Source organism: Bacteroides sp. 90-K9/2 (genome assembly GCF_047310725.1).
In the GTDB taxonomy this organism is placed as follows: domain Bacteria; phylum Bacteroidota; class Bacteroidia; order Bacteroidales; family Bacteroidaceae; genus Bacteroides; species Bacteroides vicugnae.
In genome coordinates this window covers 1-56,761 of sequence record NZ_JBCGVL010000006.1, presented here as the reverse complement: position 1 = coordinate 56,761, position 56,761 = coordinate 1, and the positions used below count along the sequence as shown (strand labels likewise).

The window sequence follows — 56,761 nt, the reverse complement described above, 5'->3', positions numbered from 1 at the left end:
AATTCGTAATTTCCTTTGAATTATTGAATTCTTTTCATACATTCGTTGCACGATTTTAGATGTAGCGATATTATGTTGATAGAATCTTTTCTTGATTATCTCCAGTATGAGCGGAACTATTCTGAAAAAACCGTTCTTGCGTATGGTGAAGATATAAAGCAACTGCAGGAGTTTGCTCAGGAAGAGTATGGAAAGTTTAATCCGTTAGAGGTCGAGGCGGAACTGATTCGTGAATGGATTGTTTCATTGATGGATAAAGGGTATACCTCAACTTCTGTAAATCGTAAGCTAAGTTCGCTCCGAACGTTTTACAAGTATCTCATAAGGCAGGGAGAAACGATTATAGATCCTTTGCGTAAAATAAAAGGACCTAAAAACAAAAAGCCGTTGCCTGTGTTCTTAAAAGAGAACGAAATGAATCGGTTGTTGGATGATACGGATTTTGGCGAAGGATTTAAAGGTTGTCGGGACCGGTTGGTGATTGAAGTGTTTTATGCTACTGGCATGAGACTTTCGGAATTAATAGGTTTGGATGATAAGGATGTGGATTTTTCGGCTTCTCTTCTGAAAGTGACCGGGAAAAGAAATAAGCAACGACTGATACCGTTCGGTGATGAACTGCGGGAGTTGATGCTTGAATATATTAATGTAAGAAACGAAACGATTCCGGAAAGGTCGGAGGCTTTCTTTATTAGAGAGAATGGCGAACGGCTTTATAAGAATCTGGTCTATAATTTAGTGAAACGGAACCTGTCAAAGGTGGCAACGCTGAAGAAAAGGAGTCCTCACGTGTTGAGGCATACTTTCGCTACCACAATGCTGAATAATGAAGCGGAGTTGGGCGCGGTAAAAGAACTTTTAGGTCACGAGAGCATTACGACTACCGAGATATATACGCATGCCACATTTGAAGAACTTAAAAAAGTGTATAAACAAGCTCATCCAAGAGCTTAAAAAAAGGAGGTAAGTATGGATGTTAGAATTCAATCAATTCACTTTGATGCGTCAGAGCAATTGCAGGCATTTATTCAGAAGAAAGTGTCTAAGTTGGAAAAATATTACGAAGATATAAAGAAAGTAGAGGTGTCATTAAAGGTAGTAAAACCAGAAGTTGCTGAAAATAAAGAAGCAGGCATTAAAATATTAATCCCTAATGGAGAGTTTTATGCAAGCAAAGTGTGTGATACATTTGAAGAGGCAATTGATTTAGATGTGGAAGCGCTCGGAAAACAGCTGGTTAAATACAAGGAAAAGCAACGTAGCAAATAAAAAAATCCCAAATATTTTGCGGGAAAGAAATAAATAACTAAATTTGCAGCCGTTTCGCTCGCGTTAGAACGTGACGGTTGCATTTTTTAGTAAGTTTGCCTCTTTAGCTCAGTTGGCCAGAGCACGTGATTTGTAATCTCGGGGTCGTTGGTTCGAATCCGACAAGAGGCTCAAAAAGAAACTGAAGAACAAAGAAAGAACATCTGTCTTTATCATATTGTTTGAAAAGAGTTCTTTTATTTCTTGATTTTGAAAAGGGCAAATACCAGAGTGGCCAAATGGGGCAGACTGTAAATCTGCTGGCTTACGCCTTCGGTGGTTCGAATCCATCTTTGCCCACAATCAGAGTGACAACTTTGGCAAGAATGCGGAAGTAGCTCAGTTGATAGAGCATTAGCCTTCCAAGCTGAGGGTCGCGGGTTTGAGCCCCGTCTTCCGCTCTCTTTTCTTGCTGTTATAGCTCAGTGGTAGAGCACTTCCTTGGTAAGGAAGAGGTCCCGGGTTCAAATCCCGGTAACAGCTCATAAAGGATGTAAATGCTGATTATTAATCAAATAAATAACAAGTAAAGCTATGGCTAAAGAGAAATTTGAACGTACCAAACCGCATGTGAACATTGGTACAATCGGTCACGTAGACCACGGTAAGACAACGTTGACAGCTGCTATCACTACAGTGTTGGCAAAAAAAGGTCTTTCAGAATTGCGTTCTTTCGATTCTATCGACAACGCTCCTGAAGAAAAAGAAAGAGGTATTACTATCAATACTTCTCACGTTGAATATCAAACAGCTAACCGTCACTATGCACACGTAGACTGCCCGGGTCACGCCGACTACGTAAAGAACATGGTAACTGGTGCTGCTCAGATGGACGGTGCTATCATCGTTTGTGCTGCAACTGATGGTCCGATGCCTCAAACTCGCGAACACATTCTGTTGGCTCGTCAGGTAAACGTACCTCGTCTGGTTGTATTCTTGAACAAATGCGATATGGTAGACGACGAAGAAATGTTGGAACTCGTTGAAATGGAAATGAGAGAACTTCTTTCATTCTATGATTTCGACGGTGACAATACTCCTATCATCCGTGGTTCTGCTCTTGGCGCATTGAACGGTGTTGAAAAATGGGAAGACAAAGTTATGGAGCTGATGGATGCTGTTGATACTTGGATTCCACTGCCTCCGCGCGATGTTGATAAACCATTCTTGATGCCGGTTGAAGACGTATTCTCTATCACAGGTCGTGGTACTGTAGCAACAGGACGTATCGAAACAGGTATTATTCACGTTGGTGATGAAATTGAAATCCTTGGTTTAGGTGAAGATAAGAAATCAGTTGTAACTGGTGTTGAAATGTTCCGTAAACTGTTGGATCAAGGTGAAGCTGGTGATAACGTGGGTCTTTTGCTTCGTGGTGTTGACAAGAACGAAATCAAACGTGGTATGGTTCTTTGTAAACCGGGTCAGATTAAACCGCACTCTAAATTCAAAGCTGAGGTTTATATCCTGAAGAAAGAAGAAGGTGGTCGTCACACTCCGTTCCACAACAAATATCGTCCTCAGTTCTACTTGCGTACTATGGACTGTACAGGTGAAATCACTTTGCCGGAAGGAACAGAAATGGTAATGCCGGGTGATAACGTAACTATTACAGTTGAGTTGATCTACCCAGTAGCATTGAACCCGGGTCTTCGTTTCGCTATCCGCGAAGGTGGACGTACGGTAGGTGCTGGTCAGATTACTGAAATTATCGACTAATACACAATAATTAATCAGTTCCCGGTTTTTCATCGGGAACTGATTATGTACACACGGGAGTAGCTCAGTTGGTAGAGCACCGGTCTCCAAAACCGGGTGTCGGGAGTTCGAGCCTCTCCTCCCGTGCTAATATTATTGAAATGAAAAAGGTAATAGCTTATATTAAAGAATCTTACGACGAACTTGTACATAAAGTATCGTGGCCTACGTATTCTGAACTTGCTAACAGTGCAGTAGTTGTTTTATATGCTTCCCTGCTTATTGCATTGGTAGTATGGGGTATGGATGTCTGTTTCCAGAACTTCATGGAAAAAATCGTTTATCCACATTAAAAAAATAGGAATTGAAAATGGCTGAGATTGAAAAGAAATGGTACGTTCTGCGTGCTATTAGTGGAAAAGAAGCTAAGGTAAAGGAATATCTTGAAGCTGATCTTAAGAACAGCGACCTTGGTGAATATGTATCTCAGGTATTGATTCCTACTGAAAAAGTTTACCAGGTTCGCAATGGCAAAAAAATTGTGAAGGAAAGAAGTTATCTTCCTGGTTACGTTTTGGTGGAGGCTGCTTTGGTTGGTGAGGTCGCTCATCACTTGCGCAACACTCCGAATGTGATAGGCTTTTTAGGTGGCTCCGAGAAACCGGTGCCTCTCAGACAATCAGAAGTGAATCGTATACTTGGTACAGTGGACGAACTGCAGGAAACGGGTGAAGAACTCAATATTCCGTACGTAGTGGGTGAAACTGTAAAAGTTACTTTTGGACCTTTTAGCGGATTCAGTGGCATCATTGAAGAAGTGAATAGTGAAAAAAAGAAACTAAAGGTCATGGTAAAGATATTCGGGCGCAAAACACCGCTTGAATTGGGCTTTATGCAAGTGGAAAAGGAATAACACGGAATTGTTACGCTGTTGTTGTTCTTCGTTTAATGTTTATATATAAATCAATAAAAAAATGGCTAAAGAAGTTGCTGGACTAATCAAGTTACAGATTAAAGGAGGCGCTGCAAATCCATCACCTCCCGTTGGACCTGCTTTGGGTTCTAAGGGTATCAATATCATGGAATTTTGCAAGCAATTCAATGCCAGAACCCAAGACAAAGCAGGTAAAATTTTACCTGTTATCATTACTTACTACGCAGATAAGTCTTTCGATTTTGTAATCAAGACTCCTCCCGTTGCTATTCAATTACTTGAAGTAGCTAAGGTAAAGAGTGGTTCTGCTGAGCCTAACCGTAAGAAAGTTGCCGAGCTTACTTGGGAACAGATTCGTACGATTGCTCAGGACAAAATGGTTGACTTGAACTGTTTTACTGTGGAAGCTGCCATGAGAATGGTTGCAGGTACAGCTAGAAGTATGGGTATCGCTGTAAAAGGGGAGTTCCCGGTTAATAACTAATAAACTTCAATTGTAATGGGTAAACTGACAAAAAATCAAAAGTTAGCTGCAGAAAAGATTGAAGCAGGGAAAGCATACTCACTGAAAGAAGCTGCATCTTTGGTAAAAGAAATCACTTTTTCCAAATTCGATGCTTCACTGGATATTGATGTACGTTTAGGGGTTGACCCGCGTAAAGCTAACCAGATGGTGAGAGGTGTTGTTTCACTTCCTCATGGTACTGGTAAAGAAGTGCGTGTGTTGGTACTTTGTACACCGGATGCTGAAGCTGCTGCAAAAGAAGCAGGTGCTGACTATGTTGGTCTTGACGAATATATTGAAAAGATCAAAGGTGGATGGACTGATATTGATGTAATCATCACTATGCCATCTATCATGGGTAAAATTGGTGCACTCGGTCGTGTACTCGGTCCTCGTGGATTGATGCCGAACCCTAAGAGTGGTACTGTAACTATGGATGTTGCTAAGGCTGTAAAAGAAGTAAAACAAGGTAAAATTGACTTTAAGGTTGATAAGAGCGGTATTGTTCACACTTCTATCGGTAAGGTATCATTCAGTCCTGATCAGATTCGCGACAATGCGAAAGAGTTCATCTCTACTCTGAACAAACTGAAACCGACCGCAGCAAAGGGTACATATATTAAGAGTATTTATCTTTCTAGTACAATGAGTGCGGGTATTAAGATCGACCCGAAATCAGTGGATGAAATCTAATAAAACAGAGAAATAATGAGAAAGGAAGATAAAAGTACGATTATAGAGCAAATTGCTGCTACAGTAAAGGAATATGGTCACTTCTACTTGGTGGACGTTACAGCTATGGATGCTGCCGCTACCAGCGCATTGAGAAGAGATTGCTTTAAATCAGACATCAAATTGATGGTGGTTAAAAACACTCTGCTTCACAAGGCACTCGAAAGTTTGGAAGAAGACTTTTCACCTCTTTACGGTTCTTTGAAAGGTACTACTGCTGTTATGTTTAGCAATACTGCAAACGTTCCTGCTAAGCTGATCAAAGACAAAGCAAAAGACGGTATTCCCGGACTGAAAGCTGCATATGCAGAGGAAAGCTTCTACATTGGTGCTGACCAATTGGATGCTCTCGTTTCAATCAAGAGTAAGAATGAAGTTATCGCCGATATCGTTGCCTTGCTGCAATCTCCGGCCAAGAATGTTATTTCTGCTCTTCAATCAGGTGGTAACACCCTACACGGAGTTCTCAAGACTCTTGGTGAACGTACCGAAGCGTAAAAATGGAAAAAGGTGTTATAGCCTTGGGAATAACATCCCGAATAATTTTCAAAAATCAACAAAGTATTTAAACAATTAAAATCATACAAAAAATGGCAGATTTGAAAGCTTTTGCAGAACAATTAGTTAACTTGACAGTAAAAGAAGTTAATGAACTTGCAACTATCCTTAAAGAAGAATATGGTATTGAACCTGCTGCTGCAGCTGTAGCTGTTGCTGCTGGTCCTGCAGCTGGTGCTGCTGCCGCAGAAGAAAAAACTTCTTTCGACGTAGTATTGAAGAGCGCTGGTGCAGCTAAACTTCAGGTAGTTAAGGCCGTTAAGGAAGCTTGTGGTCTAGGTTTGAAAGAAGCTAAAGACTTGGTAGACGGTGCTCCTAGCACAGTTAAAGAAGGTTTGGCTAAAGACGAAGCAGAATCATTGAAGAAAACATTGGAAGAAGCTGGAGCTGAAGTTGAACTTAAATAACATTGGCCTGGTAATCAGGTAATTCGGTTAAGAATCCTTCACAAGAGGGTTCTTAACCTTTTTGTGTATATATTTCAAATTAAGTTCTCCAAATTCATTAATAGATGTCTTCAAATACTGTAAATCAAAGAGTTAATTTTGCTTCGACTAAGAATCCGCTCGAATACCCGGATTTCCTGGAAGTACAATTGAAGTCATTCCAAGACTTTCTACAATTAGATACCCCACCTGAAAAGCGCAAGAATGAGGGATTGTATAAAGTATTTGCTGAAAACTTCCCTATTGCCGATACAAGAAACAATTTTGTTCTTGAGTTTCTGGACTATTATATTGATCCGCCGCGTTATACCATCGATGATTGTATAGAGCGTGGGCTTACTTATAGTGTTCCCTTAAAAGCGAAACTTAAGCTTTACTGTACGGACCCCGATCATGAGGATTTTGATACAGTGATTCAGGACGTATTCCTCGGCCCGATTCCTTATATGACTGATAAGGCTACTTTCGTCATTAACGGTGCCGAACGCGTAGTTGTGTCACAGCTTCACCGTTCTCCGGGTGTGTTCTTCGGTCAGAGTGTACATGCCAATGGTACGAAACTTTATTCGGCTCGTATTATTCCGTTTAAAGGTTCGTGGATTGAGTTTGCTACTGACATCAATAATGTGATGTACGCATACATCGACCGTAAGAAGAAATTGCCGGTAACGACTTTGTTGCGTGCAATTGGCTTCGAGAATGACAAAGATATTCTTGAGATTTTCAACCTTGCAGAAGATGTAAAGGTGAACAAGACAAATCTGAAGAAAGTGCTAGGTCGTAAATTGGCTGCACGTGTCTTGAAAACATGGATTGAAGATTTCGTTGATGAAGATACCGGTGAAGTGGTTTCTATTGAGCGTAACGAAGTTATTATCGACCGTGAAACCGTACTGGAAGAGGTGCATATTGATGAAATTTTGGAGTCGGGAGTTCAGAACATCCTTTTACATAAAGATGAACCGAACCAGTCCGATTTCTCTATCATATATAATACGCTGCAGAAGGACCCGAGTAACTCGGAAAAAGAAGCTGTGTTGTATATCTACCGTCAGTTGCGTAATGCCGATCCGGCTGATGACGCAAGTGCAAGGGAGGTTATCAACAACTTGTTCTTCTCTGAAAAACGATATGACCTTGGTGATGTAGGTCGTTACAGAATCAACAAAAAGTTGAATCTGACGACTGATATGGACGTGCGTGTCCTCACGAAGGAAGATATCATTGAAATCATCAAATATCTGATTGAGTTGATCAACTCAAAAGCCGATGTGGATGATATTGACCACTTGAGTAACCGTCGTGTACGTACGGTAGGTGAGCAGCTTTCTAATCAGTTTGCTGTTGGTCTGGCTCGTATGTCTCGTACGATTCGCGAACGTATGAACGTTCGTGACAATGAAGTGTTCACTCCGATTGATTTGATTAATGCGAAGACAATCTCTTCTGTAATCAACTCATTCTTCGGAACGAACGCATTGTCTCAGTTCATGGACCAGACAAACCCCTTGGCTGAAATTACGCACAAGCGTCGTATGTCTGCCCTTGGTCCTGGTGGTCTTTCCCGTGAACGTGCCGGATTTGAGGTTCGTGACGTTCACTACACACACTATGGTCGTCTTTGTCCGATTGAAACTCCTGAAGGTCCGAACATCGGTTTGATTTCTTCATTGTGTGTATTTGCTAAGATTAATGATCTGGGATTCATTGAAACTCCGTATCGTAAGGTCGAAAACGGGAAAGTGGATCTTTCTGATAACGGTCTGATTTATCTGACTGCTGAAGAAGAGGAAGAAAAGGTTATTGCACAGGGAAATGCTCCGTTGAATGATGACGGTACATTTGTGCGTAACAAAGTTAAATCTCGTCAGGATGCTGATTTCCCGGTTGTTGAACCGACAGAGGTTGATTTGATGGACGTTTCTCCTCAGCAGATTGCATCAATCGCTGCCTCATTGATTCCGTTCCTGGAACATGATGATGCTAACCGTGCATTGATGGGATCAAACATGATGCGCCAGGCGGTTCCATTGTTGAGAAGTGAAGCACCGATCGTAGGTACAGGTATCGAACGTCAGTTGGTAAGAGACTCTCGTACGCAGATTACTGCAGAAGGAGATGGTGTTGTTGACTACGTTGATGCTACTACTATCCGTATTTTGTATGACCGTACAGAAGACGAAGAGTTCGTAAGTTTCGAACCTGCTTTGAAAGAATATAGAATACCTAAGTTCCGTAAGACTAACCAGAACATGACGATTGACCTGCGTCCGATTTGTGACAGAGGCCAGCGTGTGAAGAAAGGTGACATCTTGACCGAAGGTTATTCTACAGAAAAGGGTGAATTGGCATTGGGTAAGAACTTGTTGGTTGCTTACATGCCTTGGAAAGGTTACAACTATGAGGATGCTATCGTATTGAACGAACGTGTGGTGCGCGAAGACTTGTTGACTTCGGTTCACGTAGAAGAATATTCTCTGGAAGTTCGTGAAACAAAACGTGGTATGGAAGAGTTGACTTCTGATATCCCGAATGTAAGTGAAGAAGCTACAAAAGACCTCGACGAAAATGGTATCGTTAGAATCGGTGCTCGTATCGAGCCGGGTGATATAATGATTGGTAAGATTACACCGAAGGGTGAATCTGATCCTTCTCCGGAAGAAAAATTGCTTCGTGCCATCTTTGGTGATAAGGCAGGTGACGTGAAAGATGCTTCCTTGAAAGCTTCTCCTTCTTTGAAAGGTGTTGTGATCGATAAGAAACTTTTCTCACGTGTGATTAAGAATCGTAGCTCTAAACTGGCCGATAAAGCATTGTTGCCTAAGATTGATGATGAATTTGAAGCTAAGGTAGCTGACCTGAAACGTATCCTGGTTAAGAAACTGATGACTTTGACTGAAGGCAAGGTTTCTCAAGGTGTGAAGGATTATCTGGGTGCGGAAGTAATTGCGAAAGGTTCTAAGTTCAGTGTTTCTGATTTTGATTCACTCGACTTTACTTCTATTCAATTGAGCAACTGGACTAGTGATGATCATATTAACGGTATGATTCGTGATCTGGTAATGAATTTCATTAAGAAATACAAAGAGCTGGATGCAGAATTGAAACGTAAGAAGTTTGCTATTACAATTGGTGATGAACTTCCAGCTGGTATTATCCAGATGGCAAAAGTATATATTGCTAAGAAGCGTAAGATTGGTGTGGGTGATAAGATGGCAGGTCGCCACGGTAACAAGGGTATTGTATCCCGTGTTGTTCGTCAGGAAGATATGCCGTTCTTGTCCGATGGTACTCCGGTTGACATCGTATTGAATCCGTTGGGTGTGCCTTCTCGTATGAACATTGGTCAGATTTTCGAAGCTGTATTAGGGCGTGCCGGAAAAACATTGGGTGTGAAATTTGCAACTCCTATTTTTGACGGTGCTACAATGGAAGATTTGGATCAGTGGACAGACAAGGCAGGATTGCCTCGTTACTGTAAAACTTATCTTTGTGATGGTGGTACAGGTGAGCAATTTGACCAGGCAGCTACTGTGGGTGTGACTTACATGTTGAAGTTGGGCCACATGGTTGAAGACAAGATGCATGCTCGTTCTATCGGTCCGTACTCATTGATTACTCAGCAACCTCTTGGTGGTAAAGCACAGTTCGGTGGTCAGCGTTTCGGAGAAATGGAGGTTTGGGCACTCGAAGGTTTTGGTGCTGCTCATATCCTGCAGGAAATCCTTACTATCAAGTCTGATGACGTGGTAGGACGTTCGAAAGCTTATGAAGCAATTGTGAAAGGTGAACCGATGCCGCAACCTGGTATTCCGGAATCCTTGAACGTATTGTTGCACGAGTTGAGAGGATTAGGTTTGAGTATCAACCTAGAATAAAATAATAAAGAATATGTGGTGTCAACAAGCCGATGACGGTCTGTTGACATCCGTGTCTTTTCAATTTCCAATGATTCAATTATCAAATCTCAATTATATAGAGTATGGCTTTTAGAAAAGAAAATAAGACGAAAAGTAATTTCTCGAAGATCTCAATTGGTCTGGCTTCTCCGGAAGAAATCCTTGAGAATTCGAGTGGTGAAGTTTTGAAGCCTGAAACCATTAATTACCGTACGTACAAACCCGAACGTGATGGTTTGTTCTGCGAGCGCATTTTTGGTCCTATCAAGGATTATGAATGTCATTGCGGTAAATACAAGCGTATCCGTTATAAAGGTATCGTCTGCGACCGTTGTGGTGTGGAAGTTACTGAAAAGAAAGTACGCCGTGAACGTATGGGACATATCCAGTTGGTTGTGCCGGTGGCTCACATCTGGTATTTCCGTTCGCTCCCTAATAAAATCGGTTATTTGCTCGGACTGCCGACGAAGAAACTGGATTCGATTATATACTACGAACGTTACGTTGTTATTCAGCCGGGTGTAAAAGCTGAAGACGGTGTAGCTGAATATGATTTGCTCTCTGAAGAAGAATATCTGGATATTTTGGATACACTTCCAAAAGACAATCAATATCTTGAAGATAATGATCCGAACAAATTTGTTGCAAAGATGGGTGCTGAAGCTATCTATGATTTGCTGGCTCGTCTGGATCTGGATGCTTTGTCTTACGAATTGCGTCACCGTGCAGGTAACGATGCTTCACAGCAACGTAAGAATGAAGCTTTGAAACGTCTTCAGGTAGTAGAGTCGTTCCGTGCATCACGTGGACGCAACAAACCGGAATGGATGATTGTACGTATCGTACCGGTTATCCCGCCCGAACTTCGTCCGTTGGTTCCGTTGGATGGTGGCCGTTTTGCTACATCTGACTTGAACGACCTTTATCGTCGTGTAATTATCCGTAATAACCGTCTGAAACGACTGATTGAAATCAAGGCTCCGGAAGTAATCTTGCGTAATGAAAAACGTATGCTTCAGGAATCTGTCGATTCTTTGTTTGATAACTCACGTAAGTCAAGTGCTGTGAAGACAGACGCCAACCGCCCGTTGAAGTCATTGTCTGATAGCTTGAAAGGTAAGCAAGGACGTTTCCGTCAGAACTTGCTGGGTAAACGTGTTGACTACTCTGCTCGTTCGGTAATCGTCGTGGGGCCGGAATTGAAGATGGGTGAATGCGGTATTCCTAAATTGATGGCTGCCGAATTGTACAAGCCGTTTATTATTCGTAAGCTTATCGAACGTGGTATCGTTAAGACTGTAAAGTCTGCCAAGAAGATCGTTGACCGCAAGGAACCGGTGATCTGGGATATTCTGGAACATGTAATGAAAGGACATCCGGTACTGTTGAACCGTGCTCCGACATTGCACCGTTTGGGTATTCAGGCTTTCCAGCCTAAGATGATCGAAGGTAAAGCTATCCAGTTGCACCCGTTGGCATGTACGGCATTCAACGCCGACTTTGACGGTGACCAGATGGCTGTTCACTTGCCTTTGAGTAATGAAGCAATTCTGGAAGCACAAATGTTGATGCTTCAATCACATAATATCTTGAACCCGGCAAACGGTGCGCCTATAACTGTGCCTGCACAGGATATGGTTCTTGGTTTGTACTATATTACTAAGTTGCGTGCTGGTGCGAAAGGTGAAGGTTTGACGTTCTACGGACCAGAAGAGGCGTTGATCGCTTACAATGAAGGTAAGGTCGATATTCATGCTCCGGTGAAAGTTATCGTGAAAGACGTTGATGAAAATGGTAACATTGTAGACGTAATGCGCGAAACTTCGGTAGGACGTGTGATTGTTAATGAAATCGTTCCGCCTGAAGCTGGTTATATCAATACAATTATCTCTAAGAAATCTCTTCGTGATATTATTAGTGATGTAATTAAGGTATGTGGTGTGGCTAAGGCTGCCGACTTCCTGGATGGAATCAAGAACTTAGGTTATCAGATGGCGTTCAAGGGTGGTTTGTCATTCAACTTGGGTGATATTATCATTCCGAAAGAGAAAGAAACGTTGGTACAGAAAGGTTACGACGAAGTAGAACAAGTCGTAAACAACTATAACATGGGTTTCATTACCAACAACGAACGTTACAACCAGGTGATCGATATCTGGACACATGTAAACTCGGAGTTGTCTAATATCCTGATGAAGACAATTTCTTCGGATGATCAGGGATTCAACTCTGTATATATGATGCTTGACTCTGGTGCTCGTGGTTCTAAAGAACAGATTCGTCAGTTATCAGGTATGCGTGGTTTGATGGCAAAACCGCAGAAAGCAGGTGCTGAAGGTGGTCAGATCATTGAGAACCCGATTTTGTCAAACTTTAAAGAGGGACTTTCCGTGTTGGAGTACTTTATCTCTACCCACGGTGCTCGTAAAGGTTTGGCGGATACCGCTTTGAAGACTGCCGATGCCGGTTATCTGACTCGTCGTCTGGTGGACGTATCACACGATGTGATTATTACAGAAGAAGACTGCGGTACACTTCGTGGATTGGTTTGTACAGACCTTAAGAATAACGATGAAGTTATTGCTACTCTGTATGAACGTATCTTAGGACGTGTTTCCGTACATGATATAATCCATCCTACAACAGGGGAATTGCTTGTTGCCGGTGGTGAAGAAATCACTGAAGAAGTTGGTAAGAAGATTCAGGATTCTCCGATTGAGAGTGTTGAAATCCGCTCGGTATTAACTTGTGAAGCGAAGAAAGGTGTTTGTGCTAAATGTTACGGACGTAATCTGGCAACGAGCCGTATGGTTCAGAGAGGAGAAGCTGTCGGTGTAATTGCAGCTCAGTCTATTGGTGAGCCGGGTACACAGTTGACATTGCGTACATTCCACGCCGGTGGTACTGCTGCGAATATTGCTGCTAATGCAAGTATCGTTGCTAAAAACAATGCACGTCTTGAATTTGAAGAGTTGCGTACGGTAGATATCGTTGATGAGATGGGTGAATCTGCTAAAGTGGTAGTGGGTCGTTTGGCCGAAGTACGCTTTGTGGATGTGAACACTGGTATCGTTCTTTCTACTCATAACGTTCCTTATGGTTCAACACTGTATGTAGGTGACGGTGATTTGGTAGAAAAAGGCAAGCTGATTGCTAAGTGGGACCCGTTCAACGCTGTAATTATCACAGAAGCAACTGGTAAGATCGAATTTGAGGGCGTAATTGAAAACGTTACTTATAAGGTTGAATCGGATGAAGCAACAGGTCTTCGTGAAATTATTATTATTGAATCCAAGGATAAAACCAAAGTTCCTACAGCTCATATCTTGACAGAGGACGGTGATTTGATCCGTACTTATAACTTACCGGTAGGTGGTCACGTAATCATCGAGAACGGTCAGAAGGTAAAAGCTGGTGAAGTAATCGTGAAGATTCCGCGTGCCGTAGGTAAAGCGGGTGATATCACGGGTGGTCTTCCTCGTGTTACTGAATTGTTTGAAGCTCGTAACCCGTCAAATCCGGCTGTCGTTTCTGAAATCGACGGTGAGGTAACAATGGGTAAGATCAAGCGTGGTAACCGTGAGATCATTGTAACTTCTAAGACTGGTGAGGTTAAGAAATATCTGGTTGCATTGTCTAAGCAGATTCTGGTACAGGAAAATGACTATGTACGTGCAGGTACTCCGTTGTCTGACGGTGCTACTACTCCAGCAGATATCTTGGCAATTAAAGGTCCTACAGCTGTACAAGAATATATCGTGAATGAAGTTCAGGATGTATACCGTTTGCAGGGTGTGAAGATCAATGATAAGCACTTCGAGATTATTGTTCGTCAGATGATGCGCAAGGTGCAGATTGATGAACCGGGAGATACTCGTTTCCTCGAACAGCAAGTTGTAGATAAACTGGAATTCATGGAAGAAAATGATCGTATCTGGGGTAAGAAAGTCGTAGTGGATGCTGGTGATTCTCAAAATATGCAAGCAGGTCAGATTGTAACTGCCCGCAAGTTGCGTGATGAGAACAGTATGTTGAAACGTCGTGACTTGAAACCGGTTGAGGTTCGTGACGCTGTTGCTGCTACCTCTACTCAGATCCTTCAGGGTATTACACGTGCTGCTTTACAGACTTCAAGCTTCATGTCAGCGGCTTCCTTCCAGGAAACAACGAAAGTCTTGAATGAGGCTGCTATCAACGGTAAGGTCGATAAGTTGGAAGGTATGAAGGAAAATGTGATTTGTGGTCACTTGATTCCTGCAGGTACCGGTCAGCGCGAATTCGAAAAACTCATCGTTGGATCAAAGGAAGAGTATGACCGTATCTTGGCTAACAAGAAAACAGTACTTGACTACAATGAAGTAGAATAAATACAATTCAATTGACTATATGAGAAGGAGCGATTGCCAGATTGGGCAATTGCTCCTTTTTTTATTTCTTTTTTACTTGTGTGTATTGCTATTAGTCTCAGGAAAAATGTGTTATTTTGCAGGATAACTTTTTAATCATATAAAATATGGAAGAACAAAATAACAACGGACAATTACAGATTGAATTGAGAGAAGAGGTAGCGCAGGGCACTTATGCAAATCTAGCTATTATTACTCATTCTAGTTCTGAATTCATTCTTGACTTCGTGCGCGTAATGCCGGGTATACCGAAGGCTGGGGTGCAATCTCGCATTATTGTGGCTCCAGAACACGCAAAACGTCTGCTGCGGGCACTGGAAGACAATATAGCAAAGTATGAACGGGTATTCGGGCCGATTCGTACTTCAGATGAACCTTCTCTTCCTCCCTTGACAGGTGTAAAAGGCGAAGCGTGAGGATGATATAAAAACATTAAAAAAGAAAAAAAAGTTGTAGCGCATTGAATATTCAAATATTATTCGTATTTTTGCAGCCCAAAATGTATAGTTACGAAATTAATATAACAATAATATAAATCAAAAAACAATTAAAATGCCTACAATTCAGCAATTAGTAAGAAAAGGACGCGAAGTGCTGGTGGAGAAAAGTAAATCTCCAGCCTTGGATTCATGTCCTCAAAGACGTGGCGTTTGCGTGAGAGTATATACTACTACTCCGAAGAAGCCGAACTCTGCAATGCGTAAAGTAGCTCGTGTACGTTTGACTAACCAAAAAGAGGTGAACTCATACATTCCGGGAGAAGGTCACAACTTGCAGGAACACTCAATCGTTTTGGTACGTGGCGGTCGTGTAAAAGACCTTCCGGGTGTACGTTATCACATCGTTCGTGGTACACTTGATACAGCAGGTGTTGCTGGTCGTACTCAGAGACGTTCTAAGTATGGTGCTAAGCGTCCGAAACCGGGACAAGCTGCCGCTCCAGCTAAAGGTAAGAAAAAATAAGGATTAAGACCTAATTAAAATTAAAGTAATAACTTACGTTTTAGTTTGTTGGAAATGCTAAAGGTTGAGTAAATTCTCCGGAGGGAGAGTTGAAGAAGTCAAGAAGTAGACAACCAAGAACAAAAACATTATTTTTCAAACAAATGAGAAAAGCAAAACCAAAAAAACGCGTAATCCTTCCGGATCCCGTGTTTAATGATCAAAAGGTTTCTAAGTTCGTGAACCACTTGATGTATGATGGAAAGAAAAATACATCTTATGAAATCTTTTATGCCGCTCTGGAAACAGTGAAAGTAAAACTTCCTAACGAAGAAAAATCTGCTCTCGAAATCTGGAAAAAGGCTTTGGATAATGTAACTCCGCAAGTGGAAGTAAAGTCTCGCCGTGTAGGTGGTGCTACTTTCCAAGTTCCTACCGAAATCCGTCCGGACCGTAAAGAATCAATTTCAATGAAGAACCTGATTCTGTATGCTCGTAAAAGAGGTGGTAAATCAATGGCTGACAAGTTGGCTGCTGAAATTATGGATGCCTTCAATGAACAAGGCGGTGCATACAAACGTAAAGAAGATATGCATAGAATGGCAGAAGCTAACCGTGCATTTGCTCATTTTAGATTCTAATACTGTAAGAAACCAAATATAAACTTAAAGTAAAGGAATTGAAGATGGCTAAACATGATTTACATTTAACTCGTAATATCGGTATCATGGCTCACATTGATGCCGGAAAAACAACTACTTCTGAACGTATCTTGTTCTACACTGGATTGACTCACAAAATTGGTGAAGTTCATGACGGTGCTGCTACTATGGACTGGATGGAACAGGAGCAAGAACGTGGTATCACTATTACATCTGCTGCTACAACAACTAGATGGAAGTATGCTGGTGATACTTATAAAATTAACTTGATTGACACTCCGGGGCACGTTGACTTTACCGCAGAGGTAGAACGTTCATTGCGTATTCTTGATGGAGCTGTGGCTGCTTACTGTGCTGTTGGTGGTGTTGAGCCTCAATCGGAAACAGTATGGCGTCAAGCTGATAAATATAACGTTCCTCGTATTGCTTATGTAAATAAGATGGACCGCTCTGGTGCTGACTTCTTTGAAGTAGTTCGTCAGATGAAGGATGTTCTTGGAGCTAATCCATGTCCTATTGTTGTTCCCATCGGTGCTGAAGAATCTTTCAGAGGTCTTGTTGATCTTATCAAAATGAAAGCTATTTATTGGCATGATGAAACAATGGGGGCGGATTATACTGTAGAAGAAATTCCGGCAAATCTTGTTGACGAAGCGAATGAATGGAGAGATAAGATGCTTGAAAAAGTAGCTGAATTTGATGATGCTTTGATGGAGAAGTATTTCGATGATCCTTCTACTATTACTGAAGAGGAAGTGTTGAGAGCTCTTCGCAATGCAACAGTTCAAATGGCTGTAGTTCCTATGTTATGTGGATCTTCTTTCAAGAATAAAGGTGTTCAGACTTTGCTTGACTACGTTTGTGCTTTCTTGCCTTCTCCGCTGGATACAGAGAATGTTATCGGTACAAATCCTAATACAGGAGCTGAAGAAGATCGTAAGCCAAGTGATGATGAAAAAACATCGGCTTTGGCATTTAAGATTGCAACTGACCCATATGTGGGTCGTTTGACTTTCTTCCGTGTTTATTCAGGTAAAATTGAAGCAGGTTCTTATATTTACAACTCTCGCTCTGGTAAGAAAGAACGCGTTTCTCGTCTGTTCCAGATGCACTCTAACAAACAGAATCCGGTTGAAGTAATCGGTGCTGGTGATATTGGTGCAGGTGTAGGATTCAAAGATATTCGTACAGGGGATACTTTGTGTGATGAAACTGCTCCGATAGTACTTGAATCTATGGACTTCCCGGAACCGGTTATTGGTATCGCTGTAGAACCTAAGACTCAGAAAGATATGGATAAACTGTCTAACGGTTTGGCTAAATTGGCTGAAGAAGATCCGACGTTTACAGTGAAAACTGATGAACAAACAGGGCAGACTGTTATTTCTGGTATGGGTGAGTTGCACTTGGATATTATCATCGATCGTCTGAAGCGTGAGTTTAAAGTAGAGTGTAATCAAGGTAAACCACAGGTTAATTATAAAGAAGCTATCACTAAGACAGTTGATCTTCGTGAAGTGTATAAGAAACAGTCTGGTGGTCGTGGTAAATTTGCTGATATCATCGTTAAGATTGGTCCGGTTGATGAAGACTTCAAAGAAGGAGGTCTGCAGTTTATCGATGAAGTAAAGGGTGGTAATATTCCTAAGGAATTCATCCCTGCAGTTCAGAAAGGCTTTACGAATGCCATGAAGAGTGGCGTTTTGGCAGGTTATCCGCTGGATTCATTGAAAGTAACTTTGGTTGATGGTTCATTCCACCCAGTTGACTCTGACCAGTTGTCATTCGAAATCTGTGCAATGCAAGCCTATAAGAATGCATGCGCTAAGGCAGGTCCTGTTTTGATGGAACCTATCATGAAACTGGAAGTTGTAACTCCGGAAGAAAACATGGGTGATGTTATCGGTGACTTGAATAAACGTCGTGGACAGGTTGAAGGAATGGAATCTAGTCGTTCTGGTGCTCGTATCGTGAAGGCAATGGTTCCGCTGGCAGAAATGTTTGGTTATGTAACAGCTTTACGTACTATCACTTCTGGACGTGCAACTTCATCAATGACTTACTCTCATCACGCTCAACTTTCTTCTTCTATTGCCAAAGCTGTATTGGAAGAAGTAAAAGGACGTGCTGATTTACTCTAAAATATCTAAAGCAGCAGGCTAGCGAATGACTCTTAGCCTGCCGCTTTATCTTATTATAAATGTATTAATTAAAAAAAATAATGAGTCAGAAAATTAGAATTAAATTGAAATCTTACGACCACAACTTGGTTGACAAGTCAGCTGAGAAAATTGTAAGAACTGTAAAAGCTACAGGTGCTATTGTTAGCGGTCCGATACCTCTGCCTACGCACAAGCGTATCTTTACTGTGAACCGTTCGACTTTCGTAAACAAAAAGTCTCGTGAGCAATTTGAACTCTCTTCTTATAAGAGATTGATCGACATCTATAGCTCAACAGCTAAGACAGTAGATGCTCTGATGAAGTTGGAATTGCCAAGTGGTGTGGAAGTAGAAATTAAAGTTTGATAATTAAAAATTAGTGAAATGCCAGGATTATTAGGAAAAAAAATCGGAATGACATCCGTTTTCAGTGCCGATGGTAAAAATGTACCATGCACTGTTATCGAAGCAGGTCCTTGTGTTGTTACTCAAGTTAAAACTGTAGAAAAAGATGGCTATGCAGCTGTTCAGTTGGGTTTCCAAGACAAAAAGGAAAAACATACAACTAAACCGTTGATGGGACATTTTAAAAGAGCAGGAGTAACACCGAAGAGACACTTGGCTGAGTTCAAAGAATTTGAGACAGAATTGAATCTGGGTGATACTGTTACCGTAGAGATGTTTAACGATGCTAACTTTGTTGACGTTGTTGGAACTTCTAAAGGTAAGGGTTTCCAGGGTGTAGTAAAAAGACATGGTTTTGGTGGTGTGGGCCAGGCTACTCACGGACAGCACAACCGCGCTCGTAAACCGGGTTCTATTGGTGCTTGTTCTTACCCTGCAAAAGTATTCAAGGGAATGCGTATGGGTGGACAACTTGGTGGTGACAGAGTCACTGTACAAAACTTGCAGGTATTAAAAGTAATCGCGGATCATAACCTTCTTTTGATCAAAGGTTCTATCCCGGGTTGCAAAGGTTCAATCGTATTAATTGAGAAATAATGGAAGTTAACGTATATAACATTAAAGGTGAAGACACTGGGAGAAAGGTTACGTTAAACGAATCTATCTTCGGAATTGAGCCCAACGACCACGCTATCTATTTGGATGTAAAACAATTTATGGCCAATCAGCGTCAGGGTACTCATAAGTCAAAAGAAAGAAGTGAAATCAGTGGTTCAACTCGTAAGATCGGTCGCCAGAAAGGTGGTGGCGGAGCTCGTCGTGGTGATATGAACTCACCGGTTCTTGTAGGTGGTGCCCGCGTTTTCGGTCCGAAGCCAAGAGACTACTTCTTTAAGTTGAATAAAAAAGTTAAGACATTGGCTCGTAAGTCAGCTTTGTCTTATAAAGCTCAAAACGATGCAATCGTTGTCGTTGAGGATTTCACATTTGAAGCTCCTAAGACAAAAGATTTCGTTGCAATGACAAAAAATCTTAAAGTTTCCGATAAAAAGCTACTTGTAATTTTACCGGAAGCAAATAAAAACGTATATTTGTCAGCTCGTAACATTGAGGGTGCTAATGTGCAGACTATCTCGGGATTAAATACTTACAGAGTATTGAATGCTGGGGTTGTTGTGCTTACAGAAAACTCTCTGAAGGCTATTGACAATATCTTAATTTAAAAAGGAGGCTTAAATAATGGGAATTATTATTAAACCGTTGGTAACAGAGAAAATGACTGCAATCACAGATAAGCTGAATCGTTTCGGCTTTGTTGTACGTCCTGAAGCTAACAAACTGGAAATTAAGAAGGAAATTGAAGCTCTTTATAATGTTACAGTAGTTGATGTGAATACTGTGAAGTATGCTGGCAAAAATAAGAGCCGTTATACCAAAGCAGGTATCATCAATGGTCGTACGAATGCTTTCAAAAAAGCAATCGTGACATTGAAAGAAGGAGATACTATTGATTTTTATAGCAATATTTAATAAAAATGGCAGTACGTAAATTTAAGCCCACAACACCGGGGCAAAGACATAAAATTATTGGTACTTTCGAAGAAATTACTGCATCAGTACCAGAAAAGTCTCTTGTATATGGTAAGAAATCATCTGGTGGTCGTAACAGCGAAGGTAAGATGACTATGCGCTACATTGGTGGCGGTCATAGAAAGGTGATTAGAATTGTTGATTTCAAGAGAAATAAGGACGGTGTTCCAGCAGTAGTTAAAACAATTGAATACGATCCGAATCGTTCGGCTCGTATCGCTCTGTTATTTTATGCTGATGGAGAAAAAAGATATATTATTGCTCCCAATGGATTGCAAGTTGGTGCGACTCTAATGTCAGGTGAAACAGCAGCGCCAGAGATTGGTAATGCTCTTCCTCTTCAAAACATTCCGGTGGGTACTGTGATTCACAATATCGAATTACGTCCGGGACAGGGTGCTGCTCTGGTTCGTTCAGCTGGTAACTTTGCTCAGTTGACTTCTCGCGAGGGTAAGTATTGTGTAATTAAGTTGCCTTCAGGTGAAGTTAGACAGATTCTTAGCACTTGTAAAGCTACTGTCGGTAGTGTAGGTAACTCTGATCATGGATTGGAAAGTTCAGGTAAAGCCGGACGTTCTCGTTGGCAAGGACGTCGTCCTCGTAACCGTGGTGTTGTAATGAACCCGGTTGATCACCCGATGGGTGGTGGTGAAGGACGCGCTTCCGGAGGTCATCCAAGATCACGTAAGGGATTGTACGCTAAGGGACTTAAGACTAGAGCTCCTAAGAAACAGTCGTCTAAGTACATTATTGAGAGAAGAAAAAAGTAATCTGATTAATTGAGTAAACTATGAGTCGTTCATTAAAAAAAGGTCCATATATTAACGTTAAGCTTGAAAAGAGAATTCTTGCCATGAATGAATCTGGTAAGAAAGTCGTAGTAAAGACTTGGGCCAGAGCTTCAATGATTTCGCCTGATTTTGTAGGCCATACAGTTGCAGTTCACAATGGAAATAAATTTATTCCTGTTTATGTTACCGAGAATATGGTAGGACACAAGTTGGGCGAATTTGCTCCAACTCGTACATTCAGAGGACATGCTGGTAACAAGAAAAGATAACAGGATTTATTTGAAATAATAAAGTAATAAATAATAATGGGAGCAAGAAAAAAAATATCGGCTGAAAAGAGAAAAGAAGCCCTTAAGACCATGTATTTTGCAAAATTGCAAAATGTTCCTACTTCTCCGCGTAAGATGCGTCTGGTTGCAGATATGATCCGTGGTATGGAAGTGAACAGAGCACTTGGTGTTTTGAAATTTTCTTCAAAAGAAGCTGCTGCAAGAGTGGAAAAATTGCTTCGCTCTGCAATTGCTAACTGGGAACAGAAAAACGAACGTAAAGCGGAAAGTGGCGAGTTGTTCGTAACACAGATTTTTGTTGATGGTGGAGCTACACTCAAAAGAATGAGACCGGCACCACAGGGTAGAGGTTATAGAATTCGCAAACGTTCAAATCACGTAACATTGTTCGTTGGTGCTAAAAGTAATAACGAAGATCAAAATTAAGGTAGATGGGACAAAAAGTTAATCCAATAAGCAACCGTTTAGGAATTATCAGAGGATGGGATTCTAACTGGTATGGTGGAAATGATTACGGTGATTCTTTGCTGGAAGATAGCAAAATCCGTAAATATCTTAATGCAAGACTTGCAAAAGCAAGTGTATCAAGAATCGTAATTGAACGTACGCTGAAGCTCGTTACTATTACTGTTTGCACTGCTCGCCCGGGTATTATTATCGGTAAAGGTGGCCAAGAAGTTGATAAGTTAAAAGAGGAGTTGAAGAAGGTTACCGACAAAGATATTCAAATCAATATCTTTGAAGTGAAGAGACCGGAACTGGATGCCGTGATTGTTGCTAACAACATCGCTCGCCAGGTTGAAGGTAAAATTGCCTATCGCCGTGCCATCAAAATGGCTATCGCAAACACAATGCGTATGGGTGCTGAAGGTATCAAAATTCAGATTTCAGGACGTTTGAATGGAGCTGAAATGGCACGTTCTGAAATGTATAAAGAAGGAAGAACTCCGTTGCACACTTTCAGAGCTGATATCGACTACTGTCATGCAGAAGCATTGACTAAAGTAGGTCTTTTAGGTATCAAAGTTTGGATTTGTAGAGGTGAAGTGTTTGGTAAGAAAGAATTGGCTCCGAACTTTACACAAAGCAAAGAAAGTGGTCGTGGAAACAATAGTGGAAACAACGGCGGAAAGAACTTCAAAAGAAAGAAAAATAATCGCTAAACGAATTTGAATTTTAGGAAACTATGTTACAACCGAAAAAGACAAAATTCAGAAGACAACAAAAAGGCCGTCAGAAAGGTAATGCCCAGAGAGGCAACCAGCTGGCCTTTGGTTCTTTTGGCATAAAGGCTTTGGAGACTAAGTGGATTACAGGCCGTCAGATCGAAGCTGCTCGTATTGCAGTAACAAGATATATGCAACGTCAAGGACAGATCTGGATCCGTATATTCCCGGATAAACCGATCACTAGAAAACCTGCCGATGTACGTATGGGTAAAGGTAAAGGTGCTCCAGAGGGATTTGTGGCTCCTGTGACTCCAGGTAGAATCATTATTGAAGCTGAAGGAGTATCTTACGAAATCGCGAAAGAAGCATTGCGCTTAGCTGCTCAAAAGCTTCCTATTACAACGAAGTTTGTCGTAAGACGTGATTATGATATTCAAAATCAAAATGCGTAAGTGTTATGAAAATTGCAGAAATAAAAGAAATGACTACTAATGATTTAGTAGAAAGAGTAGAGGCGGAAACAGCTAATTATAACCAAATGGTTATTAATCATTCTATTTCTCCTTTGGAAAATCCTGCTCAAATCAAACAATTACGCAGGACTATTGCGCGTATGAAAACAGAATTGCGCGAAAGAGAACTTAACAATAAATGATCAGCTTGATGGAAGCAAGAAATTTAAGAAAAGAAAGAACAGGGGTTGTGTTGAGCAATAAGATGGATAAGACCATCACAGTTGCTGCCAAATTTAAGGAAAAACACCCTATATATGGTAAGTTCGTTAGTAAAACGAAGAAGTACCATGCTCACGATGAAAAGAATGAATGCAATATCGGTGATACTGTAAGCATCATGGAAACTCGTCCTTTGAGCAAGACTAAAAGATGGAGATTAGTAGAAATAATTGAAAGAGCTAAGTAATTATGATACAAGTAGAATCCAGACTTACAGTATGTGATAACAGTGGAGCGAAAGAGGCGTTGTGTATCCGCGTTTTGGGTGGTACAGGCCGTCGTTATGCTTCAGTGGGGGATGTCATTGTAGTTTCAGTGAAGAGTGTTATCCCTTCTAGTGATGTTAAAAAAGGTGCAGTATCAAAGGCTTTGATTGTACGTACAAAGAAAGAAATCCGTCGTCCTGATGGTTCTTATATACGTTTTGATGATAATGCTTGCGTGTTGTTGAATAATGCAGGTGAAATTAGAGGTAGTCGTATTTTCGGTCCTGTAGCAAGAGAGCTTCGTGCTACAAACATGAAAGTTGTGTCACTTGCGCCTGAGGTACTTTAATTTGTAAAAGATTTAAGTAATGAGTAAATTACATATTAAAAAAGGCGATACAGTTTACGTAAATGCTGGCGAAGATAAGGGCAAAACTGGTCGTGTATTGAAGGTTCTTGTTAAAGAAGGACGTGCATTTGTAGAAGGTATCAATATGGTATCTAAAAGCACAAAACCGAATGCTAAGAATCCGCAAGGTGGTATCGTGAAGCAGGAAGCTTCTATCCACATTTCAAACTTGAATCCGGTTGATCCAAAAACTGGTAAAGCAACGCGTATTGGGAGAAAAAAGAGTTCGGAAGGAACTTTAGTGCGTTATTCTAAAAAATCAGGAGAGGAGATTAAGTAATGAGTAATACTGCTAGTCTTAAGAAAGAATATGCAGAGCGTATAGCACCTGCATTGAAATCACAGTTCCAGTATTCTTCTACAATGCAGGTACCCGTACTTAAGAAGATTGTTATCAATCAAGGGTTAGGTATGGCTGTTGCTGATAAGAAGATTATCGAAGTTGCAATCAATGAAATGACAGCTATCACAGGTCAGAAAGCTGTAGCTACCATTTCTCGTAAAGATATTGCAAACTTTAAGTTGCGTAAAAAAATGCCGATTGGTGTTATGGTAACTTTGCGTCGTGAAAGAATGTACGAATTCCTTGAAAAATTGGTTCGTGTAGCTCTTCCTCGTATTCGTGACTTTAAAGGTATCGAAAGTAAGTTTGATGGTAAAGGTAACTATACCCTTGGTATTCAGGAACAAATCATTTTCCCTGAAATAAATATCGATAGTATTACAAGAATTCTCGGAATGAATATTACCTTTGTAACCTCTGCGGAAACAGATGAAGAAGGTTATGCTTTGCTGAAGGAATTCGGTTTACCTTTTAAAAACGCTAAAAAAGACTAATAGATATGGCAAAGGAATCAATGAAAGCACGTGAAGTAAAACGTGCTAAATTAGTAGCCAAATACGCCGAAAGAAGAGCTGCTTTGAAGCAAATCGTAAGAACAGGTGATCCTGCTGATGCTTTTGAAGCTGCACAGAAGTTGCAAGAGTTGCCAAAGAATTCTAATCCGATTCGTATGCACAACCGTTGCAAACTGACTGGACGTCCTAAAGGTTATATTCGTCAATTCGGAATTTCGAGAATTCAGTTCCGTGAGATGGCATCTAACGGACTGATCCCAGGCGTAAAAAAAGCAAGCTGGTAATTATTGTTTAAATATTGTCAGGGTAGTCCTGATTAATTTAATTTATTTTTATATGACTGATCCAATAGCAGATTATTTAACGAGGTTGCGGAACGCGATTGGTGCAAAGCACAGAGTTGTTGAAGTTCCCGCTTCGAACTTGAAAAAAGAAATCACTAAGATTCTTTTTGAAAAAGGCTACATTCTTAATTATAAGTTTGTAGAAGATGGTCCTCAAGGAACTATTAAGGTTGCCTTGAAGTATGATTCTGTTAACAAAGTTAACGCAATCAAAAAGTTAGAAAGAATATCTTCTCCGGGTATGCGTAAGTATACTGGTTACAAAGATATGCCGCGTGTTATTAATGGGCTGGGTATTGCTATAATATCTACTTCCAAAGGTGTAATGACTAACAAAGAGGCTGCAGAACTGAAGATCGGTGGTGAAGTCTTGTGTTATGTATATTAATTAGGAGGAATTAGAATGTCAAGAATAGGAAAATTACCCATTAGTATCCCTGCTGGAGTGACAGTCACTCTGAAGGATAATGTGGTTACCGTAAAGGGACCCAAAGGCGAAATGAGCCAATATGTGAATCCTGCTATCAATGTTGCCATTGAAGACGGACACGTAACTTTAACAGAAAACGATAAAGAAATGCTTGATAACCCGAAGCAAAAACATGCTTTCCACGGTTTGTATCGCTCTTTGGTTCACAACATGGTTGTGGGCGTATCTGAAGGATACAAGAAGGAACTGGAACTTGTAGGTGTAGGTTATCGTGCTTCTAACCAAGGTAACATCATTGAGCTTGCTTTAGGTTATACACACAATATTTTCATTCAATTACCTGCTGAGGTAAAAGTTGAAACTAAGTCTGAAAGAAATAAGAATCCTCTTATTATATTGGAATCGTGTGACAAACAATTGCTTGGTCAAGTTTGCTCTAAAATACGTTCTTTCCGTAAGCCTGAACCATACAAGGGTAAAGGTATTAAGTTTGTTGGCGAAGTAATTCGTAGAAAGTCTGGTAAATCAGCCGGCGCTAAGTAATTCATATAAAATTAGATTATTATGACAACAAAAATAGAAAGACGAGTTAAGATCAAATATAGAGTACGCAACAAAATTTCAGGTACTACTGAATGTCCGCGTATGAGTGTATTTAGAAGTAACAAGCAAATTTATGTCCAGATTATCGATGATCTTTCTGGTAAGACACTGGCTGCCGCTTCTTCTTTAGGTTTGACTGATAAAGTTGCTAAAAAAGAACAAGCTGCTAAAGTGGGTGAAATGATTGCTAAAAAGGCTCAGGAAGCAGGTATAACTACTGTTGTTTTCGACCGTAATGGTTACTTGTATCATGGGAGAGTAAAAGAAGTAGCTGATGCTGCTCGTAACGGTGGACTTAAATTTTAATCATTATGGCAGGAGTTAATAATAGAGTTAAGATTACTAACGATATAGAACTGAAAGATAGATTGGTTGCTATTAATCGTGTTACTAAAGTTACCAAAGGTGGTAGAACTTTTAGTTTCTCTGCAATCGTTGTTGTAGGTAACGAAGAAGGTATCATTGGTTGGGGACTTGGTAAAGCAGGTGAAGTAACAGCTGCTATCGCTAAAGGTGTTGAATCAGCTAAAAAGAACTTGGTGAAAGTGCCTATTTTGAAAGGTACTGTTCCTCATGAACAATCAGCTAGATTTGGTGGTGCTGAAGTATTCATCAAACCTGCATCTCACGGAACTGGTGTTGTAGCTGGTGGTGCTATGCGTGCTGTTTTGGAAAGTGTTGGTGTTACTGATGTTTTGGCTAAATCTAAAGGTTCTTCAAATCCGCACAACCTTGTTAAAGCTACAATCGAAGCTTTGAGTGAAATGCGTGATGCAAGAATGGTTGCTCAGAACAGAGGTATTAGTGTTGAAAAAGTATTTAGAGGATAAGGAGGAGATATGTCAACTATAAAGATTAAACAAGTTAAAAGTAGAATTGGTGCTCCAGCTGATCAGAAAAGAACTCTTGATGCACTGGGACTTCGTAAACTGAACCGTGTGGTTGAACACGAAAGCACTCCTTCAATTCTTGGGATGGTAGATAAAGTAAAACACTTGGTTGCCATTGTTAAGTAATTATTTGTTGAATAATAAAACGAAATTACAATATGAACTTAAGTAATTTAAAACCTGCAGAGGGATCTACTAAGACAAGAAAAAGAATTGGACGTGGAACTGGTTCTGGCTTAGGCGGTACTTCTACAAGAGGTCATAAGGGAGCTAAATCAAGATCTGGATACTCTAAGAAGATCGGTTTTGAAGGTGGTCAGATGCCTCTTCAACGTCGAGTTCCTAAATTTGGTTTCAAGAATATTAATCGTGTAGAATATAAAGCCATCAATCTGGATACTATCCAGAAACTTGCTGAAGCTAAGAGCTTGGCAAAAGTTGGTGTAAACGACTTTATCGAAGCAGGATTTATATCTTCAAATCAGTTGGTAAAAGTATTGGGTAACGGAACTCTGACTAATAAGCTGGAAGTAGAAGCTCATGCATTCTCTAAGACTGCAACTGCTGCTATTGAAGCTGCTGGTGGAACTGTAGTAAAACTCTGATTCAATGAGAAAAGCTATTGAAACATTAAAGAATATATGGAAGATTGAGGATCTGAGACAGCGGATCCTCATCACCATATTGTTTGTGGCAATTTACCGTTTCGGATCATATGTCGTATTACCGGGTATCAATCCGGCGATGCTGGCTAAATTGCACGAACAAACAAGTGAAGGCCTTTTAGCCTTGTTAAATATGTTCTCTGGAGGAGCATTTTCTAATGCCTCTATTTTTGCATTAGGAATCATGCCTTATATCTCTGCATCTATCGTAATCCAGTTGTTGGGAATCGCTGTACCGTATTTCCAGAAGCTGCAACGCGAAGGTGAGAGCGGCAGAAGAAAAATGAATCAATATACTCGTTATTTGACGATTGCTATATTGTTAGTTCAGGCCCCTTCTTATTTGCTCAATCTTAAAATGCAGGCTGGCCCTTCCTTAAATGCTTCATTAGATTGGACTCTGTTTATGGTTACCTCTACCATTATTTTGGCAGCAGGTAGTATGTTTATTTTGTGGCTTGGTGAAAGAATTACTGATAAAGGTATTGGTAATGGTATTTCATTTATCATCTTGATTGGTATTATCGCTCGTTTCCCTGATGCTTTGTTGCAAGAAGTTGTATCCAGAGTAGCAAATAAGAGTGGTGGTTTGATCATGTTTATAATTGAAATCGTATTCTTGTTATTAGTGATTGGTGCTGCTATTCTTTTGGTACAAGGTACAAGAAAGATTCCTGTACAGTATGCAAAAAGAATTGTTGGTAACAAGCAATATGGTGGTGCTAGACAGTACATTCCTTTGAAAGTGAATGCGGCTGGTGTTATGCCTATCATCTTTGCTCAGGCAATCATGTTTATTCCAATTACGTTTATCGGTTTTTCAAATGTAAATGATGCGGGCGGTTTCTTGCATGCGTTTACAGATCATACAAGTTTCTGGTATAATTTTGTTTTTGCGGTAATGATTATATTATTTACATATTTCTATACTGCAATTACAATTAATCCGACTCAGATGGCTGAGGATATGAAGAGAAATAATGGTTTCATCCCTGGTATTAAACCGGGAAAGAAAACTGCAGAGTATATTGATGATATAATGTCTCGTATTACTTTGCCGGGTTCTTTCTTCTTGGCTTTAGTTGCTATTATGCCTGCTTTTGCCGGTATATTCGGAGTGCAAGCAGGATTTGCTCAATTCTTCGGCGGTACATCTTTGTTAATTCTTGTAGGTGTTGTTCTTGATACACTGCAACAGGTTGAAAGTCATTTGTTGATGAGACACTATGATGGTCTGTTGAAATCTGGTCGTATTAAAGGACGCGCTGGTGTAGCGGCATATTAATTCTTTAGATTAGAAATGATATTTCTTAAAACAGAAGATGAAATAGAATTGCTCCGTCAGAGTAACCTGCTTGTTGGTAAAACTCTTGCAGAGGTTGCCAAACTGGTGAAGCCTGGTGTAACTACACGTGAGTTGGATAAAGTTGCTGAAGAGTTCATTAGAGATCATGGGGCAACTCCAACTTTCAAGGGATTCCCGAATCAATATGGAGAACCATTTCCCGCATCTCTTTGTACTTCTGTTAATGAACAGGTTGTACATGGAATCCCAGGGGATATTGTGCTGAAAGATGGCGATATCGTATCAGTGGATTGTGGGACTTACATGAATGGTTTTTGTGGTGATTCTGCTTATACTTTTTGTGTAGGAGAGGTGGACGAAGAAGTTCGTAACTTGTTGAAGGTGACTAAAGAAGCGTTATATATTGGCATTCAGAACGCAGTGCAAGGCAAAAGAATCGGAGACATCGGGTATGCTATTCAGCAATATTGTGAGTCTCACTCTTATGGTGTAGTGCGTGAGTTTGTTGGTCATGGCATCGGTAAAGAGATGCACGAAGATCCTCAAGTGCCTAATTATGGTAAAAGAGGATATGGACCTTTGATGAAAAGAGGCCTTTGCATAGCGATAGAGCCGATGATAACATTGGGAGACCGGCAAGTGATTATGGAACGTGACGGATGGACTGTGAGGACCAGAGATCGTAAATGTGCTGCACATTTTGAACATACGATAGCTGTTGGAGCTGGTGAAGCTGATATTTTGTCTTCATTCGAATTCATAGAAGAAGTTTTAGGAGATAAAGCAATATAATATGGCAAAGCAATCTGCAATAGAACAAGATGGAGTTATAGTTGAAGCATTGTCAAATGCAATGTTTCGTGTTGAATTAGAAAACGGACATGAGATTACTGCACATATTTCAGGTAAGATGCGGATGCATTACATCAAGATCTTGCCGGGAGATAAAGTGAGAGTCGAAATGTCTCCTTACGACTTATCGAAAGGAAGAATTGTGTTTAGATATAAATAAAATAAGATATGAAAGTAAGAGCATCATTAAAGAAACGCACGCCAGAATGTAAGATCGTTAGACGTAATGGCCGTTTGTATGTTATTAACAAGAAAAATCCTAAGTATAAACAACGTCAAGGATAATTTGTTATTTTTGCAAAAAAAATAATTAAGTATATGGCTATAAGAATAGTTGGTGTAGATTTACCTCAGAACAAAAGAGGTGAAATTGCGTTGACCTATGTATATGGAATAGGTCGCAGTAGTTCAGCAAAAATTTTAGATAAAGCTGGTGTAGATAAAGATCTGAAGGTTAAAGACTGGACAGATGATCAAGCTGCTAAGATTCGTGAGATTATCGGTGCAGAGTATAAAGTGGAAGGTGATCTTCGTTCTGAAATCCAATTGAACATTAAGCGATTAATGGATATTGGTTGCTATCGTGGTGTACGTCACCGTATTGGTCTGCCTGTTAGAGGTCAGAGCACAAAGAACAATGCACGTACTCGTAAAGGTAGAAAGAAAACCGTTGCTAATAAGAAAAAAGCTACTAAATAATAATTGTTGATATGGCAAAAAAAACAGTTGCAGCTAAAAAGAGAAATGTGAAAGTAGACGCTAATGGACAGTTGCATGTTCATTCATCTTTCAACAATATTATTGTTTCTCTTGCAAACAGTGAAGGGCAGATTATCTCTTGGTCATCTGCTGGTAAAATGGGATTTAGAGGTTCTAAAAAGAATACTCCTTATGCAGCTCAGATGGCTGCCCAGGATTGTGCAAAGATTGCATTTGATCTTGGCCTGAGAAAGGTAAAAGCATATGTGAAAGGTCCAGGTAACGGACGTGAGTCTGCTATTAGAACTATCCACGGTGCTGGTATCGAAGTTACTGAAATCATTGACGTAACTCCGCTTCCACATAATGGTTGTCGTCCTCCAAAAAGACGTAGAGTTTAATTTACCTTTAACTTACAATGATCTTGATTTTGTTTTTGGATTACATTTAATTTCTCTCTGTAATCGCGGCTGCAACAAATTAAGTTCATGAATAAACAATTAAATATTTAAAAAGAAATGGCTAGATATACTGGACCAAAATCGAGAATCGCCCGTAAATTCGGTGAGGGAATCTTTGGAGCTGATAAAGTTTTGTCAAAGAAGAACTATCCTCCCGGACAACATGGTAATTCAAGAAAAAGAAAAACTTCTGAATACGGTGTGCAACTTCGTGAAAAGCAGAAAGCTAAATACACCTATGGAGTATTAGAAAAACAATTCCGCAATTTGTTTGAAAAAGCAGCTACTGCTAAAGGTATTACCGGTGAGGTACTTCTTCAATTGTTGGAAGGCCGTCTTGACAACGTAGTATTCCGTTTGGGTATTGCTCCTACACGTGCTGCTGCTCGTCAGTTGGTTAGTCACAAGCATATTACTGTAGATGGTGAAGTGGTAAACATCCCTTCATTTGCAGTAAAACCAGGACAATTGATTGGTGTTCGTGAAAGATCTAAATCTTTGGAAGTAATTGCTAATTCTCTTGCAGGTTTCAATCACAGCAAGTATGCTTGGTTGGAATGGGACGAAGCTTCTAAGGTTGGTAAAATGTTGCACATACCTGAAAGAGCTGACATTCCTGAGAACATTAAAGAACATTTGATCGTTGAATTGTATTCTAAATAATAATTAATTTCATGGCGATATTAGCATTTCAAAAACCTGATAAAGTATTAATGTTGGAGGCGGACTCCAGATTCGGTAAATTCGAATTCCGTCCGTTGGAACCGGGTTTTGGTATTACTGTAGGTAATGCATTACGCCGAATCCTTCTTTCTTCATTAGAGGGTTTTGCTATCACTACTATCAGAATTGATGGTGTGGAGCATGAATTTTCTAGTGTACCTGGAGTAAAAGAGGATGTTACCAACATTATCTTGAATCTGAAACAAGTGAGATTCAAGCAAGTAGTTGAAGAGTTCGAGAGCGAAAAAGTGAGCATCACTGTCGAGAATTCCAGTGAATTTAAAGCAGGTGACATAGGTAAGTATTTGACTGGATTTGAAGTGTTAAATCCGGAATTAGTTATTTGTCATTTAGATTCTAAGTCAACTATGCAGATTGATATTACAATTAACAAAGGCCGTGGTTATGTACCTGCTGATGAGAATCGCGAGTATTGCACGGATGTTAATGTAATTCCAATCGACTCTATTTATACACCGATACGTAATGTCAAGTATGCTGTAGAAAACTTCCGTGTAGAACAGAAGACTGACTACGAAAAGCTAGTACTTGAAATTAGTACCGACGGTTCTATACATCCGAAAGAAGCGCTGAAAGAAGCTGCAAAAATTCTGATTTATCACTTCATGTTGTTCTCTGACGAGAAGATCACGCTTGAAAGTAATGATACTGATGGCAATGAAGAGTTTGATGAAGAAGTACTGCACATGCGTCAGCTGTTGAAAACCAAACTCGTTGATATGGACTTGTCAGTTCGTGCCCTCAATTGCTTGAAGGCTGCTGACGTAGAAACTCTCGGTGACTTGGTACAATTCAACAAAACTGACCTGCTGAAATTCAGAAACTTCGGAAAGAAATCGCTTACCGAGCTTGATGATTTGCTGGAAAGTCTGAATCTGTCGTTTGGAACCGACATTTCTAAATATAAATTAGATAAAGAATAAAAAATGAGACATAATAAAAAATTCAATCATTTAGGTCGTACTGCTTCTCATAGAAGCGCTATGTTATCTAACATGGCTTGCTCTTTGATCAAGCACAAAAGAATCACTACGACTGTTGCAAAGGCGAAAGCTTTGAAAAAGTTTGTTGAGCCTTTGATTACTAAGTCTAAAGAAGATACTACGAACTCTCGTCGTGTTGTATTTAGCAATTTGCAAGATAAGATTGCAGTAACAGAGTTGTTCAAAGAAATCTCTGTTAAGATTGCTGATCGTCCGGGTGGTTATACTCGTATTATCAAGACTGGTAACCGTTTGGGTGACAATGCAGAAATGTGCTTCATCGAGTTGGTTGACTACAATGAAAACATGGCTAAGGAAAAAGTGGCTAAGAAAGCTACTCGTACTCGTCGTTCGAAGAAATCTGCTGAAGCTGCTCCTGCTGCTGTTGAAGCTCCTGCAACTGAAGCTCCTAAGGCTGAAGAACCAAAAGCTGAATCAGCTGAATAATTTTACAGTTATTCTTATAGATATAAAAAGGGCTACCCTCATAGGTAGCCTTTTTTGTTTGTCTGCCGTTTACTAATACTAAGATACATTAAAATATATCTTAATAGAACTTTTCATAGAGAGAATCTGTTATATTTGCAAGTGAATATGGCAAAATTTGTAAAGGTAATATTGTTTCTGTTGCTGACAGTTGCTTTTCATAGCATAGCAGGCAATATTTCTACCGCGAAAGTGGTGGATGAACAGGAGCGTGCTATTACATATGCAATGAGACAACATGGGGAAATCAGCGCACCGGATCTTCCAGGTAAGCCTGTGGCTGAATTGAACAACTCGCAAAGCCATCAAATATCTGTAACACGTATTCAACGTGTGCAACTTGGAGAATATTTCTTTTCTTTGAAGAATGCGCTACAATGTTGTGCTGATCGTGAGAACTCACTTTCACAACACTTGGGGCGGATTTATGGTACAACAACTTCCTATTATTGCCAGCCATCAAGTGAATACTATGTATATACTTTGAGGCGCATAATTATTTAGTAGTAACTTATTAGTTTTGTTCATTTTGTGGTTACTGGTATCTTCTGTAATACCGGTGACTATATCTTTTTATCTTTATATTTTCACTAATAATTTAAACTTTAAATATTATGGCAACTACTCAAATGATTGATGCTACTATCTTCACATCTTCACACCCCGATATCGCAAAACGTACAAGTATTTCAGGAGTTTTAATTTCTTCTGTAATGTTATTGGTCGGTATTTTAGCTTTTGCTTCCACTTTCGAATTGGATGATAAGTCTTCTACGGTTAGTATGGCTTTGATGGTTCTGGGAACAGGTTTATTCCTTATGGGGATTTTCCGTCTCTTCTGGAAATCAAAAGAAGTTATTTATTTGCCAACCAAAAGTGTGGCTAAAGAGCATAGTATATTTTTTGATTTGAAACACATGGATGCTTTGAGGGATCTTGTGAATTCGGGGGCATTCTCTGCAGGTTCGAATATAAAGAGTGAGGCTAGTGGTAATATACGTATGGATGTGATACTCTCTGCAGATAAAAAATTTGCAGCTGTACAGTTATTCCAGTTTATACCTTATACATATCAGCCAATAACATCAGTGCAGTATTTCACTAATGAACAAGCTTCAGCGGTCATAGCATTTCTGGCAAAAAGTAAAATGCAGTAAAAGTATATCTCCAGAAACTGTTTAACTTTGTTTTCCGGCAGATTAAAACAGGTAGCTTGAAATTTTATATTCAGTTTGCTGCTGCTAAATAAAGCAGGTTTTGGATGTTACCGCAATAGAAAACTTTGATTTTCATACAAGGAATGGGGATTAGTCGTTAATGACGGCGATTCCCATTTTCTTCATTAAGAAGCAGGCATTCATATTTTGTGCAACTCCATTTCTCATTTGGTAAGAGAAGGTAAGTTCGTTGTTCGTAATGTCAGCTTCGAAACAGTAATTCCGGATATTTTGTGGGAAGGAGTCCACTAAAGTCCCTAGCAACAAGTCATGGGTGGCGATGATGCCATTGGTGTTCATGTGCATGAATTGTTTGATGAGGGCGAAAGAACCTTTCTGTTTATCCATGGAGTTTGTGCCTTTCAATATTTCATCAAGGATGATGAAAAGTTCTTCTCCTGCTTCAAGCTTGTCTATGATTAATTTAAGTCGCTTGAGTTCGGCAAAGAAATAAGATTCGTTGTCGGCTAAGGAGTCACTGGTCCGAAGACTGGTAACGAGGCGAGCCGGATATATTTTCATCTGCTTTGCCCAAACGGGAGCCCCTATACATGCTAGTAGATAGTTCACTCCTACAGTACGTAAATACGTGCTTTTTCCTGCCATATTGGCTCCTGTGATAATAATAAAGAAAGGACGTTTTTCAATGTCTATTCCGTTGCGTACACATTTGTTGCGATCCATTAAAGGATGCCCCAAAGCTTCAGCCTGCAGATGGAAAGATTGAGCAGCAATGGTAGGATAGATATAATCCGGATGATTATATGCGAATGTTGCCAGAGAACAATGAGCATCAATCTCTCCGATGGTTTCTATCCAGCGGGGGAGATCGGATGCATGGATTTCTTTCCACTTCTCGATTCGCATTACTTGGCGCAGCTCCCAGAATATCAGTCCGTTGAGTATCGTGCTTATTAGCAGATTACTTCGTTGATCGAGCGCGTTCATCAGTTTTGAAAGCTGGCGTACTGCTTGAGAAGCGGTTTGATTCTGGCTTGTAAGCTCCGCTTTTAACTTTTGCAGTATATGGCTTTGCATTTCTTTCTGTTCAGTGAGGAGAATCTGGTCGGCGTATGTCGAAAGAATTTGTAGTTTTTCCCCGTAGGTCGTTTGCAATTTAGTGATTCCTTTAGAGAAAATAGTGCTGAATAATACAAAGCTAACAAATACTCCTCCAGCTATATTAGCCGAGATAATACCTAAAATGGCTAAACCTATACATAAGAAATTAATGATCGTTACCGCTGTCGGGAGGATACGTAGAAGCGTTCGCTTCCGATAATAACTTGGACTGTTTGCCCATTCCTTGATTTCGGTGGTATCGGCAGGTTTTCCTTTATAGAGTAAGCCGAGTAAGCGGATTTGTTGACGATATTCTAAGTCTGTGGACAATTCATGTATAGCTTCCTGGCGATGTTCAATAGCTTCTTTGTTTTCCAGATGTGCATTGAACCAGTTTGCAAGATGCTGTTTGCCAATAGGCGTTGCAGTGCGGTTGATGTATTGGAAAAGAGAATGTTCACCAAATACGTCTAAATCAAGAGTGTAGAGATGAGATGGATTAACAAATTCTTTTCCGTCATCAAAATCAGAAAAGTCATATTGCATGGCACGTAGCTCCTGCTCATTGATTTCTATTTTCTTTTTCAGAAAATCTTTCCGGTAGAACCAGAAATTATGGCGTTTTACCAGCCAGATGAATAAGATAAAAGGCAGGATAGCAAAAGCAAAAAGACATAACCACCCATCAGGCCAAAAGATAATAGCATTTGCTACAGCTCCTACGAATAAGATCAGACGGAGGAGACTGATATAATAGATACGTTTCCGGGCATTCTGTAACTCCAGTTCTGTTTTCTGAATGATTTGCTGATATGTAGTAATGATCTGCTCTTGTTTTTCCATGACAAATTTAATTCTTTTCCACAAAGGTAATATAATTCATAACGGTCGGGATAAGAGCTTGTTTTTGTCGAGAGCAGATTTACTGTTTATTAACGGAAGATAGAAAGGAATAACAAGCTCATATTGCGACTTGCCTGGATAACGCCTTTGCTAGCTGTAAGGAATGGGTATATAAGTTCTGTTTCCGTTTAACGAAAGTAGGGGGTATTTCCTGATAGTAGTTTTTTTTCAATATTTCTTTTCTCATTCTTGCATTTATCCGCTAAAATTTATAACTTTCCACTCGAAAAGGCGTTAGACAGGAAAGGAGGATGCTTATGAAGAAAGGATGTATCTTATGTTTGCTGATAAGCGTGATTAGCCTTCCGTTAATTGCGCAGAATGTTATTTATTCCAACCTGAAAGAGTTGTTGGCTCAACATGGCGATACGACAGCCGTGTTGCGTATAGAAAAACGCTCCAGAAATCAGATTGTATTGACAGGAGGGGCTGATTACCGGATAACAGCCGGTGATGACGAGTCGATGTGCCGACGTTTGAAGAAGCGTTGTTTTGCCGTGCGTGACGAAAAAGGAGATTTATATTTGAATTGTCGTAAGTTGCGCTATAAAAAGTTACGCTTCGGAGCATGGTATGCCCCTGCCGTTCAGTTGGGGAAAAATATCTATTTTTGTGCCATGCCTTTAGGCTCGGTTATCGGAGGAAACTTTGTGGAAGAAGATGACGTAAAACTGGGAGGGAATATCGGTGATGCTCTTGCCGCTTCAAGCTTGGTTACGAAACGTGTCTGTTATGAGCTAAATGGTGAAACAGGAAAAGTCGATTTTCTGGGGAAGGATAAAATGCTTCAATTATTGAAGAATGATCCGGAACTGAAACAGGCATATTTGAATGATGATAGCCAGGAGGCGAAGCATACCTTTAAATATTTGTTGGAGTTGCGGAATAAGCAAAAAAAGTAACCTTGTCGATCTCTGTTGGCATAGCAGGGAAGGAGTGTATTCATATACAACCATGGTCATAGTGATATGATTAGGGGTGCGGATTATGTCAATAGCATAGAACTCATAGCTCTGATTTAATGGAAAAATCCGCTATCCATTTTAATAAAAGACCTATTAATCCGTTTGGATAAAAGGCCTGCATTTGTATCTGTATAAAAGCATAAGCGGCTCTTGAGATGGCTTATATCTTATCATTCTATTAAATTGTAAACCTAATAATGCCTTTCTGATAATAAAACCGTCTTTTTTCTTGTCTTTTATCTTCTTTTTTTCTATATTGCGAAGAGTTATAAGACTGTATTGCTTACAGTTTGTAATCCTTAATTCTGTTTATTATGAGAATAACTCTTGGCAACACACTACCTCCTTATCCGGATTTTGTAGAAGGTATCCGGAGAGCTCCCGACCGTGGTTATACACTTACCCCGGCGCAGACAATCACAGCATTAAAAAACGCTTTGCGTTATATTCCCTCCGAGTGGCACGAGCAACTGGCTCCTGAATTTATGGAAGAACTACGCACTCGCGGGCGGATTTACGGATACCGTTTCCGTCCTGCCGGAGACTTGAAAGCAAAGCCGATTGATGAATATCAAGGACAATGTATTGAGGGCAAAGCCTTTCAGGTAATGATTGATAATAACCTTTGCTTCGATATCGCCTTATATCCCTATGAGCTTGTTACTTACGGTGAAACCGGGCAAGTCTGCCAAAATTGGATGCAATACCGACTGATCAAGCGATATCTGGAAGAACTTACCCAGGAACAGACACTGGTTATTGAATCCGGACATCCATTAGGGCTTTTCCGCTCCCGTCCCGATGCTCCCCGCGTTATAATTACCAATTCGATGATGATCGGGCAATTCGACAATCAACATGATTGGCATATTGCCGCCCAGATGGGAGTTGCCAATTACGGACAGATGACAGCCGGAGGCTGGATGTATATCGGCCCTCAAGGGATTGTTCATGGCACTTTCAACACCCTCCTGAATGCCGGACGATTGAAACTCGGTATTCCACAAGACCAAGATTTGCGGGGACACTTATTTATTTCTTCCGGTTTGGGAGGAATGAGTGGTGCACAACCTAAGGCAGCCGAAATAGCAGGAGCAGTCTCCATCATAGCCGAAGTAGATCGTTCACGCATTGAAACACGCTATCGCCAAGGATGGGTGGGGCATGTGACTGCAGATATAACAGAAGCATACCGGATGGCAGCTGAAGCAATGCGACGCCGTGAACCTTGTTCCATTGCCTATCATGGAAATATAGTAGACCTACTCGAATATGCCGAGCGAGAAAAGATTCTGATCGAACTATTATCCGATCAAACCTCCTGTCACGCCGTTTACGAAGGTGGATACTGCCCTGCCGGACTGACTTTCGAGGAACGCACACGACTTCTTCATGAATCGCCGGAGCAATTCCGTCACTTGGTAGACGTATCTCTACGCCGTCATTTCGAAGTTATCAAGAAACTGGTAGCCCGCGGAACTTATTTCTTTGATTATGGAAACTCCTTCATGAAAGCCATATACGATGCCGGAGTAAAAGAAATCTCTCGTAATGGCGTTGATGAAAAAGACGGATTTATCTGGCCGAGCTATGTCGAAGATATTATGGGGCCCCAACTTTTTGATTACGGCTACGGTCCGTTCAGGTGGGTCTGTTTGAGTGGTAAACACGAAGATCTGATAAAAACAGACCGCGCGGCTATGGAATGTATCGACGTCCATCGGCGTGGTCAGGATCTGGACAACTACAATTGGATACGGGATGCAGAAAAGAATCAACTCGTGGTGGGTACACAGGCACGTATTCTTTATCAGGATGCAGTTGGAAGAATGAAGATAGCCCTCCGTTTCAATGAGATGGTTCGCCGGGGTGAAGTAGGACCTATTATGCTGGGACGAGACCACCACGATGTAAGCGGTACGGATTCTCCTTTCCGGGAGACGTCGAATATCAAAGACGGAAGTAATGTGATGGCAGATATGGCTGTGCAATGCTTTGCCGGAAATTGTGCCCGTGGAATGAGTCTGGTAGCCTTACACAATGGAGGCGGCGTCGGCATTGGCAAAGCAATCAATGGCGGTTTTGGTATGGTATGCGACGGTAGCGAACGGGTAGATGAAATACTTCGTTCGGCAATGCTTTGGGACGTGATGGGAGGAGTAGCCCGCCGTTCATGGGCGCGTAATCCGCATGCGATGGAAACGAGTGAAGCATTTAATGAGTCCCATGTAGGAGATTATCAGATAACAATGCCTTATGTGGCGGACGAAGAATTAATAAAGAAGATAGTTCCATATATTGTGGGAAAGTAGTCTCACAATATAAGAGAAAACATTCCCATAAAATGAGGGAATAAATTCCCATAATATATGGAACAGTTTAAACATGCAGTTATTTTGGATAAACCAAGTAGTTATTTGATGTAAAACATATAGTTATTCAGTAAAGTATAACCTCTATAATAATAGATATTTGATATGAGTTGGAATAAGATTATTGAGTGCGTCCCCAATTTTAGTGAGGGACGTGATTTAGAGAAAATAGATCAGATAGTAGCCCCTTTCCGTGGTAAAGCTGGAGTAAAACTGCTTGATTATAGTAATGATGAAGACCATAACCGTCTGGTTGTCACACTTGTGGGAGAGCCGGAAGCACTGTGTGAAGCAGTAGTTGAAGCCGTTGGTGTAGCTGTCCGTTTGATCGACCTGAATCAGCACACCGGGCAACATCCTCGTATGGGAGCGGTAGATGTAATTCCTTTCATCCCGATTAAGAACACCAGTATGGAAGAAGCCATCGAGCTTTCTAAAAAAGTGGCTGCGAAAGTTGCGGAGCTATCTAATCTTCCCGTCTTTCTGTATGAAAAGTCCGCTACTGCACCACACCGGGAAAATCTCGCTTCCGTTCGTAAAGGCGAATTTGAAGGAATGGCCGAAAAGATCAAACTGCCCGAATGGCAACCTGACTTCGGACCTGCTGAACGACATCCGACCGCAGGTACCGTAGCAATCGGAGCCCGTATGCCACTCGTAGCCTACAATGTCAATCTAAGTACAGATAATCTGGAGATAGCCACTAAGATAGCGAAAAATATCCGCCATATCAATGGAGGCCTCCGTTATGTAAAAGCAATGGGAGTGGAGCTGAAAGAGCGAAACATCACCCAAGTGTCCATTAACATGACCGACTATACCCGTACCGCACTTTACCGTGCCTTCGAACTGGTACGTATCGAGGCCCGTCGTTACGGTGTTACGATTGTAGGTAGCGAAATAATCGGCCTTGTACCGATGGAAGCTCTGATTGATACCGCTTCCTACTATCTCGGACTCGAAAACTTTTCCATGCAGCAAGTTCTCGAAGCTCGTATCATGGAATAGACAATAAGAAAATAGAATGAATCACAATTGCTTTATGGCAAACATCATTCTAAAAGAACGTCCCATTCATATCTCCATTTATTATATGAACTAATTATGATGAACTATTTATGAGTGAAAACCTAATCATATTTAACGCCCGTATCGTAACCCCCATCGGCTTTTCCGCCCGTAAAGGAGAGGAAATGTCCCAACTGCAAATCATAGAAAACGGAACCGTGGAAGTGACCAAAGGAATCATTACCTACGTTGGTGAAAACCGTGGCGAAGACCGGGATGGTTACTACCAGCACTACTGGCATTATAACGCTCGCGGACATTGCCTTTTGCCCGGTTTCGTCGATTCCCATACCCATTTTGTATTTGGCGGAGAACGTTCCGAAGAATTTTCCTGGCGTCTGAAAGGCGAAAGCTATATGTCAATCATGGAGCGGGGAGGGGGAATTGCAAGTACCGTAAAAGCCACCCGGCAAATGAACTACCTGCAACTTCGTTCAGCCGCCGAAAGCTTCCTGAAGAAGATGAGCACTATGGGAGTAACCACCGTAGAAGGTAAAAGTGGCTACGGTCTGGATCGGGACACAGAATTACTACAACTAAAAGTAATGCGCAGCCTGGATAACGCCGAGCATAAACGCGTCGATATAGTCTCCACTTTCCTCGGCGCCCACGCCCTTCCCGAAGAATATGCAGGGAGAAGCGACGAATACATCGATTTCCTGATTCGTGAAATGCTTCCCCTTATCCATTCCGGTAAGTGGGCAGAATGTTGTGATGTCTTTTGCGAACAAGGCGTTTTCTCTGTCGAACAATCCCGTCGCCTGCTTCAGGCAGCCAAAGAGCACGGTTTCCTGTTGAAACTTCATGCCGACGAAATCGTCTCTCTCGGCGGTGCCGAACTGGCCGCCGAACTCGGAGCACTGTCTGCCGACCATCTCCTGCACGCTTCCGATGCCGGCATCCGTGCAATGGCCGATGCCGGAGTAGTAGCTACGCTGTTACCTCTGACAGCTTTCGCCTTGAAAGAACCCTATGCGCGAGGTCGTGAAATGATTGACGCCGGTTGTGCTGTGGCACTTGCCACCGACCTGAATCCCGGCAGTTGTTTCTCCGGTTCCATCCCGCTGACCATTGCTCTGGCCTGTATCTATATGCAAATGAGCATCGAAGAAACCATCACCGCTCTCACCCTGAACGGAGCCGCCGCTCTTCAACGAGCCGACCGGATTGGAAGCATTGAAGTAGGCAAACAAGGCGATTTCATCATCCTCAATTCCGACAACTATCATATTCTACCTTACTATATAGGCATGAATTGCGTAATTATGACTATTAAAGGCGGCATACTTTATCCCGTCACTTAATAGTTGAAAAACTCTCATTCATTAATCACTTAAAAAAAATAGAATACCATGTTAGCAGATTTAACCGTAAAAGATTTCTTAGATAAAGTAGCTTGCAGTGACCCTGTGCCCGGCGGTGGTAGTATTGCCGCTTTGAATGGAGCGCTGGCTTCCTCCCTTTCCACGATGGTGGCACGGCTGACCGTAGGAAAAAAAGGATACGAAGTCAGTGAAGAAGTAATGCAGCACGCACAAACCATCACCCTCCGTTTGCTGGACGAATTTATGGCACTTATTGACAAAGATTCGGCTGCCTACAACGAAGTATTTGCCTGTTTTAAACTACCAAAAACAACCGACGAAGAGAAAGCCGCCCGAAGTACCGCTATCCAGAAGGCAACCAAACAAGCCGCCCTCGTTCCGTTGGAAGTAGCCCGCAAAGCACTGGATATGATGTCCATTATAGCCGATGTTGCCCGCCTCGGCAACCGGAATGCCGTCACAGATGCCTGTGTAGCAATGATGTCCGCCCGTACCGCCGTATTGGGAGCCTTGCTGAATGTCCGTATCAACCTCGGTTCGCTCAAAGACAGAGATTTTGTCCTCCAACTGCAAACCGAAGCCGATGCCATCGAGCAAACCGCTTGCCAGAAAGAAAAAGAATTGTTGGATGCCGTAAATCAAGACCTGCGCGTATGAGTAAGAATGTATACCATATCGGTTCCGGAGCACTGACCTTCGAAATCATCGAACGGATTATAAACGAAAACCTGAAACTCGAACTAGCTCCCGAAGCCAAGTTGCGCATCCAGAAATGTCGCGACTACCTCGACCAAAAAATAGCTTCTTCCGAAGAACCGTTATACGGCATAACAACAGGTTTCGGCTCTCTATGCACTAAAAATATATCTCCCGATGAACTGGGGACCCTTCAAGAAAACCTGATAAAAAGCCATGCTTGCAGCGTAGGCGAAGAAATTCGCCCCGTCATCATCAAACTGATGATGCTTCTCAAAGCCCATGCCCTTTCATTAGGACATAGCGGCGTACAAGTTATCACCGTGCAGCGCATCCTCGATTTCTTCAATAATGACGTCATGCCTATCGTCTACGACCGCGGTTCCCTTGGAGCCTCCGGCGACCTGGCACCGCTCGCCAATCTTTTCCTTCCTCTGATAGGTGTCGGTGATGTCTACTATAAAGGAAAAAAGTGCGAAGCCATCAGCGTACTCGACGAATTTGGCTGGGAACCGGTCAAACTAATGAGCAAAGAAGGACTAGCCCTGCTGAACGGTACCCAATTTATGAGTGCCAACGGTGTGTTCGCTATGCTCAAAGCCTTTCGCCTCTCGAAAAAAGCCGACCTGATAGCCGCACTTTCCCTCGAAGCCTTTGACGGCCGTATCGACCCGTTTATGGACTGCATCCAGCAAATCCGCCCCCATCAGGGACAGATTGAGACAGGCGAAGCCTTCCGCAAACTACTGTCAGGCAGCGAACTAATCGAACGCCACAAGGAACACGTGCAAGATCCCTATTCTTTCCGTTGTATCCCGCAAGTACATGGCGCTACCAAAGATGCCATCCGCTACGTTGCCTCCGTACTGCTTACCGAAATCAATTCCGTCACGGACAACCCCACCATCTTCCCCGATGAAGACCGGATCATCTCCGGCGGAAACTTTCACGGGCAACCGCTTGCCATCTCTTATGATTTCCTTGCCATCGCTCTGGCCGAATTGGGAAATATCTCCGAACGCCGTGTCTCCCAACTGATTATGGGTCTCCGTGGGCTACCTGAATTTCTCGTAGCCAACCCCGGTTTGAACTCCGGCTTCATGATTCCGCAGTATGCCGCCGCCTCCATGGTCAGCCAGAATAAAATGTACTGCTATGCAGCTTCGAGCGATTCCATCGTCTCTTCCAACGGACAGGAAGACCATGTAAGCATGGGTGCCAATGCCGCAACCAAACTCTATAAAGTGATGGACAACCTGGAACATATCCTTGCCATCGAACTGATGAACGCCGCACAAGGCATCGACTTCCGCCGCCCGCAGAAAACCTCTCCCGTTCTTGAGCGTTTCCTCCATGCCTATCGGAAAGAAGTACCTTTTGTAAAAGATGACATCGTGATGTACAAGGAAATACATAAAACAGTCGCCTTCCTGAAGAGGACACAGATTGAATACTGACAATAAATTGATCCTTTTTCGCTTTTCGTTAATAATGGTGACTGTTATTGCCGGGTAAGTGTCGATTCTTATCGATATTTATCCGGCATTTATTGCCGGCCATCTCTTCTATTAGCGATAAAACTTTACTTCCTATATTCCTCCCTTTTACCTTTCCTCTGTGTTTGTTCCAAATTTCCTATTAACACTTGTTTTCATTTTACTCTATTGAATGATAATAAATCCCAAATGGACTATAAATAGATGGAAACTTGATTTGTTAATTGAGTTTTCTATATATCTTTGTTCCGTTTTTCCTTTGGAAATGAAGAGAAAACGAAAACTGCATTTTAATAAAATAGAAAAACGGATGATGACAGAGCATGGAAAAGACGCTTCCCAACGGGTAGAGTTAAGAGAACGGATCATAACGGCAGCAACAGAAGCTTTTACTTCAAAAGGCATCAAGAGTATTACGATGGATGACATTGCGGCAGCATTAGGAATTTCCAAACGTACGCTCTACGAAGTCTTTTCGGATAAAGAATCGTTGTTGAAAGAATGCATACTGAAGGCACAGGCAGACAGAGACAAGTATTTGCAGAAAGTCTTTGAACAGTCGCACAATGTGTTGGAAGTGATACTTGCAGTTTTTCAGAAAAGCATTGAGATGTTTCATCAGACGAACAAACGCTTTTTTGAAGACATTAAGAAATATCCCAAAGTATATGAGATGATGAAGAACCGGCAGGACAGCGATTCGATGAAAACCATGTCCTTCTTCAAAACAGGAGTAGAGCAGGGCATCTTTCGTCCGGATGTAAACTTCTCCATCGTCAATTTGCTGGTACGTGAGCAATTTGACGTGCTTTTGAATACAGACATCTGCAACGAATATCCTTTCATTGAAGTGTACGAGTCCATCATGTTTACTTATATACGCGGTATCTCCACCGAAAAAGGAGCAAGGGTACTGGAAGACTTTATACAAGAATATCGCAAGAACCGCATCGAATACTAGAGCAAAAGTGAGGTTCTATTGACAAACAAGTAAGATTAAATTAGAAATTTAGTTTATGAACAAAATGAAAAGATTGACAGGTCGGAAGATTCTTCTGGTAGCTGTGGCACTCTGCGCATTTGGTTTTGCAAAGGCACAGGACACGCAGATGGAGAAGAATACACTAACCTTAACCTTAGACAAAGCCTTGGAAATTGCATTGGATGAGAATCCGACAATGAAAGTGGCAGCAGAAGAGATCGCCTTAAAAAAAGTTGCCAGCAAGGAAGCCTGGCAGAGTCTGTTGCCGGAGGCTAGCATTGCCGGTTCCTTAGACCATACGATTAAAGCGGCTGAAATGAAATTGAACGATATGTCGTTCAAGATGGGGCAAGACGGAACGAATACCGCCAATGCCGGGTTGAGCATTAACCTGCCACTTTTTGTGCCGGGTGTTTACCGGGCTATGTCGATGACAAAGACGGATATTGAACTGGCAGTAGAGAAGTCACGTGCTTCCAAACTGGATCTGGTGAATCAGGTAAGCAAGGCTTATTATCAGTTGATGCTTGCGCAGGATAGCTATGAAGTGCTTCAGGGCAGCTATAAACTGGCAGAAGATAATTACAATGTAGTGAATGCCAAATATCAGCAGGGAACTGTGAGCGAATATGACAAGATCAGTGCGGAAGTACAGATGCGCAGCATTAAACCGAACCTGATCGCGGCAGCCAATGCGGTGACTTTGGCTAAGTTGCAGTTAAAAGTTCTGATGGGCATCACTGCCGATGTGGAGATAAAGATTAATGATAATCTGACCAACTATGAGACAACCATGTTTGTCAATCAGTTGAAAGAAGAGAATGTAAATCTGAACAACAATACCACCATGAAGCAGTTGGACTTGAACATGAAGTTGCTTGAAAAGAATGTAAAGTCTTTAAAGACGAACTTTATGCCGACTCTTTCCATGAGCTTCTCCTATCAATATCAGTCATTGTATAATCCGAATATCAATTTCTTCGATTATAACTGGAGCAACAGTTCCAGCCTGATGTTCAATATCAGCATACCTTTATATAAGGCAAGCAACTTTACGAAAGTAAAATCTGCCCGTATACAGATGCGCCAGCTCGATTGGAACCGTATCGATACGGAAAGACAGTTGAATATGCAGATTGTCAGTTGTCGCAATAATATGAGTGCCAGCACAGAGCAGGTAGTCAGCAACAAGGAAAATGTGATGCAGGCAAAGAAAGCGGTGGTGATTGCCGAAAAACGTTATGATGTGGGTAAGGGCACGGTGCTCGAACTGAACAGTTCGCAAGTGTCACTGACACAGGCGCAACTCACCTACAATCAGTCCATATACGATTACCTGGTTGCTAAGGCAGACCTCGATCAGGTGCTGGGAAAAGAATAAAGATAGACAACTAAAAAATTACAAGTAAGGAATATGAAAAGAAGTATCCAATTGGTAGCCCTGCTGTTAACTGTGTTTATGGGCTCATGTACAGGTGGAAAAGACAAAGCTGCTGCGGAACATGCCGACGCAAAGCCCATTGTGAAGCTGGCAGACGTAAAAGCTCGTCCCGTAGATCAGATACAGGATTACACAGCAACGGTGGAAGCAGAAGTAAAGAATAATATTGCACCTTCGTCTCCCGTGCGTATCGACCAGATTTTTGTGGAAGTGGGCGACCGTGTATCCAAAGGACAGAAACTTGTGCAGATGGATGCGGCCAACCTGAAACAGGCGAAGCTGCAACTTGACAATCAGGAAATAGAATTCAATCGTATCGACGAACTATATAAAGTGGGCGGTGCGTCCAAATCTGAATGGGATGCTTCGAAGATGCAACTCGATGTGAAGAAAACCGCTTATAAGAATTTGCAGGAGAATACCTCTTTGCTAAGCCCCATCAATGGTGTGGTAACTGCACGCAACTATGATAATGGCGATATGTACAGCGGTGGAGAACCGGTCTTGGTAGTAGAGCAGATCACTCCCGTGAAACTCCTGATCAATGTGTCCGAAACCTACTTTACGAAAGTGAAGAAAGGTACCCCCGTCGACGTGAAACTCGATGTATATGGGGATGAAGTCTTTACAGGAACCATCAATCTGGTTTATCCGACTATAGATGCCACTACCCGTACATTCCAGGTAGAGATCAGACTGGACAATAAAGACCAGCGCGTACGTCCGGGAATGTTTGCCCGTGCCACATTAAATTTCGGAACGGCAGAAAATGTAGTTGTTCCTGATTTGGCAATTGTTAAACAGGCAGGTTCAGGCGACCGTTATGTATTCGTTTATCAAGACGGCAAGGTGTCTTATAATAAAGTCGAATTGGGTAGACGCATGGGTGCGGAGTATGAGTTGAAATCCGGTGTGCCTGATAATTCGCAGGTTGTAGTTGCCGGACAGTCACGTTTGGTGAACGGTATGGAAGTAGAGGTGGAAGCCTCTTCCAAATAGAAGGTGTAAAATTCCTTTCGCCTAATGCTTTTATTAATTAACCAGATTTATAAAACAACATGAGTTTATACGAAGGTGCGGTTAAGAAACCGATTATGACCTCCCTCTGCTTTCTGGCAGTCGTGATTTTTGGTCTTTTCTCTTTGTCCAAGTTGCCTATTGACTTGTATCCGGACATTGACACGAATACAATCATGGTGATGACCGCTTATCCCGGCGCAAGTGCCTCGGATATAGAAAATAATGTGACTCGCCCACTCGAAAATACGTTGAACGCGGTGAGCAACCTGAAACATATTACCTCCCGTTCTTCCGAGAATATGTCACTGATTACATTGGAGTTCGAGTTTGGTAACGATATTGACGTGCTGACCAATGATGTGCGCGATAAACTCGACATGGTAAGTTCGCAGCTTCCCGATGATGTCGAGAATCCGATCATCTTTAAGTTTAGTACGGACATGATTCCGATCGTGTTGCTTTCCGTACAGGCCAATGAAAGCCAGTCGGCACTTTATAAGATATTGGACGACCGTGTGGTAAATCCGCTGGCACGTATTCCGGGAGTCGGAACGGTGTCTATCAGCGGTGCGCCGCAGCGTGAGATTCAGGTATATTGCGACCCTAACAAACTGGAAGCCTATCATCTGACTATCGAAACAATCAGTTCCATTATCGGAGCCGAGAACAAGAATATTCCCGGTGGTAACTTCGATATTGGTAGTGAAACCTATGCGCTGCGTGTAGAAGGTGAGTTTGATGATTCCCGCCAGCTGGAAGATGTAGTGGTGGGTACATACAATGGGGCGAATGTCTTTCTGCGTGATGTAGCCCGTATTGTTGATACCGTGGAAGAACGTGCACAGGAAACCTATAATAATGGGGTGCAAGGTGCTATGATTGTAGTTCAGAAACAGTCGGGAGCCAATTCGGTAGAAATCTCCAAGAAAGTGGCCGACGCGCTGCCGAGGCTTCAGAAGAACCTGCCGAGCGATGTGAAGATTGGTGTCATTGTCGATACTTCGGACAACATTTTGAACACCATCGACAGTTTGACGGAGACCGTTGCTTATGCCTTGCTCTTCGTTGTCATTGTCGTGTTCCTCTTTCTGGGACGTTGGCGTGCGACGCTGATTATCTGTATCACCATTCCGCTTTCATTGATTGCCTCGTTCATCTATCTGGCGGTTAGTGGAAATACAATTAATATCATTTCGCTTTCGTCACTTTCTATCGCTATCGGTATGGTGGTGGATGATGCGATTGTGGTACTTGAAAATGTAACGACCCATATCGAGCGTGGTTCCGATCCGAAACAGGCAGCCGTGCACGGAACGAATGAGGTGGCAATCTCTGTAATCGCTTCTACACTGACCATGATTGCCGTGTTCTTCCCGTTGACGATGGTAAGCGGTATGTCCGGTGTACTTTTCAAACAGTTGGGTTGGATGATGTGTGCTATCATGTTTATTTCTACGGTCGCCGCACTATCCTTGACTCCGATGCTCTGTTCCCAGTTGCTTCGTTTGCAGAAGAAGCCGTCGAAGATGTTCAAGCTCTTCTTTACTCCGATTGAGAAAGCGCTCGACGGACTCGATACCTGGTACGCGAAAATGTTGAACTGGGCTGTACGTCACCGTCCGATTGTGATTGTGGGATGTATCGTTTTCTTCGTTATCAGTTTGTTGTGTGCAAAGGGGATTGGTACAGAGTTTTTCCCGGCACAGGATAATGCCCGTATTGCCGTACAGTTGGAACTCCCGATCGGTACACGAAAAGAGATAGCGCAGGAACTTTCAGAAAAGTTGACTAACCAATGGCTGACGAAGTATAAGGACATTATGAAAGTTTGTAACTATACGGTCGGTCAGGCTGACTCCGACAACACTTGGGCATCCATGCAGGACAACGGTTCGCATATTATCTCTTTCAACATCAGTTTGGTAGACCCGGGCGATCGTAACATTTCTTTGGAAACAGTCTGTGATGAGATGCGTGAAGATTTGAAAGCCTACCCTGAATTCAGTAAGGCACAAGTAATCCTTGGAGGTAGTAACACAGGTATGTCCGCTCAGGCAAGTGCTGACTTTGAGGTTTACGGATACGATATGACAATGACCGATAGCGTGGCAGCCCGCCTGAAACGTGAACTGCTGAAAGTGAAAGGAGTGACTGAGGTAAATATCAGCCGTAGTGACTATCAGCCTGAATATCAGGTAGACTTCGACCGTGAGAAACTGGCGATGCATGGCTTGAATCTTTCGACTGCCGGTAACTACCTGCGTAATCGTGTCAATGGTGCGGTAGCATCTAAATATCGTGAAGACGGAGATGAATATGATATCAAAGTGCGTTACGCACCCGAATTCCGTACAAGTCTGGAAAGTCTGGAAAATATCCTCATTTATAATGCGCAAGGACAATCCGTTCGTGTGAAAGATGTCGGAAAGGTAGTCGAACGTTTTGCACCTCCTACCATCGAACGTAAAGACCGTGAACGTATCGTGACCGTTTCCGCCGTAATCTCCGGAGCTCCGCTGGGCGACGTGGTGGCTGCCGGAAATAAGGTGATAGATAAAATGGATCTTCCGGGAGAAGTCACTATCCAGATTTCCGGTTCGTACGAAGACCAGCAGGATTCGTTCCGCGATTTGGGAACACTTGCCATCCTGATTGTCATTCTCGTATTTATCGTGATGGCAGCACAGTTCGAGTCACTGACTTATCCGTTCATTATCATGTTCTCACTGCCGTTTGCGTTTAGTGGTGTTTTGATGGCATTGTTCTTTACGAACAGCACATTGAGCGTCATGAGTTTGTTGGGAGGTATCATGTTGATTGGTATTGTGGTGAAGAACGGTATTGTGCTTATCGACTACATCACCCTTTGCCGGGAACGTGGACTTGCAGTGTTGAACTCTGTGGTAACAGCTGGTAAGAGCCGTCTTCGTCCGGTATTAATGACTACTGCCACTACCGTGCTCGGTATGATTCCGATGGCTATCGGTGGCGGTCAGGGTTCTGAAATGTGGAGTCCGATGGCGATTGCCGTCATCGGTGGTCTGACAGTATCTACTGTGTTGACATTGATTTTGATTCCTACTTTATATTGCGTATTTGCAGGAACGGGTATCAAGAACCAGCGTCGCAAACTTCGCCGTAAACGTGATTTGGATGTTTACTTTCAGGAGAATAAAGACAGCATTATTAAGAAATAACAAAAAAAGAAATATGAAATCAGTATTGATAACATTCGACCAGGCTTATTACGAACGAATCATGGCGTTACTCGACCGTTTGGGATGTCGTGGTTTTACCTACCTCGAAAAAGTACAGGGGCGTGGTTCGAAGACAGGTGATCCGCATTTCGGAAGCCATGCCTGGCCAAGTATGTGTTCGGCTATCCTGACGGTAGTAGATGATAGCAAAGTCGATCCGCTGCTGGACACCTTGCATAAGATGGACTTACAGACGGAGCAATTAGGCCTGCGCGCATTTGTGTGGAACATTGAACGGACCATTTAAGAACGATCCGGTAGATAGATAAAAAGGAAAGGGGAATCTAATAAATAATGTAGATTCTCCTTTCTTTTTGTGGCTTTTATCTATCTTTGCGGTCGTTTTGGATTTTAGGAACATGATGGAGATAATAAAGAATTATTTGAAATATTCGTTGTGGTTTGTACTGATTGTATTTGCAGCCTTACTCGGGCTTCATTGGCTTCCGGTATTGACTATTGACGGACACACGATGAGGCGTGTAGACCTTTTGAGCGATCTTCGTTACCCCGAATCGGAGACTGCTGCAGCTGATTCGGACAGCATCCCTTTGCCTCCTGTTGTAAAACCGGCTTTTGTGGATACCTGCCGTGCGGGCATGACTTGCATAGAAGATTACAGTGATTCCACCCTCCGGGGAATGGCTCCTTTCTATGAAGCACTCGACCGTGTCTCTTCCGCTGACTCCGCTGACAAACAGGTACGCATTGCCGTATTCGGAGACTCTTTTATCGAAGCGGATATATTTACGGCCGACTTGCGCGAAATGCTTCAGAAACAATTCGGCGGTTGCGGTGTAGGTTTTGTCACCATCACTTCCATGACCAGCGGTTATCGTCCTACGGTGCGGCATACATTTGGCGGATGGTCCAGCCATGCGGTAACAGACAGCGTGTATTTCGACAAGAAGAAACAAGGAATTTCCGGACACTATTTCGTCCCCCGAAACGGAGCTTATGTAGAACTGCGCGGACAAAATAAATATGCCTCCCTGCTCGATACTTGTCAGCGTGCCTCCATCTTCTTTTATAATAAAGATTCTGTTCTTCTTTCTGCCCGTGTGAACAAAGGAGAAAACAAGAATTACTCTTTAGGTCCTTCCGATGGATTACAGCAAATTCAGGTGGACGGACACATCGGTTCTATCCGTTGGACAGTAGATCGTGCGGACTCTACCCTGTTCTATGGCTTGGCAATGGATGGAAAGAAAGGAATCATTCTCGATAACTTCTCGTTGCGTGGCAGTTCCGGTCTTTCCCTGCGTGGTATTCCGGTACAAATGCTGAAGCAGTTTAACCGCCAACGTCCTTATGATCTGATTATCCTCGAATATGGCTTGAATGTAGCTACCGAACGGGGGCGCAATTATGATAATTACCAGAAAGGATTGATTACTGCTATCGAGCATCTGAAAGAATGTTTCCCACAAGCGGGAATCCTGTTGTTGAGCGTCGGTGACCGTGATTATAAAAACGAAAACGGTGAACTCCGTACTATGCCCGGTGTCAAGAATCTGATTCGTTATCAGCAGAACATAGCTGCCGAAAGCGGCATTGCATTCTGGAATATGTTTGATGCAATGGGTGGAGACGGCAGTATGGCAAAACTCGTCCACGCCAAACCTTCTATGGCAAACTATGATTATACGCATATAAACTTCCGTGGCGGTAAACATTTGGCAGGATTACTTTATGAAACCATGATCTATGGTAAGGAACAATACGACAGGAGGCGTGCTTATGAGAAGGAGTAATCTGCTGTTCATCTTTGTTCTTATTTTCTCCGGTCTGTTAAGTAGCCCTTGTTTTCTTACAGAAACAATTGCGCAAGACCGTATGCCTGTATGCCCTCCATTGGGAAAGACTGCAAAGCGGATAAAGCCTTTACGGGAAATGAATTGGGCGAATGATACGATCAACGTACAAATAGCCTTCCCTGCAGCTTTTCGCGAAACCGGACGGAATGAGATTATTGACAGCATTGCTCTGTTGGCTCCCGTCTTTGAACATCTCCGCCAGGTACGTGCCGGACTCTCCGAAGATACAGTCCGCATCGTTCATATTGGCGATAGCCACGTGCGTGGACATATCTATCCTCAAACCACCGGTGCCCGTTTGACAGAAACCTTTGGCGCCATTTCTTATATTGATAAAGGCGTCAACGGAGCTACTTGCCTAACATTTACCCATCCGGATCGTATTGCCGAAATTGTTGCTTTGAAACCCGAATTGCTGATTCTCTCTTTCGGAACCAATGAAAGCCATAACCGGCGTTATAATATAAATGTGCACTACAATCAGATGGATGAACTTGTGAAACTGTTGCGCGACAGTCTTCCTAATATCCCTATTCTTCTGACTACCCCTCCCGGTTCCTATGAAAGTTTCCGGCAACGGAGGCGTAGACGCACGTATGCCATCAATCCCCGTACGGCAACAGCAGCGGAAACCATCCGCCGTTATGCAAAAGACCATCGCCTGCTCGTGTGGGATATGTACGATGTAGTCGGAGGGAAGCGTCGTGCCTGCACCAACTGGACAGAGGCAAACCTGATGCGTCCCGATCATGTACATTATTTACCTGAAGGATACATCCTGCAAGGAAATTTATTATACCAAGCACTTATACAAGCATATAATGACTATGTTTCCCATTGATATAGATTTCAGTAGACTAAAAGAGGTACTTACCTACGATCCGCAAGCCCCGATGATATTCAGCAGCGGTATCTTCCTTTGGCTGTTCGCTGCTTTCATGGTGGTGTATGTGTTGTTACAACGTAAATACACTGCCCGTATCTTGTTTGTCACCCTCTTTTCCTATTATTTCTACTACAAGAGTAGCGGCACATATTTCTTTCTGCTTGCTATAGTCACCGTTGCCGACTTCTTTCTTGCACAGCTAATGGACCGTGCAGAGGGGTATTGGAAACGTAAAGGATTAGTCGCTTTGAGTCTGAGTGTCAATCTGGGACTTCTTGTCTATTTCAAATATACCAATTTCCTCGGTGGAGTGATAGCGTCATTGATGGGAGGAGAGTTTACCGCTCTTGATATATTCCTGCCGGTCGGTATCTCCTTCTTCACTTTCCAGTCGTTAAGCTACACCATCGACGTTTACCGGAGAGATATAAAGCCTTTGACTAATCTTCTGGATTATGCTTTTTACGTATCTTTCTTTCCCCAGTTGGTAGCGGGACCTATCGTGCGTGCCCGCGACTTTATCCCGCAAATCCGGAAACCTCTCTTTGTTTCGCAGGAGATGTTCGGCCGCGGAATCTTTCTGATCGTATCCGGTCTTTTCAAGAAAGCCATTATCTCCGACTATATCAGCATCAACTTTGTAGAACGTATTTTTGATAATCCTACTCTCTATTCGGGTGTTGAGAATCTGATGGGAGTGTATGGTTATGCTTTACAGATTTACTGCGACTTTTCCGGATATAGTGACATGGCTATCGGTATCGCTTTATTGTTGGGCTTTCATTTCAATCTCAACTTTAATTCTCCTTATAAGTCTGCCTCCATTACCGAATTCTGGCGTCGTTGGCACATCTCTTTGTCCAGTTGGCTGCGGGATTATCTGTATATCTCTTTAGGAGGAAACCGGAAAGGCAAGTTCCGGCAATATCTGAATCTTATCATTACCATGTTTCTGGGTGGATTGTGGCATGGTGCATCTTGGAACTTCGTTCTTTGGGGAACTTTCCACGGTGTTGCTTTAGCATTGCATAAAATGTGGATGACTATCACCGGGCGTAAGAAAGGAGAACAAAGTCATGGTTGGCGGCGTGTGTTTGGAGTGATTATTACTTTTCATTTCGTCTGCTTCTGCTGGATTTTCTTCCGTAATGCCGATTTTCAGAACTCAATGGATATGCTGGGACAGATATTCACTACTTTCCGTCCGCAATTGTTCCCACAGTTACTTGAAGGATATTGGAAAGTATTCGCATTAATGTTGCTCGGCTTCCTGCTTCATTTTGCTCCCGATAGTTGGGAAAATGCAGCTTGCCGGGGAGTGATCCGTCTGCCTTTCGTAGGAAAAGCAGTATTGATGGTAGCGTTGATTTACCTTGTTATTCAGATGAAGAGTTCGGAGATTCAGCCGTTTATTTATTTCCAGTTCTGATCCGCCTTCTTTTTAATATCCGGTTAAAGCTGTAATTGGAATATTTTTCCTTTCTTTGTGAAAGGAAAATATAAACATTCTGCTTTATGGAAAACTCTTTCAGTTATCAGCCGGCAGCCGGTCGCTACGAACAGATGCCATATAAATATTGTGGCAAGAGTGGCTTGCAGTTACCCCTAATCTCTTTGGGATTGTGGCATAATTTCGGTAGTGTGGACAATTTCAATGTAGCAACCGACATGATTAAGTATGCTTTCGATCACGGTGTTACTCATTTCGACTTGGCAAATAATTACGGCCCCGCTCCCGGAAGTGCCGAAGTAAATTTCGGGCGAATCTTGAAAGAGAACTTTCAAGGCTACCGGGATGAAATGATTATCTCTTCCAAAGCCGGTCATGAGATGTGGGCAGGCCCTTATGGCGGAAATAGCTCTCGTAAAAATCTGATGGCGAGCATTGACCAAAGTCTCTGCCGGACAGGTTTGGAGTATTTTGATATCTTTTATAGTCATCGTTATGACGGAGTCACTCCGGTCGAAGAAACCATTCAGACATTGATTGATATTGTGAAGCAAGGTAAAGCATTGTATATCGGAATTTCTAAATATCCTCCCGAACAAGCCCGTGTTGCCTATGAGATGATGGCAAAAGCCGGTGTTCCCTGTCTTATCAGTCAATATCGGTATAGTATGTTCGATCGTGCGGTTGAGGCTGAATCACTTCCTTTAGCAGCGGAATACGGTTCCGGCTTCATAGCTTTCTCTCCTTTGGCACAAGGATTATTGACCGATAAATATCTGAACGGCATTCCGGAAGGTTCCCGTGCTGCCCGTTCTTCGGGTTTTCTTCAACAATCTCAAGTGACGCATGAAAAGGTAGAAGCTGCCCGTCAATTAAATGAAATAGCCCGCCGCCGTGGGCAAACGCTGGCTGAAATGGCTTTGGCATGGGTGCTGAAAGACGAAAGAATGACATCGGTGATTGTAGGTGCAAGTTCTGTGAATCAGTTGGCCGACAATTTGAAAACGCTGGAACATTTGGAGTTTACGGCAGACGAGTTGAAAGAAATAGAGCAAATTTTACCCGGATAAATTCAGCCTGATTCATAAGGAGGTGTCGTATTTACAATTTGAATTCAGCAGTCTCCGCTGAATTCAGCTTCTGCAAACGTTTTTTCATATTCATTTCTCATGTTCTCATAAATGATATGATAATAGTTTGTAAATCAATGATATAATACTATGAGAAATGAACTGTGAAATGGCATTTCTCATAGTATTTCCATCATTTACCCCTAAAAAAGATGCATTTCTCATAGGTTTCAAATCATTTCTCATCTTATTCTCATACTCCTTCTTATTTGTTTTGCTCATTTCTCATACATGATGGCTGCAGCTTTTCCCGGACTCTCGCCGGACTTACGATTATTCCTTTCCCTATGTCGTTTATTAATCAACTTCATATTGTTTACTGCTTTCCTGTGTATCATTCACCTTATATCTTACTGTTTTCCCTTACTCACTGCTATTTCTTCCTGCTACTATCTGTATCATTGCACTCGAGTGAACAGATCATTCCACTCTACAGGGCAGACGCATTAAAAATCATTATCCTGTAAAAGTTTTGATAAATATTTTTCATCCCACCCAGCTTTTAGCC

At 42.0% G+C, this 56,761-nt stretch carries 63 protein-coding genes and 5 tRNA genes; 67 read left to right on the top strand and 1 reads right to left on the bottom strand.

Annotated features, from left to right (window positions below; genetic code table 11):
* Positions 1-72 precede the first annotated feature (72 nt).
* The 52 genes from xerC to AAHJ11_RS14530 all read left to right on the top strand — a co-directional run bounded on the left by xerC (position 73) and on the right by AAHJ11_RS14530 (position 34,323).
* Positions 73-954, top strand: a complete 882-nt coding sequence (gene xerC, locus AAHJ11_RS14785; protein ID WP_413579723.1) for a tyrosine recombinase XerC — start codon at positions 73-75, stop codon at positions 952-954.
* 15 nt (positions 955-969) lie between these two features.
* Positions 970-1,269 carry a ribosome hibernation-promoting factor, HPF/YfiA family gene (gene hpf, locus AAHJ11_RS14780; RefSeq protein WP_004310895.1) on the top strand — a complete coding sequence of 100 codons (300 nt, stop codon included), beginning with the start codon at positions 970-972 and terminating at the stop codon, positions 1,267-1,269.
* A 97-nt stretch (positions 1,270-1,366) separates the two neighbouring features.
* Positions 1,367-1,440 (top strand) — tRNA-Thr (locus tag AAHJ11_RS14775).
* An 85-nt stretch (positions 1,441-1,525) separates the two neighbouring features.
* Positions 1,526-1,608 (top strand) — tRNA-Tyr (locus AAHJ11_RS14770).
* Positions 1,609-1,636: 28 nt separating this feature from the next.
* Positions 1,637-1,709 (top strand) — tRNA-Gly (locus tag AAHJ11_RS14765).
* Positions 1,710-1,719: 10 nt separating this feature from the next.
* A tRNA-Thr gene (locus tag AAHJ11_RS14760) sits at positions 1,720-1,791 on the top strand.
* Between the two features lie 51 nt (positions 1,792-1,842).
* A complete protein-coding gene (tuf, locus tag AAHJ11_RS14755) occupies positions 1,843-3,027 on the top strand; it encodes an elongation factor Tu (RefSeq protein ID WP_008997824.1) in 1,185 nt (394 codons plus the stop codon).
* A gap of 53 nt (positions 3,028-3,080) precedes the next feature.
* Positions 3,081-3,153 (top strand) — tRNA-Trp (locus AAHJ11_RS14750).
* 14 nt (positions 3,154-3,167) lie between these two features.
* A complete protein-coding gene (gene secE / locus AAHJ11_RS14745) occupies positions 3,168-3,359 on the top strand; it encodes a preprotein translocase subunit SecE (protein ID WP_004296363.1) in 192 nt (63 codons plus the stop codon).
* Positions 3,360-3,376: 17 nt separating this feature from the next.
* Complete coding sequence (nusG, locus tag AAHJ11_RS14740) at positions 3,377-3,919, top strand: transcription termination/antitermination protein NusG (protein WP_004296362.1); 543 nt, start codon at positions 3,377-3,379, stop codon at positions 3,917-3,919.
* A 61-nt stretch (positions 3,920-3,980) separates the two neighbouring features.
* Positions 3,981-4,424 carry a 50S ribosomal protein L11 gene (rplK, locus tag AAHJ11_RS14735; protein WP_004307548.1) on the top strand — a complete coding sequence of 148 codons (444 nt, stop codon included), beginning with the start codon at positions 3,981-3,983 and terminating at the stop codon, positions 4,422-4,424.
* A gap of 15 nt (positions 4,425-4,439) precedes the next feature.
* Positions 4,440-5,138, top strand: coding sequence for a 50S ribosomal protein L1 (gene rplA / locus AAHJ11_RS14730; protein WP_004296360.1), 699 nt, complete (start codon positions 4,440-4,442; stop codon positions 5,136-5,138).
* Positions 5,139-5,153: 15 nt separating this feature from the next.
* On the top strand, positions 5,154-5,675 hold the full coding sequence (rplJ, locus tag AAHJ11_RS14725) for a 50S ribosomal protein L10 (RefSeq protein WP_099145748.1): 522 nt from the start codon (positions 5,154-5,156) through the stop codon (positions 5,673-5,675).
* 92 nt (positions 5,676-5,767) lie between these two features.
* Positions 5,768-6,142, top strand: coding sequence for a 50S ribosomal protein L7/L12 (gene rplL / locus AAHJ11_RS14720; RefSeq protein WP_004296358.1), 375 nt, complete (start codon positions 5,768-5,770; stop codon positions 6,140-6,142).
* Positions 6,143-6,246: 104 nt separating this feature from the next.
* On the top strand, positions 6,247-10,059 hold the full coding sequence (gene rpoB, locus AAHJ11_RS14715) for a DNA-directed RNA polymerase subunit beta (RefSeq protein ID WP_099145749.1): 3,813 nt from the start codon (positions 6,247-6,249) through the stop codon (positions 10,057-10,059).
* A gap of 104 nt (positions 10,060-10,163) precedes the next feature.
* A complete protein-coding gene (rpoC, locus tag AAHJ11_RS14710; protein ID WP_148365525.1) occupies positions 10,164-14,447 on the top strand; it encodes a DNA-directed RNA polymerase subunit beta' in 4,284 nt (1,427 codons plus the stop codon).
* A 146-nt stretch (positions 14,448-14,593) separates the two neighbouring features.
* Positions 14,594-14,902, top strand: coding sequence for a DUF3467 domain-containing protein (locus AAHJ11_RS14705; RefSeq protein WP_148365524.1), 309 nt, complete (start codon positions 14,594-14,596; stop codon positions 14,900-14,902).
* Positions 14,903-15,038: 136 nt separating this feature from the next.
* Positions 15,039-15,449, top strand: coding sequence for a 30S ribosomal protein S12 (rpsL, locus tag AAHJ11_RS14700; RefSeq protein WP_002558078.1), 411 nt, complete (start codon positions 15,039-15,041; stop codon positions 15,447-15,449).
* A 143-nt stretch (positions 15,450-15,592) separates the two neighbouring features.
* On the top strand, positions 15,593-16,069 hold the full coding sequence (rpsG, locus tag AAHJ11_RS14695) for a 30S ribosomal protein S7 (protein WP_148365523.1): 477 nt from the start codon (positions 15,593-15,595) through the stop codon (positions 16,067-16,069).
* A gap of 44 nt (positions 16,070-16,113) precedes the next feature.
* Positions 16,114-18,231: an elongation factor G gene (gene fusA / locus AAHJ11_RS14690; protein ID WP_148365522.1), complete on the top strand. Its 2,118-nt coding sequence runs from the start codon at positions 16,114-16,116 to the stop codon at positions 18,229-18,231.
* An 80-nt stretch (positions 18,232-18,311) separates the two neighbouring features.
* A complete protein-coding gene (gene rpsJ, locus AAHJ11_RS14685) occupies positions 18,312-18,617 on the top strand; it encodes a 30S ribosomal protein S10 (protein WP_002558075.1) in 306 nt (101 codons plus the stop codon).
* 18 nt (positions 18,618-18,635) lie between these two features.
* The gene (gene rplC, locus AAHJ11_RS14680) at positions 18,636-19,253 is read left to right on the top strand and encodes a 50S ribosomal protein L3 (RefSeq protein ID WP_148365521.1); all 618 of its coding nucleotides are present in this window, start codon (positions 18,636-18,638) and stop codon (positions 19,251-19,253) included.
* On the top strand, positions 19,253-19,879 hold the full coding sequence (gene rplD / locus AAHJ11_RS14675) for a 50S ribosomal protein L4 (protein ID WP_004296348.1): 627 nt from the start codon (positions 19,253-19,255) through the stop codon (positions 19,877-19,879). The genes rplC and rplD overlap by 1 nt, the downstream gene beginning before the upstream one ends.
* 16 nt (positions 19,880-19,895) lie before the next feature.
* Complete coding sequence (gene rplW / locus AAHJ11_RS14670) at positions 19,896-20,186, top strand: 50S ribosomal protein L23 (RefSeq protein ID WP_004296347.1); 291 nt, start codon at positions 19,896-19,898, stop codon at positions 20,184-20,186.
* Between the two features lie 5 nt (positions 20,187-20,191).
* On the top strand, positions 20,192-21,016 hold the full coding sequence (gene rplB / locus AAHJ11_RS14665) for a 50S ribosomal protein L2 (RefSeq protein WP_148365520.1): 825 nt from the start codon (positions 20,192-20,194) through the stop codon (positions 21,014-21,016).
* A 20-nt stretch (positions 21,017-21,036) separates the two neighbouring features.
* Positions 21,037-21,306 carry a 30S ribosomal protein S19 gene (rpsS, locus tag AAHJ11_RS14660; RefSeq protein ID WP_004296345.1) on the top strand — a complete coding sequence of 90 codons (270 nt, stop codon included), beginning with the start codon at positions 21,037-21,039 and terminating at the stop codon, positions 21,304-21,306.
* Positions 21,307-21,342: 36 nt separating this feature from the next.
* Entirely contained in the window at positions 21,343-21,753 is a 411-nt protein-coding gene (rplV, locus tag AAHJ11_RS14655) for a 50S ribosomal protein L22 (protein ID WP_004296344.1), read from the top strand.
* Positions 21,754-21,758: 5 nt separating this feature from the next.
* Positions 21,759-22,490, top strand: a complete 732-nt coding sequence (rpsC, locus tag AAHJ11_RS14650) for a 30S ribosomal protein S3 (protein ID WP_004296343.1) — start codon at positions 21,759-21,761, stop codon at positions 22,488-22,490.
* Positions 22,491-22,513: 23 nt separating this feature from the next.
* Entirely contained in the window at positions 22,514-22,948 is a 435-nt protein-coding gene (rplP, locus tag AAHJ11_RS14645; protein WP_004291234.1) for a 50S ribosomal protein L16, read from the top strand.
* Between the two features lie 5 nt (positions 22,949-22,953).
* Positions 22,954-23,151, top strand: a complete 198-nt coding sequence (rpmC, locus tag AAHJ11_RS14640) for a 50S ribosomal protein L29 (RefSeq protein WP_004296342.1) — start codon at positions 22,954-22,956, stop codon at positions 23,149-23,151.
* A complete protein-coding gene (gene rpsQ, locus AAHJ11_RS14635; RefSeq protein ID WP_004296341.1) occupies positions 23,148-23,417 on the top strand; it encodes a 30S ribosomal protein S17 in 270 nt (89 codons plus the stop codon). Before rpmC ends, rpsQ begins: the two co-directional genes overlap by 4 nt.
* A gap of 2 nt (positions 23,418-23,419) precedes the next feature.
* Positions 23,420-23,785 carry a 50S ribosomal protein L14 gene (rplN, locus tag AAHJ11_RS14630; RefSeq protein ID WP_004296340.1) on the top strand — a complete coding sequence of 122 codons (366 nt, stop codon included), beginning with the start codon at positions 23,420-23,422 and terminating at the stop codon, positions 23,783-23,785.
* A gap of 19 nt (positions 23,786-23,804) precedes the next feature.
* Positions 23,805-24,125 (top strand): 50S ribosomal protein L24, encoded by a 321-nt coding sequence (gene rplX, locus AAHJ11_RS14625; protein ID WP_004296339.1) that lies wholly within the window; start codon positions 23,805-23,807, stop codon positions 24,123-24,125.
* Positions 24,125-24,682: a 50S ribosomal protein L5 gene (rplE, locus tag AAHJ11_RS14620; RefSeq protein ID WP_004296338.1), complete on the top strand. Its 558-nt coding sequence runs from the start codon at positions 24,125-24,127 to the stop codon at positions 24,680-24,682. Before rplX ends, rplE begins: the two co-directional genes overlap by 1 nt.
* Before the next feature lie 5 nt (positions 24,683-24,687).
* Complete coding sequence (rpsN, locus tag AAHJ11_RS14615) at positions 24,688-24,987, top strand: 30S ribosomal protein S14 (RefSeq protein WP_004296337.1); 300 nt, start codon at positions 24,688-24,690, stop codon at positions 24,985-24,987.
* Between the two features lie 52 nt (positions 24,988-25,039).
* On the top strand, positions 25,040-25,435 hold the full coding sequence (rpsH, locus tag AAHJ11_RS14610) for a 30S ribosomal protein S8 (RefSeq protein ID WP_004296336.1): 396 nt from the start codon (positions 25,040-25,042) through the stop codon (positions 25,433-25,435).
* A gap of 15 nt (positions 25,436-25,450) precedes the next feature.
* Positions 25,451-26,020, top strand: a complete 570-nt coding sequence (gene rplF / locus AAHJ11_RS14605) for a 50S ribosomal protein L6 (RefSeq protein ID WP_004296335.1) — start codon at positions 25,451-25,453, stop codon at positions 26,018-26,020.
* A 21-nt stretch (positions 26,021-26,041) separates the two neighbouring features.
* A complete protein-coding gene (gene rplR, locus AAHJ11_RS14600) occupies positions 26,042-26,386 on the top strand; it encodes a 50S ribosomal protein L18 (RefSeq protein WP_004296334.1) in 345 nt (114 codons plus the stop codon).
* A gap of 5 nt (positions 26,387-26,391) precedes the next feature.
* Positions 26,392-26,910 carry a 30S ribosomal protein S5 gene (gene rpsE / locus AAHJ11_RS14595; RefSeq protein ID WP_004296333.1) on the top strand — a complete coding sequence of 173 codons (519 nt, stop codon included), beginning with the start codon at positions 26,392-26,394 and terminating at the stop codon, positions 26,908-26,910.
* 9 nt (positions 26,911-26,919) lie between these two features.
* A complete protein-coding gene (gene rpmD / locus AAHJ11_RS14590; RefSeq protein ID WP_004296332.1) occupies positions 26,920-27,096 on the top strand; it encodes a 50S ribosomal protein L30 in 177 nt (58 codons plus the stop codon).
* Positions 27,097-27,128: 32 nt separating this feature from the next.
* Positions 27,129-27,575 carry a 50S ribosomal protein L15 gene (rplO, locus tag AAHJ11_RS14585; RefSeq protein ID WP_044655423.1) on the top strand — a complete coding sequence of 149 codons (447 nt, stop codon included), beginning with the start codon at positions 27,129-27,131 and terminating at the stop codon, positions 27,573-27,575.
* A 4-nt stretch (positions 27,576-27,579) separates the two neighbouring features.
* Positions 27,580-28,920, top strand: coding sequence for a preprotein translocase subunit SecY (gene secY / locus AAHJ11_RS14580; protein WP_004296330.1), 1,341 nt, complete (start codon positions 27,580-27,582; stop codon positions 28,918-28,920).
* 15 nt (positions 28,921-28,935) lie between these two features.
* On the top strand, positions 28,936-29,733 hold the full coding sequence (gene map, locus AAHJ11_RS14575; RefSeq protein WP_217722719.1) for a type I methionyl aminopeptidase: 798 nt from the start codon (positions 28,936-28,938) through the stop codon (positions 29,731-29,733).
* Position 29,734: 1 nt separating this feature from the next.
* Positions 29,735-29,953, top strand: coding sequence for a translation initiation factor IF-1 (gene infA / locus AAHJ11_RS14570; protein WP_002558052.1), 219 nt, complete (start codon positions 29,735-29,737; stop codon positions 29,951-29,953).
* 8 nt (positions 29,954-29,961) lie between these two features.
* Positions 29,962-30,078 carry a type B 50S ribosomal protein L36 gene (gene ykgO, locus AAHJ11_RS14565; protein WP_002558051.1) on the top strand — a complete coding sequence of 39 codons (117 nt, stop codon included), beginning with the start codon at positions 29,962-29,964 and terminating at the stop codon, positions 30,076-30,078.
* Between the two features lie 33 nt (positions 30,079-30,111).
* Positions 30,112-30,492, top strand: a complete 381-nt coding sequence (rpsM, locus tag AAHJ11_RS14560) for a 30S ribosomal protein S13 (protein ID WP_004296328.1) — start codon at positions 30,112-30,114, stop codon at positions 30,490-30,492.
* A gap of 11 nt (positions 30,493-30,503) precedes the next feature.
* Positions 30,504-30,893, top strand: coding sequence for a 30S ribosomal protein S11 (gene rpsK, locus AAHJ11_RS14555; RefSeq protein ID WP_004296327.1), 390 nt, complete (start codon positions 30,504-30,506; stop codon positions 30,891-30,893).
* A 117-nt stretch (positions 30,894-31,010) separates the two neighbouring features.
* Positions 31,011-31,616, top strand: a complete 606-nt coding sequence (gene rpsD / locus AAHJ11_RS14550; RefSeq protein ID WP_004296326.1) for a 30S ribosomal protein S4 — start codon at positions 31,011-31,013, stop codon at positions 31,614-31,616.
* An 11-nt stretch (positions 31,617-31,627) separates the two neighbouring features.
* The gene (locus AAHJ11_RS14545) at positions 31,628-32,620 is read left to right on the top strand and encodes a DNA-directed RNA polymerase subunit alpha (RefSeq protein ID WP_004296325.1); all 993 of its coding nucleotides are present in this window, start codon (positions 31,628-31,630) and stop codon (positions 32,618-32,620) included.
* Positions 32,621-32,623: 3 nt separating this feature from the next.
* Positions 32,624-33,127, top strand: coding sequence for a 50S ribosomal protein L17 (gene rplQ, locus AAHJ11_RS14540; protein ID WP_099145751.1), 504 nt, complete (start codon positions 32,624-32,626; stop codon positions 33,125-33,127).
* A 147-nt stretch (positions 33,128-33,274) separates the two neighbouring features.
* On the top strand, positions 33,275-33,670 hold the full coding sequence (locus AAHJ11_RS14535) for a hypothetical protein (protein ID WP_099145770.1): 396 nt from the start codon (positions 33,275-33,277) through the stop codon (positions 33,668-33,670).
* 110 nt (positions 33,671-33,780) lie between these two features.
* On the top strand, positions 33,781-34,323 hold the full coding sequence (locus AAHJ11_RS14530) for a hypothetical protein (protein ID WP_099145752.1): 543 nt from the start codon (positions 33,781-33,783) through the stop codon (positions 34,321-34,323).
* 150 nt (positions 34,324-34,473) lie between these two features.
* Here AAHJ11_RS14530 and AAHJ11_RS14525 read toward each other — a convergent pair whose 3' ends face one another.
* Complete coding sequence (locus tag AAHJ11_RS14525) at positions 34,474-36,288, bottom strand: MutS-related protein (RefSeq protein WP_413579714.1); 1,815 nt, start codon at positions 36,286-36,288, stop codon at positions 34,474-34,476.
* Between the two features lie 317 nt (positions 36,289-36,605).
* On the opposite strand from AAHJ11_RS14525, the gene AAHJ11_RS14520 reads away from it, so the two are divergent.
* From AAHJ11_RS14520 to AAHJ11_RS14450, 15 genes are all read left to right on the top strand, one after another.
* Positions 36,606-37,250 carry a DUF6563 family protein gene (locus AAHJ11_RS14520; protein ID WP_195649636.1) on the top strand — a complete coding sequence of 215 codons (645 nt, stop codon included), beginning with the start codon at positions 36,606-36,608 and terminating at the stop codon, positions 37,248-37,250.
* A gap of 377 nt (positions 37,251-37,627) precedes the next feature.
* The gene (locus AAHJ11_RS14515; protein ID WP_320979300.1) at positions 37,628-39,625 is read left to right on the top strand and encodes a urocanate hydratase; all 1,998 of its coding nucleotides are present in this window, start codon (positions 37,628-37,630) and stop codon (positions 39,623-39,625) included.
* 165 nt (positions 39,626-39,790) lie between these two features.
* Entirely contained in the window at positions 39,791-40,693 is a 903-nt protein-coding gene (gene ftcD, locus AAHJ11_RS14510) for a glutamate formimidoyltransferase (protein ID WP_148365514.1), read from the top strand.
* A 110-nt stretch (positions 40,694-40,803) separates the two neighbouring features.
* A complete protein-coding gene (gene hutI, locus AAHJ11_RS14505; protein ID WP_195649634.1) occupies positions 40,804-42,057 on the top strand; it encodes an imidazolonepropionase in 1,254 nt (417 codons plus the stop codon).
* A 48-nt stretch (positions 42,058-42,105) separates the two neighbouring features.
* Positions 42,106-42,735, top strand: a complete 630-nt coding sequence (locus AAHJ11_RS14500; RefSeq protein ID WP_122138265.1) for a cyclodeaminase/cyclohydrolase family protein — start codon at positions 42,106-42,108, stop codon at positions 42,733-42,735.
* Positions 42,732-44,231 carry a histidine ammonia-lyase gene (gene hutH, locus AAHJ11_RS14495; protein WP_148365512.1) on the top strand — a complete coding sequence of 500 codons (1,500 nt, stop codon included), beginning with the start codon at positions 42,732-42,734 and terminating at the stop codon, positions 44,229-44,231. The genes AAHJ11_RS14500 and hutH overlap by 4 nt, the downstream gene beginning before the upstream one ends.
* Positions 44,232-44,580: 349 nt before the next feature.
* Positions 44,581-45,231 (top strand): TetR/AcrR family transcriptional regulator, encoded by a 651-nt coding sequence (locus AAHJ11_RS14490; RefSeq protein WP_148365511.1) that lies wholly within the window; start codon positions 44,581-44,583, stop codon positions 45,229-45,231.
* Between the two features lie 55 nt (positions 45,232-45,286).
* Positions 45,287-46,633 carry a TolC family protein gene (locus AAHJ11_RS14485; protein ID WP_148365510.1) on the top strand — a complete coding sequence of 449 codons (1,347 nt, stop codon included), beginning with the start codon at positions 45,287-45,289 and terminating at the stop codon, positions 46,631-46,633.
* 33 nt (positions 46,634-46,666) lie between these two features.
* Entirely contained in the window at positions 46,667-47,692 is a 1,026-nt protein-coding gene (locus AAHJ11_RS14480) for an efflux RND transporter periplasmic adaptor subunit (RefSeq protein ID WP_148365509.1), read from the top strand.
* 59 nt (positions 47,693-47,751) lie between these two features.
* Positions 47,752-50,910, top strand: a complete 3,159-nt coding sequence (locus AAHJ11_RS14475) for an efflux RND transporter permease subunit (protein ID WP_148365508.1) — start codon at positions 47,752-47,754, stop codon at positions 50,908-50,910.
* A gap of 13 nt (positions 50,911-50,923) precedes the next feature.
* Positions 50,924-51,217 carry a PG0541 family transporter-associated protein gene (locus AAHJ11_RS14470; protein ID WP_005675458.1) on the top strand — a complete coding sequence of 98 codons (294 nt, stop codon included), beginning with the start codon at positions 50,924-50,926 and terminating at the stop codon, positions 51,215-51,217.
* Positions 51,218-51,332: 115 nt separating this feature from the next.
* On the top strand, positions 51,333-52,724 hold the full coding sequence (locus AAHJ11_RS14465) for an SGNH/GDSL hydrolase family protein (protein ID WP_413579804.1): 1,392 nt from the start codon (positions 51,333-51,335) through the stop codon (positions 52,722-52,724).
* On the top strand, positions 52,678-53,628 hold the full coding sequence (locus tag AAHJ11_RS14460) for an SGNH/GDSL hydrolase family protein (RefSeq protein ID WP_371826263.1): 951 nt from the start codon (positions 52,678-52,680) through the stop codon (positions 53,626-53,628). The genes AAHJ11_RS14465 and AAHJ11_RS14460 overlap by 47 nt, the downstream gene beginning before the upstream one ends.
* Positions 53,615-55,102 carry an MBOAT family O-acyltransferase gene (locus AAHJ11_RS14455; RefSeq protein WP_148365829.1) on the top strand — a complete coding sequence of 496 codons (1,488 nt, stop codon included), beginning with the start codon at positions 53,615-53,617 and terminating at the stop codon, positions 55,100-55,102. Before AAHJ11_RS14460 ends, AAHJ11_RS14455 begins: the two co-directional genes overlap by 14 nt.
* Positions 55,103-55,188: 86 nt before the next feature.
* Positions 55,189-56,193, top strand: a complete 1,005-nt coding sequence (locus AAHJ11_RS14450) for an aldo/keto reductase (protein ID WP_148365507.1) — start codon at positions 55,189-55,191, stop codon at positions 56,191-56,193.
* Positions 56,194-56,761: the final 568 nt, after the last annotated feature.

Bases quoted from the DNA above. Each gene is read 5' to 3' on its own strand.
- xerC (WP_413579723.1), top strand. From the start codon at position 73: ATGTTGATAGAATCTTTTCTTGATTATCTCCAGTATGAGCGGAACTAT.
- hpf (WP_004310895.1), top strand. From the start codon at position 970: ATGGATGTTAGAATTCAATCAATTCACTTTGATGCGTCAGAGCAATTG.
- tuf (WP_008997824.1), top strand. From the start codon at position 1,843: ATGGCTAAAGAGAAATTTGAACGTACCAAACCGCATGTGAACATTGGT.
- secE (WP_004296363.1), top strand. From the start codon at position 3,168: ATGAAAAAGGTAATAGCTTATATTAAAGAATCTTACGACGAACTTGTA.
- nusG (WP_004296362.1), top strand. From the start codon at position 3,377: ATGGCTGAGATTGAAAAGAAATGGTACGTTCTGCGTGCTATTAGTGGA.
- rplK (WP_004307548.1), top strand. From the start codon at position 3,981: ATGGCTAAAGAAGTTGCTGGACTAATCAAGTTACAGATTAAAGGAGGC.
- rplA (WP_004296360.1), top strand. From the start codon at position 4,440: ATGGGTAAACTGACAAAAAATCAAAAGTTAGCTGCAGAAAAGATTGAA.
- rplJ (WP_099145748.1), top strand. From the start codon at position 5,154: ATGAGAAAGGAAGATAAAAGTACGATTATAGAGCAAATTGCTGCTACA.
- rplL (WP_004296358.1), top strand. From the start codon at position 5,768: ATGGCAGATTTGAAAGCTTTTGCAGAACAATTAGTTAACTTGACAGTA.
- rpoB (WP_099145749.1), top strand. From the start codon at position 6,247: ATGTCTTCAAATACTGTAAATCAAAGAGTTAATTTTGCTTCGACTAAG.
- rpoC (WP_148365525.1), top strand. From the start codon at position 10,164: ATGGCTTTTAGAAAAGAAAATAAGACGAAAAGTAATTTCTCGAAGATC.
- AAHJ11_RS14705 (WP_148365524.1), top strand. From the start codon at position 14,594: ATGGAAGAACAAAATAACAACGGACAATTACAGATTGAATTGAGAGAA.
- rpsL (WP_002558078.1), top strand. From the start codon at position 15,039: ATGCCTACAATTCAGCAATTAGTAAGAAAAGGACGCGAAGTGCTGGTG.
- rpsG (WP_148365523.1), top strand. From the start codon at position 15,593: ATGAGAAAAGCAAAACCAAAAAAACGCGTAATCCTTCCGGATCCCGTG.
- fusA (WP_148365522.1), top strand. From the start codon at position 16,114: ATGGCTAAACATGATTTACATTTAACTCGTAATATCGGTATCATGGCT.
- rpsJ (WP_002558075.1), top strand. From the start codon at position 18,312: ATGAGTCAGAAAATTAGAATTAAATTGAAATCTTACGACCACAACTTG.
- rplC (WP_148365521.1), top strand. From the start codon at position 18,636: ATGCCAGGATTATTAGGAAAAAAAATCGGAATGACATCCGTTTTCAGT.
- rplD (WP_004296348.1), top strand. From the start codon at position 19,253: ATGGAAGTTAACGTATATAACATTAAAGGTGAAGACACTGGGAGAAAG.
- rplW (WP_004296347.1), top strand. From the start codon at position 19,896: ATGGGAATTATTATTAAACCGTTGGTAACAGAGAAAATGACTGCAATC.
- rplB (WP_148365520.1), top strand. From the start codon at position 20,192: ATGGCAGTACGTAAATTTAAGCCCACAACACCGGGGCAAAGACATAAA.
- rpsS (WP_004296345.1), top strand. From the start codon at position 21,037: ATGAGTCGTTCATTAAAAAAAGGTCCATATATTAACGTTAAGCTTGAA.
- rplV (WP_004296344.1), top strand. From the start codon at position 21,343: ATGGGAGCAAGAAAAAAAATATCGGCTGAAAAGAGAAAAGAAGCCCTT.
- rpsC (WP_004296343.1), top strand. From the start codon at position 21,759: ATGGGACAAAAAGTTAATCCAATAAGCAACCGTTTAGGAATTATCAGA.
- rplP (WP_004291234.1), top strand. From the start codon at position 22,514: ATGTTACAACCGAAAAAGACAAAATTCAGAAGACAACAAAAAGGCCGT.
- rpmC (WP_004296342.1), top strand. From the start codon at position 22,954: ATGAAAATTGCAGAAATAAAAGAAATGACTACTAATGATTTAGTAGAA.
- rpsQ (WP_004296341.1), top strand. From the start codon at position 23,148: ATGATCAGCTTGATGGAAGCAAGAAATTTAAGAAAAGAAAGAACAGGG.
- rplN (WP_004296340.1), top strand. From the start codon at position 23,420: ATGATACAAGTAGAATCCAGACTTACAGTATGTGATAACAGTGGAGCG.
- rplX (WP_004296339.1), top strand. From the start codon at position 23,805: ATGAGTAAATTACATATTAAAAAAGGCGATACAGTTTACGTAAATGCT.
- rplE (WP_004296338.1), top strand. From the start codon at position 24,125: ATGAGTAATACTGCTAGTCTTAAGAAAGAATATGCAGAGCGTATAGCA.
- rpsN (WP_004296337.1), top strand. From the start codon at position 24,688: ATGGCAAAGGAATCAATGAAAGCACGTGAAGTAAAACGTGCTAAATTA.
- rpsH (WP_004296336.1), top strand. From the start codon at position 25,040: ATGACTGATCCAATAGCAGATTATTTAACGAGGTTGCGGAACGCGATT.
- rplF (WP_004296335.1), top strand. From the start codon at position 25,451: ATGTCAAGAATAGGAAAATTACCCATTAGTATCCCTGCTGGAGTGACA.
- rplR (WP_004296334.1), top strand. From the start codon at position 26,042: ATGACAACAAAAATAGAAAGACGAGTTAAGATCAAATATAGAGTACGC.
- rpsE (WP_004296333.1), top strand. From the start codon at position 26,392: ATGGCAGGAGTTAATAATAGAGTTAAGATTACTAACGATATAGAACTG.
- rpmD (WP_004296332.1), top strand. From the start codon at position 26,920: ATGTCAACTATAAAGATTAAACAAGTTAAAAGTAGAATTGGTGCTCCA.
- rplO (WP_044655423.1), top strand. From the start codon at position 27,129: ATGAACTTAAGTAATTTAAAACCTGCAGAGGGATCTACTAAGACAAGA.
- secY (WP_004296330.1), top strand. From the start codon at position 27,580: ATGAGAAAAGCTATTGAAACATTAAAGAATATATGGAAGATTGAGGAT.
- map (WP_217722719.1), top strand. From the start codon at position 28,936: ATGATATTTCTTAAAACAGAAGATGAAATAGAATTGCTCCGTCAGAGT.
- infA (WP_002558052.1), top strand. From the start codon at position 29,735: ATGGCAAAGCAATCTGCAATAGAACAAGATGGAGTTATAGTTGAAGCA.
- ykgO (WP_002558051.1), top strand. From the start codon at position 29,962: ATGAAAGTAAGAGCATCATTAAAGAAACGCACGCCAGAATGTAAGATC.
- rpsM (WP_004296328.1), top strand. From the start codon at position 30,112: ATGGCTATAAGAATAGTTGGTGTAGATTTACCTCAGAACAAAAGAGGT.
- rpsK (WP_004296327.1), top strand. From the start codon at position 30,504: ATGGCAAAAAAAACAGTTGCAGCTAAAAAGAGAAATGTGAAAGTAGAC.
- rpsD (WP_004296326.1), top strand. From the start codon at position 31,011: ATGGCTAGATATACTGGACCAAAATCGAGAATCGCCCGTAAATTCGGT.
- AAHJ11_RS14545 (WP_004296325.1), top strand. From the start codon at position 31,628: ATGGCGATATTAGCATTTCAAAAACCTGATAAAGTATTAATGTTGGAG.
- rplQ (WP_099145751.1), top strand. From the start codon at position 32,624: ATGAGACATAATAAAAAATTCAATCATTTAGGTCGTACTGCTTCTCAT.
- AAHJ11_RS14535 (WP_099145770.1), top strand. From the start codon at position 33,275: ATGGCAAAATTTGTAAAGGTAATATTGTTTCTGTTGCTGACAGTTGCT.
- AAHJ11_RS14530 (WP_099145752.1), top strand. From the start codon at position 33,781: ATGGCAACTACTCAAATGATTGATGCTACTATCTTCACATCTTCACAC.
- AAHJ11_RS14525 (WP_413579714.1), bottom strand. From the start codon at position 36,288: ATGGAAAAACAAGAGCAGATCATTACTACATATCAGCAAATCATTCAG.
- AAHJ11_RS14520 (WP_195649636.1), top strand. From the start codon at position 36,606: ATGAAGAAAGGATGTATCTTATGTTTGCTGATAAGCGTGATTAGCCTT.
- AAHJ11_RS14515 (WP_320979300.1), top strand. From the start codon at position 37,628: ATGAGAATAACTCTTGGCAACACACTACCTCCTTATCCGGATTTTGTA.
- ftcD (WP_148365514.1), top strand. From the start codon at position 39,791: ATGAGTTGGAATAAGATTATTGAGTGCGTCCCCAATTTTAGTGAGGGA.
- hutI (WP_195649634.1), top strand. From the start codon at position 40,804: ATGAGTGAAAACCTAATCATATTTAACGCCCGTATCGTAACCCCCATC.
- AAHJ11_RS14500 (WP_122138265.1), top strand. From the start codon at position 42,106: ATGTTAGCAGATTTAACCGTAAAAGATTTCTTAGATAAAGTAGCTTGC.
- hutH (WP_148365512.1), top strand. From the start codon at position 42,732: ATGAGTAAGAATGTATACCATATCGGTTCCGGAGCACTGACCTTCGAA.
- AAHJ11_RS14490 (WP_148365511.1), top strand. From the start codon at position 44,581: ATGATGACAGAGCATGGAAAAGACGCTTCCCAACGGGTAGAGTTAAGA.
- AAHJ11_RS14485 (WP_148365510.1), top strand. From the start codon at position 45,287: ATGAACAAAATGAAAAGATTGACAGGTCGGAAGATTCTTCTGGTAGCT.
- AAHJ11_RS14480 (WP_148365509.1), top strand. From the start codon at position 46,667: ATGAAAAGAAGTATCCAATTGGTAGCCCTGCTGTTAACTGTGTTTATG.
- AAHJ11_RS14475 (WP_148365508.1), top strand. From the start codon at position 47,752: ATGAGTTTATACGAAGGTGCGGTTAAGAAACCGATTATGACCTCCCTC.
- AAHJ11_RS14470 (WP_005675458.1), top strand. From the start codon at position 50,924: ATGAAATCAGTATTGATAACATTCGACCAGGCTTATTACGAACGAATC.
- AAHJ11_RS14465 (WP_413579804.1), top strand. From the start codon at position 51,333: ATGGAGATAATAAAGAATTATTTGAAATATTCGTTGTGGTTTGTACTG.
- AAHJ11_RS14460 (WP_371826263.1), top strand. From the start codon at position 52,678: ATGGTAAGGAACAATACGACAGGAGGCGTGCTTATGAGAAGGAGTAAT.
- AAHJ11_RS14455 (WP_148365829.1), top strand. From the start codon at position 53,615: ATGTTTCCCATTGATATAGATTTCAGTAGACTAAAAGAGGTACTTACC.
- AAHJ11_RS14450 (WP_148365507.1), top strand. From the start codon at position 55,189: ATGGAAAACTCTTTCAGTTATCAGCCGGCAGCCGGTCGCTACGAACAG.